The 54945-nt window shown below is 63.0% G+C and carries 34 protein-coding genes and 2 pseudogenes (1 of these 36 running past the window's edge); 21 read left to right on the forward strand and 15 right to left on the reverse strand.

What is annotated here, in order from left to right; all coding sequences use genetic code 11:
- Positions 1–215 carry the 3' portion of a condensation domain-containing protein gene (locus ACX9NE_RS14805; RefSeq protein WP_459362884.1) on the forward strand. The gene continues 1255 nt to the left of window position 1, outside the view, so only the last 215 of its 1470 coding nucleotides appear in the window; its start codon lies beyond the left edge, outside the window; it ends in the stop codon at positions 213–215.
- On the opposite strand, the gene ACX9NE_RS14810 is transcribed toward ACX9NE_RS14805, so the two are convergent.
- Positions 193–8325 (reverse strand): type I polyketide synthase, encoded by an 8133-nt coding sequence (locus ACX9NE_RS14810; RefSeq protein ID WP_459362848.1) that lies wholly within the window; start codon positions 8323–8325, stop codon positions 193–195. The genes ACX9NE_RS14805 and ACX9NE_RS14810 overlap by 23 nt on opposite strands.
- A 965-nt stretch (positions 8326–9290) precedes the next feature.
- Between ACX9NE_RS14810 and pks2 the strand changes: the two genes are divergently transcribed.
- The 4 genes from pks2 to ACX9NE_RS14830 all read left to right on the forward strand — a co-directional run bounded on the left by pks2 (position 9291) and on the right by ACX9NE_RS14830 (position 21996).
- Complete coding sequence (gene pks2 / locus ACX9NE_RS14815) at positions 9291–15566, forward strand: sulfolipid-1 biosynthesis phthioceranic/hydroxyphthioceranic acid synthase (protein ID WP_459362849.1); 6276 nt, start codon at positions 9291–9293, stop codon at positions 15564–15566.
- Positions 15567–15622: 56 nt separating this feature from the next.
- Positions 15623–17068: a condensation domain-containing protein gene (locus ACX9NE_RS14820; protein ID WP_459362850.1), complete on the forward strand. Its 1446-nt coding sequence runs from the start codon at positions 15623–15625 to the stop codon at positions 17066–17068.
- A 58-nt stretch (positions 17069–17126) separates the two neighbouring features.
- Entirely contained in the window at positions 17127–18398 is a 1272-nt protein-coding gene (locus ACX9NE_RS14825; protein WP_459362851.1) for a glycosyltransferase, read from the forward strand.
- Between the two features lie 115 nt (positions 18399–18513).
- Complete coding sequence (locus ACX9NE_RS14830; protein ID WP_459362852.1) at positions 18514–21996, forward strand: MMPL/RND family transporter; 3483 nt, start codon at positions 18514–18516, stop codon at positions 21994–21996.
- Between the two features lie 33 nt (positions 21997–22029).
- Here the strand turns inward: ACX9NE_RS14830 and ACX9NE_RS14835 are convergent, their stop codons facing one another.
- The 4 genes from ACX9NE_RS14835 to ACX9NE_RS14850 all read right to left on the reverse strand — a co-directional run bounded on the left by ACX9NE_RS14835 (position 22030) and on the right by ACX9NE_RS14850 (position 26775).
- Positions 22030–23787 (reverse strand): AMP-binding protein, encoded by a 1758-nt coding sequence (locus ACX9NE_RS14835; protein ID WP_459362853.1) that lies wholly within the window; start codon positions 23785–23787, stop codon positions 22030–22032.
- A 228-nt stretch (positions 23788–24015) separates the two neighbouring features.
- A complete protein-coding gene (locus ACX9NE_RS14840) occupies positions 24016–24795 on the reverse strand; it encodes a glycosyltransferase family protein (protein WP_459362854.1) in 780 nt (259 codons plus the stop codon).
- Between the two features lie 75 nt (positions 24796–24870).
- Positions 24871–26106, reverse strand: coding sequence for a glycosyltransferase (locus tag ACX9NE_RS14845; protein WP_459362855.1), 1236 nt, complete (start codon positions 26104–26106; stop codon positions 24871–24873).
- A 6-nt stretch (positions 26107–26112) separates the two neighbouring features.
- Entirely contained in the window at positions 26113–26775 is a 663-nt protein-coding gene (locus ACX9NE_RS14850) for a class I SAM-dependent methyltransferase (RefSeq protein WP_459362856.1), read from the reverse strand.
- 199 nt (positions 26776–26974) lie between these two features.
- Here ACX9NE_RS14850 and ACX9NE_RS14855 point away from each other — a divergent pair, with 199 nt between their 5' ends.
- The 3 genes from ACX9NE_RS14855 to ACX9NE_RS14865 are packed head-to-tail and all read left to right on the forward strand — an operon-like array spanning position 26975 to position 29450.
- A complete protein-coding gene (locus ACX9NE_RS14855; RefSeq protein ID WP_459362857.1) occupies positions 26975–27922 on the forward strand; it encodes an ATP-binding cassette domain-containing protein in 948 nt (315 codons plus the stop codon).
- On the forward strand, positions 27919–28662 hold the full coding sequence (locus tag ACX9NE_RS14860; protein WP_459362858.1) for an ABC transporter permease: 744 nt from the start codon (positions 27919–27921) through the stop codon (positions 28660–28662). Before ACX9NE_RS14855 ends, ACX9NE_RS14860 begins: the two co-directional genes overlap by 4 nt.
- Positions 28659–29450: an ABC transporter permease gene (locus ACX9NE_RS14865; RefSeq protein WP_459362859.1), complete on the forward strand. Its 792-nt coding sequence runs from the start codon at positions 28659–28661 to the stop codon at positions 29448–29450. The genes ACX9NE_RS14860 and ACX9NE_RS14865 overlap by 4 nt, the downstream gene beginning before the upstream one ends.
- Positions 29451–29543: 93 nt before the next feature.
- On the opposite strand, the gene ACX9NE_RS14870 is transcribed toward ACX9NE_RS14865, so the two are convergent.
- Positions 29544–30311, reverse strand: coding sequence for a phthiotriol/phenolphthiotriol dimycocerosates methyltransferase (locus tag ACX9NE_RS14870; RefSeq protein ID WP_459362860.1), 768 nt, complete (start codon positions 30309–30311; stop codon positions 29544–29546).
- A gap of 122 nt (positions 30312–30433) precedes the next feature.
- On the reverse strand, positions 30434–31207 hold the full coding sequence (locus tag ACX9NE_RS14875; protein WP_459362861.1) for a glycosyltransferase family protein: 774 nt from the start codon (positions 31205–31207) through the stop codon (positions 30434–30436).
- A 168-nt stretch (positions 31208–31375) separates the two neighbouring features.
- On the opposite strand from ACX9NE_RS14875, the gene ACX9NE_RS14880 reads away from it, so the two are divergent.
- A complete protein-coding gene (locus tag ACX9NE_RS14880; RefSeq protein WP_459362862.1) occupies positions 31376–32032 on the forward strand; it encodes a class I SAM-dependent methyltransferase in 657 nt (218 codons plus the stop codon).
- 17 nt (positions 32033–32049) lie between these two features.
- Here ACX9NE_RS14880 and ACX9NE_RS14885 read toward each other — a convergent pair whose 3' ends face one another.
- The 5 genes from ACX9NE_RS14885 to ACX9NE_RS14905 form a co-directional block, all read right to left on the reverse strand.
- A complete protein-coding gene (locus tag ACX9NE_RS14885; RefSeq protein ID WP_459362863.1) occupies positions 32050–33885 on the reverse strand; it encodes a hypothetical protein in 1836 nt (611 codons plus the stop codon).
- Positions 33886–34098: 213 nt separating this feature from the next.
- Complete coding sequence (locus ACX9NE_RS14890; protein WP_459362864.1) at positions 34099–36162, reverse strand: hypothetical protein; 2064 nt, start codon at positions 36160–36162, stop codon at positions 34099–34101.
- 2 nt (positions 36163–36164) lie between these two features.
- Entirely contained in the window at positions 36165–36524 is a 360-nt protein-coding gene (locus ACX9NE_RS14895; protein WP_459362865.1) for a hypothetical protein, read from the reverse strand.
- Between the two features lie 131 nt (positions 36525–36655).
- Complete coding sequence (locus ACX9NE_RS14900; protein ID WP_459362866.1) at positions 36656–37675, reverse strand: NAD-dependent epimerase/dehydratase family protein; 1020 nt, start codon at positions 37673–37675, stop codon at positions 36656–36658.
- Entirely contained in the window at positions 37672–38925 is a 1254-nt protein-coding gene (locus ACX9NE_RS14905; protein ID WP_459362867.1) for a nucleotide sugar dehydrogenase, read from the reverse strand. The genes ACX9NE_RS14900 and ACX9NE_RS14905 overlap by 4 nt, the downstream gene beginning before the upstream one ends.
- Positions 38926–39481: 556 nt before the next feature.
- On the opposite strand from ACX9NE_RS14905, the gene ACX9NE_RS14910 reads away from it, so the two are divergent.
- The gene (locus ACX9NE_RS14910) at positions 39482–40984 is read left to right on the forward strand and encodes a hypothetical protein (RefSeq protein WP_459362868.1); all 1503 of its coding nucleotides are present in this window, start codon (positions 39482–39484) and stop codon (positions 40982–40984) included.
- Here ACX9NE_RS14910 and ACX9NE_RS14915 read toward each other — a convergent pair.
- Both ACX9NE_RS14915 and rfbH read right to left on the reverse strand, forming a co-directional pair.
- Positions 40960–41451: a GtrA family protein gene (locus ACX9NE_RS14915; RefSeq protein WP_459362869.1), complete on the reverse strand. Its 492-nt coding sequence runs from the start codon at positions 41449–41451 to the stop codon at positions 40960–40962. The two genes, ACX9NE_RS14910 and ACX9NE_RS14915, sit on opposite strands and share 25 nt — an antisense overlap.
- A gap of 157 nt (positions 41452–41608) precedes the next feature.
- Positions 41609–42973, reverse strand: coding sequence for a lipopolysaccharide biosynthesis protein RfbH (gene rfbH / locus ACX9NE_RS14920; RefSeq protein ID WP_459362885.1), 1365 nt, complete (start codon positions 42971–42973; stop codon positions 41609–41611).
- A gap of 154 nt (positions 42974–43127) precedes the next feature.
- Here rfbH and rfbF point away from each other — a divergent pair, with 154 nt between their 5' ends.
- The 6 genes from rfbF (at position 43128) to ACX9NE_RS14950 (ending at position 49859) form a co-directional block, all read left to right on the forward strand.
- Positions 43128–43904 carry a glucose-1-phosphate cytidylyltransferase gene (gene rfbF, locus ACX9NE_RS14925; RefSeq protein WP_459362886.1) on the forward strand — a complete coding sequence of 259 codons (777 nt, stop codon included), beginning with the start codon at positions 43128–43130 and terminating at the stop codon, positions 43902–43904.
- Positions 43895–44857, forward strand: coding sequence for a glycosyltransferase family 2 protein (locus ACX9NE_RS14930; protein WP_459362870.1), 963 nt, complete (start codon positions 43895–43897; stop codon positions 44855–44857). The genes rfbF and ACX9NE_RS14930 overlap by 10 nt, the downstream gene beginning before the upstream one ends.
- A complete protein-coding gene (locus ACX9NE_RS14935; RefSeq protein WP_459362871.1) occupies positions 44854–46701 on the forward strand; it encodes a thiamine pyrophosphate-binding protein in 1848 nt (615 codons plus the stop codon). Before ACX9NE_RS14930 ends, ACX9NE_RS14935 begins: the two co-directional genes overlap by 4 nt.
- Positions 46702–46792: 91 nt before the next feature.
- Positions 46793–47593 (forward strand): aldolase/citrate lyase family protein, encoded by an 801-nt coding sequence (locus ACX9NE_RS14940; RefSeq protein ID WP_459362872.1) that lies wholly within the window; start codon positions 46793–46795, stop codon positions 47591–47593.
- A gap of 437 nt (positions 47594–48030) precedes the next feature.
- The gene (locus tag ACX9NE_RS14945; RefSeq protein ID WP_459362873.1) at positions 48031–49155 is read left to right on the forward strand and encodes a DegT/DnrJ/EryC1/StrS family aminotransferase; all 1125 of its coding nucleotides are present in this window, start codon (positions 48031–48033) and stop codon (positions 49153–49155) included.
- Positions 49156–49169: 14 nt separating this feature from the next.
- Positions 49170–49859, forward strand: a complete 690-nt coding sequence (locus ACX9NE_RS14950; protein ID WP_459362874.1) for a WbqC family protein — start codon at positions 49170–49172, stop codon at positions 49857–49859.
- A 308-nt stretch (positions 49860–50167) separates the two neighbouring features.
- Here ACX9NE_RS14950 and ACX9NE_RS14955 read toward each other — a convergent pair whose 3' ends face one another.
- Positions 50168–50875: a class I SAM-dependent methyltransferase gene (locus ACX9NE_RS14955; RefSeq protein WP_459362875.1), complete on the reverse strand. Its 708-nt coding sequence runs from the start codon at positions 50873–50875 to the stop codon at positions 50168–50170.
- Positions 50876–50940: 65 nt separating this feature from the next.
- On the opposite strand from ACX9NE_RS14955, the pseudogene ACX9NE_RS14960 reads away from it, so the two are divergent.
- The 5 genes and pseudogenes from ACX9NE_RS14960 to ACX9NE_RS14980 all read left to right on the forward strand — a co-directional run.
- Positions 50941–51630, forward strand: a pseudogene (locus ACX9NE_RS14960) (Mu transposase domain-containing protein); the annotation flags it as partial.
- Positions 51627–51994: pseudogene (locus ACX9NE_RS14965) on the forward strand (ATP-binding protein); the annotation flags it as partial. The pseudogenes ACX9NE_RS14960 and ACX9NE_RS14965, both read left to right, overlap by 4 nt.
- 136 nt (positions 51995–52130) lie before the next feature.
- The gene (locus ACX9NE_RS14970; RefSeq protein ID WP_459362876.1) at positions 52131–52874 is read left to right on the forward strand and encodes a class I SAM-dependent methyltransferase; all 744 of its coding nucleotides are present in this window, start codon (positions 52131–52133) and stop codon (positions 52872–52874) included.
- A gap of 125 nt (positions 52875–52999) precedes the next feature.
- Positions 53000–53752: a class I SAM-dependent methyltransferase gene (locus ACX9NE_RS14975; RefSeq protein ID WP_459362877.1), complete on the forward strand. Its 753-nt coding sequence runs from the start codon at positions 53000–53002 to the stop codon at positions 53750–53752.
- A 5-nt stretch (positions 53753–53757) separates the two neighbouring features.
- Positions 53758–54780: a glycosyltransferase family 2 protein gene (locus ACX9NE_RS14980; protein ID WP_459362878.1), complete on the forward strand. Its 1023-nt coding sequence runs from the start codon at positions 53758–53760 to the stop codon at positions 54778–54780.
- Positions 54781–54945: the final 165 nt, after the last annotated feature.

Raw genomic sequence — 54945 nt, forward strand, 5'->3', positions numbered from 1 at the left:
TCTGCCTGTGGGTGAACAAACTCCACGAGGAGACCACGGTGACCGCGTCATTCCCCAGCAATCCGATCGCCTACGAATCCATCGTGCGCTACCTCGACGCCCTGAAATCGGTCTATCTGCGCGTGGCAGAATGCCGGGCGCTCGCGGTGCCGCATGGTGCCGACCAGCTGCAATCCCGAGCCCGTACCGCGGTTACCAGTCGATCCGGGGAGTAAGCCCGAATTCCGCGAAGGCGCTCGAGATGGTTTCGCGCAGCTCGTCTTTCGTATTTTGCCGGCCCAGGATGTAGGCGGAGATCCTGATGAAGATCTTGCCGCGATCCCTTCCCGAGACCAGCAGGAGCTGTCCACCCATACGCTCGATGGTGCTTTTCTTCATGCCGGGTTCAAAGGGCCGCATGTGAGCTTCATCCGCGTCGGTGCCGTCGGGCCGGTTCACCGCCGAGGGCAGTTCGCCGATATTGGAGACCGTGACCGGAAGGGTGGCACCGCCCGCGGCCACCCCCGTCAGTCTTTTGACGACTCGTTTAGGTGTCAGCGGTGTCAGCGGGAGGGGCGCCAACCACTCGCTGTCGGAATTCTCCATCGCATCGAGGATCGTCTGGGTGATCTTGAGGTGCATTTCCCGCAGGTCCGTGGCCGCGGGAGTGGGATCGACGGTGGTGTCGATCGCCGTGATCGCGTTGCCGCGGATATCGCCGTTGGTCCGTAGATTCGCCACGAGGCGCAGCGTGACCGCTCCGTCGTCGTTCACTCGGCCCACCCGTACCGCGAGTCGGCAGGCGATTCCTGCTACCAGCGAATGACTGCTCGCACCAAGACTTTTCGCGCGCGCATCCCATTCCGCCAAATCGATGTACGCGGTCAGCGCGGGCATTTCAATGGTCGGATCCTCGCTGGATCTCCTGGGTGCAGGCGGCGCCGCCTTCATCGTCGAGGTCAGTTCCTTACGGTCGCGGCGGGCCCGGCGCGCGACGGCGGCCAAGGCATGCCCGACGTCGGGCAACTCTTTGACGGTTTGCCGGAGATCCTCACGCAACGCCCTGCCGCGGGTGCGCGACCGTGCCGGCGGATACCCGAGCTTGTGCGTCCTGCCCTCGGCGGCATCGGCAATCGCCTGTCCGAACGCGATCGCGTCGACGACCGCATGTGAGACCACCAGACTCACCGCTGTTCCGCCGTCCTCGAGCGGAAGCACCCCGAGGTGCCAGCCGGGTCCCCACTCCGGATCGATCGGGAGGCGCGCGCGCTCGTCGGCCCATGCGCTCACCTCGTCGCGTCGCCGCGGCGTTACCGCGATGTCCATATCCTGCGACGTCGGAGCCAACACCCAGCGATCCCGCGCAAACGGCAACGGAGACCGCTCGATCGTGCGTCCGAACAACCCGGATCCGAGGTTCCGGTGGAAGCGCCGCAAACCCTCGATATCGGCACCGCGGTGATAAATCCACGTCACCTGAATCAGCGCCTCGTGAACCGCCCGCGTTGCGAGGAATGCGGCCTGGTCGAGGTACGCCAGTAGGTTGTCCGCCGGCTCCTCGGTGGACACAACGACCTCAGCCTCCCGAACCGCCGGCACACCGGCAGTGGTCGCGAGCAGACCCGCGAGGTGAGCGGCGAGTGACGCGGGGGTGGGGTGCTCGAAGACCAGCGTCGCCGGCAGGGCCAACCCGGTCTGGGCGGTCAGGGTGTTGCGCAGTTCCATCGCGGTCAACGAATCGATGCCGAAGTCCTTGAACGCCACGTCGGCATCCAGGGCGTCCGGATCGGGGTGGGCCAACACCGTCGCGGTCGCCCTGGTCACCAGCGCGGTCAACGTATGGAGTCGCTCCTGAGCACTCTGACCTGCCAGCTTCTCGCGAAGCCCTGCTGCGTCCACGGCAGCGGTCATGGCGCTGGATTCATCGTCGTCCGCCCGCGGCAGCAATTCGTTGAGTAGCGGGTGTGAGCGACGGGCCGTCAACGCCGGTACGAAGCGGTCCCAGGAAATGTCGGCGAGGGTGATCAGTGTGTCGTCCGCCTCGATCGCCTGCTGAAGCGCGTCCAGCACCACCGTCGGAGGCATCTCGTTGAGCCCGATGCGCTGGAAGGAATCCAGAACTTCGGCCGGCATGTTGCGGGTCTGGTCCGCCCACAACCCGAACGCGGGGGCCACCGCCACGTGTCCGTTGCTCCGCAACCGCGCGGCCAGTGCTTCGACATATGCATTGGCCGCGGCGTAGGCGCCTTGCTGCGCACCGCCCCACGTCGCCGCTCCGGAGGAGAACAGGACCCACGTTTGCGGCGGCTCGTCCTTGAGCAGTTGCACCAGGTTGTCGGCGCCGACCACCTTGGCGGCAAAACTGTTCGACAACTCCTCGGCAGCAGTGTCGGAAATGGTGTTCCAACCGATTCCGGCAGCGGCGTGTACCACGGTCTTGATGGGTCCGTATGCGCTGCGAATCTTGGCGAGGGCGTCCGCCAAAGCCGCCCGATCGCTCACATCCACCGATACCGCTTCGGCGGCCACTCCCCGCGACCCGAGTTCGGTGACCAGCTCGGCGGTCTGTGGATGGGTTGCCGCGTTGCGACTGATCAAAACAACACGATCGACGCCCGCGTCAGCCAGCCACCGGGCTACGTGTTTACCCAACCGCCCTGTTGCCCCGGTCACCAGGGCTGCTCCGGTCGGTTTCCAGCTGCCCGGCCGCTCGAGACGCGCCGTCGGCAAGGGCGCGGCGGTGAGCCGCCGCGCGCTCACACCGTTGCTCCGTATCGCGAGTTGGTCTTCTGACTGGGCGCAGCTCAGTATCGCGTAGAGCTGCTCGATATCCCGCGGTGTCGCCGCCTGCGGCAGATCGATCAAGCCGCCCCACTGGTCGGGGTGCTCGAGGCACACCGACTGTCCCAGCCCCCAGACAGCGGACTGGCCTGGGCTCGCCGGAAGATCGTCCGTGGACACCGAAACGGCGCCTCGCGTGATGGCCCACAGCGGTATCGCAAGACCGGAATCGCCGTGCGCTTGCGCAAGCAGCAGCGTCGACAGCAAACCCATCGATATCCCAGGCAGCTCGGGGTGCATCCGCCCGTCTGAAGCCAGGAAGGAGAGGATGCCGTCGCAGTGGACTCGTGCGGTAGCCGATTTCAACAACGAAGACAACGATTCCCTGCTCAGTTCGCCGGCATCGACGGTGACCACGTCGACGGCCGCTGCGTACCGTGCAGACAAACCGGTGACCCACGCGTCGTCGGCCTGCTCCTTGAACGCCAGAACAAGCCAGCGACTGCGCGTTACCGGGAAGCTGTTCGGCGTCACCGCCCGCCAGGAGACCTGGTAGCGCAACTTGTTCGCCGCTGATCGCGATCCAAGATCGCTGCGCCACTGTCGCAAGGCGCGCACCACATCGGTCAGGGAAACCTGGTCGCGCGCGCCACCGAGTCCCAGAACCTGGGCGAACATCTCGGCCGCGTCCTCGTCAACGGCCCGCCACAGCGCCGTTTCGGCAGCGCCGCCGACGATCTCGGTGGCCGCCGCCGGTGGCGTCCAGTAGCGGCGGTGCTGAAACGCATAGGTGGGCAGTGCGACGACATCGGCGTCCGGGTAGACAGCCCGCCAGGCCGGGGAATGGCCGTGACTGTGCAACTGGGCCAACGTGGTGGCCACCGCATCCAGATCGGGCCGGTCCCGATGCAAGGTGTTGATCACCGCCGAGGCGCCGCGGCCAGTGGTGTTGGCCAGGGTGTCGGTGATTGCCGCGGCCAACACCGGGTGCGGCGACAATTCCACGAAAAGATGCTCACGCTGACTCAGTAGGTGAGCCACGTTGTCGTGAAAGCGCACCGGTTCGCGCAGGTTCCGATACCAGTAGTCGGCGTTCATCGAGGAGGTGTCGAGCGGATGACCCGATAGTCGGCTGTCCACGGTGGAGTACAGCGGGATGCGTGAGGGCTGCGCGGTCAGCCCGTCCAGCTTGTCCAGCAGGTGGTCGCGCAGCCGCTCCACCTCGTTGCAATGCGACGCGTAATCGACTGCAATGGGCCGTATTTGGATGTGGTCGCGCTCGCATGCCTCGGTGAGTTCCCCGATCGCGGCCGGATCACCACTGACGATCGTGTACGACGGCCCGTTGATCGCGGCGATGCTCAGGGCGCCGTCCCAAGGTTGCAATCGTGGCCGAAGTTCTTGTGCCGGCAGCACAATCGAGACCATGCCGCCGCTGCCCGACAGTGCAGTCAGGGCCTGGCTGCGCAACGCCGCTATCTTGGCGGCCTCGGCAAGGGAGAGCGCACCGGCGATGTAGGCGGCGGCAATTTCGCCCTGGGAATGCCCGATCACCGCATCGGGGACGATCCCGCAGGATTCCAGCATTTCCGCCAGCGACACCATGATGGCGAACAAGACGGGCTGGACCACGTCGACGCGCTCCAGCGAGGGTGCCGCGGAATGCTGACGCAAAACGTCAACTACGGACCAGCCGGTGAAGGGGCGTAGCGCCGCATCACACTTGTCGAGACTGTCCGCGAAGCCCGGATGGTTTCGATAGAGCTCCAACCCCATCCCGGGGTATTGCGCGCCCTGTCCGGGGAAAACGAACACGGTTTTGGCGGGTAACTGGTGGGCAGGAATGCGGTGCCGCGTCAAACGCGGGTGGGGCAGGTCTGAGATCAGGGCACCGAGGCCCTCCAGCAGGTCTTGGCGAGGGTCTTCGCTGCCACGGTGCGCGGTGACGGCGGCGCGGCACGCGTGATGTGTGCGGGTGGTGGCCAGACTGTAGGCGACATCGGCCAGCCCCAGCGAGGGGTGACCCACCAGATGCTCGCGCAGTCGGTGCGCCTGAGCGGCCAAAGCTTGGGGATTGCCCCCTGAGACCGGCCAGATCAACAACGGCGGGTCTTGCCGCGGTTGCGTACCGAGAGCCGCCTGCGGATGCGTCGCGCCGGCGGATGCCTCCGGCGCAGCGGATGCTTGTTGCACGATGACATGCGCGTTTGTGCCACTGATCCCGAACGAGGACACCGCGGCCGTGCGGGGATGATCGGTGACCGGCCAGGGCACCGCCTCGGTGAGCAACCGCACCGTCCCGCCTGACCAGTCGATGTGCGGACTGGGCTCACCGACGTGCAATGTCGGGGGCAGGAGATCGTGGTTGAGCGCTTCGACCATCTTGATCAGCCCGGCGGCACCAGCCGCCGCCTGGGTATGGCCGATATTCGATTTGATCGACCCCAGCCACAGCGGATGGCCGGAATCCCGGGCGGCGCCGTACGTCGCGATCAAGGCTCCGGCTTCGATGGGGTCACCCAACGTAGTGCCGGTCCCGTGGGCCTCCACGACATCGACCTGGTCAAGGGCGATTCCTGCGTTAGCTGCCGCTTGGCGGATCACGTTCTGCTGAGCGGGTCCGTTGGGCGCGGTCAGCCCGTTGGAAGCACCGTCCTGGTTGATCGCCGACCCCGCGATGACCGCCAGCACGGGATGGTTGTTGAGGTAGGCATCGCTGAGCCGTTCCAGGACCAGCACCGCGGCCCCTTCGCCCCAGCCGGTGCCGTCAGCGTCGGCGGAGAACGCCTTGCACCGCCCGTCTGCAGCCAGCCCGCGCTGCCGGGCGAACTCGGTGAAGACCATCGGCGTGGTCATCACCGTCACCCCACCCGCGAGGGCAAGGTTGCTTTCGCCGTTCCGCAAGGACTGACAGGCCAGGTGTGTGGACACCAGCGACGATGAACAAGCGGTGTCCACGGTGATGGCCGGGCCCTGCAAACCCAGCGCATACGCGATACGCCCGGACGCCACACTGGTGGAGAGCCCGGTCATGGCATATCCCTCTACGCCATCACCACCGCGGGCCGCGTAGGGCTGTGACCACGCCCCGACGAATACCCCCGCGTTCGAGCCCGCCAGCGCGGCGGGATCGATGCGTGCATTTTCCAAGGCCTCCCAGCACACCTCCAGCAGCACCCGCTGCTGAGGGTCCATGGTCTGAGCCTCCCGCGGCGAGATCCCGAAAAACTCCGCGTCGAATTCGGCAGCTCCGGCGAGAAACCCTCCGGCGCGGGTATAGGTCTTGCCCACCGCATCCGGATCGGCATCGAACAAATTCGCGAGGTCCCAGCCCCGGTCCGCCGGAAACCCGCCCATCGCGTCGGTGCCGTTGGCCACCAGATCCCACAGTTCCGCCGGCGAATTGACTCCCCCGGGAAACCTGCACGCCATCCCCACCACTGCCACCGGTTCGTCCGTCTGACCCCGCGAGACGACCGTTGGCGCCGAGGCGACCGACCCGCTCAGCAACTGCGCCAGGTGAGTGGCCAGCGCGGCAGGGGTCGGATAGTCGAACGCCAAGCTCGCCGGCAGCGCCAATTCGGTGGCGGTGCTGAGGCGGTCGAGCAACTCGGCGGCCTTGACCGAGTCGAAACCCAAGTCCTGGAATGAGCACTCGGCGTCGATTTCCTCGACGCTGAAATGACCCACAACGGTCGCCACTTGCTCACATACCACCCCGACCAGTAGCTCCTGCTGCTGCTGGCCCAATGTGCGCACGCGTTGCGCCAGTCCGGCATCCGAGCCGGCGACTGAGCCGGCTCCGGCCAGCTTCGGCGGTTGTGGCTTGCGCAGCCCTGCGTCGACCCGGGTGAACTCATCGCGCAGATACCGCTGCAGACACTCCCGGCGCCTGACCTTGCCGCTGGTGGTGCGTGGAATCGCTTGCGGCGCAACCAGAACGAGATCGGCCACACTCAGACCGTGCGTCTTCGATATCGCGGAAATGATCTTCCGCTTGACGGCGCCCACTCGCGCCGCGGCCTCTTCGGAGTCAGCGCGCACCTTGAGTTCGACGATGGTGACGAGCTTCTCCACGCCTGCATCGTCGGGAACCGCAATGGCCACGCAACGGCCCGCGGTGATCTCCTGGATCGTCGCCTCGATGTCGTCGGGAGAGTGGTTGCGCCCGTAGACGACGAGTAGATCTTTGATGCGGCCGATGATGAACATCTCGCCGTCCGAGAAGAAGCCCAGGTCTCCCGTTCTCAGCCACGGCCCGCCGGGTGTTCCGACCGACGGGTCGACGATCGTCGCGCCGAAAGTGCGTTGACTTTCTTCAGGTTTCTGCCAATAGCCTGAGGCGACATTGTCTCCGTGTGTCCATATTTCACCGATGTCGCCTTCCGCGCACTCGGTGCTGGTGTCGGGGTCGACGATGCGCACGATCGGCGACTGCGGCAGGCCATAACTCACCAGCGGCGTGCCTCCGTCGGCACACCGCGTCGCGTGGCCGGCGGACAGTTCTTCGGAGTCGAAGTACACGACGACCGGTGGTTCAGCCGGTTCGCGTACCGCCACGTAGACGGTGGCTTCCGCGAGACCATAGGACGGCCTCAGGGACTTCGGTTGCAGATTGAAGCGAGCGAACCGCTCGGCAAAGCGCTGGAGTGTCGCTGGTTGCACGCGCTCTGCGCCGTTGAGCATGTTGCGGACATGTCCAAGGTCAAGTCCAACCATGTCGTCGTCCGACGTTTTCGCTGCTGCCAATTCGAACGCAATGTTCGGCGCAGCAGTGAGGGGATGAGTTGCGGTGGCGAGCATCTGCATCCATCGCGCGGGTCGTTGCAAAAATGCCGGTGGGCTCGAAAGCACGCCTTTGAGCCCCCCCACGATCGGAATGCCAATGCCTACAATCAAACCCATGTCGTGAAAGAAGGGCAGCCAGGACACGACTGTGGTGTCCGGCGGAGGTGTGCCCCCGTCTTCGCGGTAATAGCTTGAGATGAGTTGCTGTGTGTTGACCAGCATGTTCTGGTGCGAAATAACGACTCCCGCTGGTGTCCGCGTCGACCCGGATGTGTACTGCAAGTACGCGATCTCTGGCCGATCTTCCCTATCGGCGAGGGGCACAATCTCCGAATCCAGGTCAAGCAGGTCGAGTTCGATGAAGGCCGGCGCTGTCTGGTCGGGTCCTATGCACTCGCAGATGCCGTCCACCAACGACGATGTCGTAAGAACAGCAGTCGGCTGCGCGTCATGCAAGACCGCGCCCGCTCGCTCGTCGCTCGCGCCGCCTTGCGGTGCCGAGAGCGGAACGGCAATCTGACCCGCTTCCATGGCGCCGAGGAAGGCGACGATGTAGTCGAGTCCTTGCGGCGCCAAGATCACCGCGCGGTCGCCGGTCGTCCCGCAGGACCTGAGTCGCTGCGCCACGTTGACTGTGCGCCGGTACAGCTGCTTCCACGTCAGTGTTTCCGAAACCCCCGCCGGATCCTGCTCGTAGTCAACGAACGTGAACGCCGGCTCATCGGGCCGCAGATCAGCATGTTCGCGCAGCAGATCAGGGATGAAGACCTCAGACACGGATCGACGATACCGTGGTGGATAAGCCGTCGAGGGCAAAGCCGGGATCTGCATTGTGACCTTTGCCCGGCGGCAGACCTGCTAAGTTTGATTCCGCGCATAGAGCGTTTAGACGCCAGTTCGGTCTGCTGAACAACCGATTTCAAGCTGTGTCGCGCCACTGCCGGCGCGTCCCACAGCGCCGTGTCGGCAGGTGTGCAGCGCGTCAGAAACCGCGCCCTGAACTGCACAGGTCAGCCGCTACTGCGGGCCGTCAACCCCGGTTGCGATCACTCACCAGCGGCATAGTCGGCACGCAATCCAGATGTGACCGATTCGTGCGGCAAGCGCAATAGCTAAATTGCGATTCCCCCACGAACTGAGCCTGTAACACCTATCATGGGCAACCTGGGTGCATTCCATGTAGCGCTTGACCGGCGGCGGTCTGGGGTGGTGCTCGACGCGGCGAGCGGTCAGCTCGCTCGCCAGTGAGCAAACTCGGCGCTAGGTATGTTCCCCATTACGGATCGTTCCGCCCCTGCGGCGATGATGCCGCACGCCGCACGGCGGCTGTGTCGAAGACCCGAGCCGAGGTGACGCCACTACGCAACGCTCCCGGAGTCGCGCTTTTCCTGGCGCGCAGCACTAATCACGTCTCCACGTGAACCGATGCATTCAGGCGACGCTCCGGGTCCCTCCTCCGATGGACACTTCAGCCGGGGGTGGGCAGCCTGCAGCCCCAGCTGCGGCGCCTTGTTAAATTTTTGTACGTTCGCACGATTTTTCCACGCGGTTGCCATGGAGCAGCTACGCTTTGATCGCACCGAAAGTTCCAGAGGCTGTTCGATACGGGGGGTCGACCGGTAGCCGGTGGTGGCACTGCAGAGTGGCAGTGTCTGATTAGCCGCCAGCGAATTTTCTCGAAGCGCCAATAAGAGCGAGCAGCGGTGATAAAAACGTGTGGATAGGCAGAGAGGTGAAGGTTAGTGGATAGGGCGGGCGTCACTCCGGTTGCTGTCATTGGTATGGCGTGCCGGCTGCCGGGAGGGATTACCTCCCCCGAATTGCTGTGGGACGCGTTGCTGCGCGGCGACGATTTCGTCATCGAGGTTCCCCGGGACCGCTGGGACATCGACCACTACTACGATCCTGAACCGGGAGTGCCCGGCCGATCGGTCTGCAAATGGGGCTCGTTCCTGGATGAAGTCGGCGACTTCGACCCGGCCTTCTTCGGCTTCAGCGAGAAAGAAGCCATCGCGATGGACCCGCAGCACCGATTGCTGATGGAGACCGCGTGGGAGGCCATGGAGCATGCCGGGCTGACTAAGGACACCATTGCCAGGCAAACGGGCGTCTTCGTCGGTCTGAACTACGGCGACTACCAGTTAGTGCAGATGGCCTCGGATGCCTTCGACGGACCTTACGGAAACCAAGGCACGATTTCCTGCATGGCTTCCGGCCGGATCGCCTACGCGCTCGGGCTGCATGGACCGGCCTCCACAATCGACACCGCATGCTCCTCCGGTTTGTACGCGATTCATCAGGCCTGCCGGAGCCTCGCTGACGGCGAGAGTGACATGACTTTTGCTGGCGGCGTCAACGTGATGATCGAGCCGCGCAGATCGGCTTCGGCATCGGCTGGCGGCATGCTTTCCGGCACCGGACATTGCCACGCCTTCGACACGAAGGCAGATGGATTTGTTACTGGTGAAGGTTGCGTGGTGCTTCTTCTTAAGCGTCTTTCAGATGCGCAGCGCGACGGTGACCGAATCCTGGCAGTTGTGCGCAGCACGGCCGCCAACCAGGACGGCCACACCGTCAATATCGCGATGCCGTCCCGAGCTGCGCAATCCGCCCTTTACCGCACCGCTCTGGACTTAGCCGGCATCGACGCCTCTACCGTCGGCATGGTCGAGGCGCACGGCACAGGTACACCGGTAGGTGACCCGATCGAGTATTCCGGCCTGGCCGAGGTTTACGCCATTGGCAATAAGTGTGCTGTCGGTGCATCAAAGACGAATTTCGGACACACTCAGGCGGCCGCTGGTGCGCTGGGACTGATGAAGACTGTGCTCGCCGTTCAGCACGGCATCGTCCCCAAGAACCTCCACTTCGAGGCATTGCCCGACGAGCTGGCGCAGATCGACACCGGTCTGTTCATCCCGGTGGACAACACGGAGTGGCCATTGCCGGGCGACGCGCCACGGCGCGCTGCGGTGTCGGCGTACGGAATTTCGGGAACAAATGTGCATGCCATCATTGAGCAGGCGCCCGAACCGCTTTGCCGCAATGGTGCCGCAGTCCATCCGACCAGCGACGACACGCTGCTAGTCCCGGTGTCCTCTTCGTCAGCCGACGGACTGCGCGAGACCGCTGCACGGCTTGCGGACTGGGTCGAGGCGCACGCGACCGAGTTCGCCGCCCGAGACCTGGCCTACACTCTCGCCCGCCGCCGCGGACACCGCTCTGTGCGCGCCACCCTGCTGGCAAAGGACACTCCGGAGTTGGTGGCGGCGCTTCGGGAGGTCGCCGATGGCGACGCGTTGTACCCGGAAGTCGTGGGGCAGGAAGAACGTGGTCCGGTCTGGGTGTTCTCGGGTCAGGGGTCGCAGTGGGCGGCGATGGGCGCGGACTTGCTAGCGAACGAGCCCGTGTTCGCTGCGACCGTCGCCGGGATCGAGCCCCTGGTCGCGGCCGAGTCTGGTTTCTCCGTCATCGAGGCCATGACCGCGCCGGAAAAGGTCACCGGTATCGACCGCGTCCAGCCGACGCTGTTCACCATGCAGGTCGCGCTTGCGGCCACGATGAAGTCGCACGGCGTCAACCCGGCCGCGGTCATCGGCCACTCGATGGGTGAGTGCGCCGCCGCAGTGGTCGCGGGCGCGCTGTCGCTGGAAGACGGAACGCGCGTGATCTGCCGCCGTTCGCGCCTGATGACTAAGATCTCCGGTTCCGGTGCCATGGCATCGGTGGAGTTGCCCGCACAGCAGGTGCTATCGGAGCTGATGGCTCGCGGCATCAACGACGCGGTCGTCGCGGTCGTCGCCTCACCCGAATCCACGGTCATCGGCGGTTGCACAGATAGCGTTCGTGAGATGGTCGCGGCCTGGGAAGATCGCGACGTCATGGCTCGCGAGGTGGCTGTCGATGTCGCCTCGCACTCACCGCAGGTCGACCCGATTCTGGACGAGTTATACGACGTCCTCGCCGAGATCGAGCCGTTGACCCCCGAGATCCCCTACTACTCGGCAACCTCGTTCGATCCGCGCGAGGAGCCTTATTGCGACGCAAATTACTGGGTCGACAACCTGCGCCACACCGTCCGGTTCTCAGCAGCGGTGCAGGCGGCGCTCGAGGATGGCTACCGCGTGTTCGGCGAACTCTCGCCGCACCCACTCCTTACCCACGCTGTAGACCAGACCGCCCGCAGCCTGGACATGACCGCCGCTGCTCTGGCCTCGATGCGGCGCTTGCAGCCCATGCCGTTCGGGCTACGGGGATTCGCGGGTGACCTATTTACCACCGGCGCGACGGTCGATTTCTCGGTGTTGTACCCCTTCGGACGCTTGGTCGACGCGCCGCTGCCGGCGTGGTCCCACCGCCACCTCATGCTGAGCCTCGATGGCCACAGCTCTAGTGTGTTGAGTTCCAGTGTGGTGGTGCACCCGCTGATGGGTCAGCACGTTCAACTGCCAGAAGAGCCCGAGCGGCATGTATGGCAGGCCGATATTGGCATCAACGCACTGCCGTGGTTGGGCGACCACAAGGTTCACGGCACGGCTACCCTGCCCGGTGCCGCGTACTGTGAAATGGCGCTGGCCGCGGCCTGCACCACCTTCGGCGAGGCCGCTGTCGTCCGCGACGTTCGTTTCGAGCAGATGTTGATGCTCGATGAAGAAACCAAGGTCACGCTGACTGCCACGGCGGATTTGCCCGCCGCGCTCACATTCATCGTTGAGACGAACGAAGACGGTGTGCCGACGCGCCGAGCCTCGGCGGTGCTGCAAGCCGCCGACGACCAGACCCAACCGCAGCCGCGGGATATCGGGGAACTCTGCTCCCTGCACCCGAGCAGCGTGCAGGGCGGCGACCTCCGCGATGCTCTTGACCTGTGCGGCATCCAGTACGGCCCCGCGTTCACCGGGCTGTCGGTTGCCCACACCGCTGAGGAAACCGGCACATCGGTGCTGGCCGAGATCGCGCTGCCCAGCGTCATTCGCACACAGCAATCCAACTACGGCGTACATCCGGCGCTGCTCGACGCGTGCTTCCAGTCAGTCGCTGCGCACCCGAGCGTCGCAATCGCCAGCCTCGGCGGCTTGCTTTTGCCACTGGGTGTTCGTGAGCTGAGGACCTTCGGAACCGTCCAAACGGCCCGGTACTGCTACTCGCGGGTGACCGCTGTGACCGGTGGATCGGTCGAGGCCGACCTCGATCTGCTGGACAAGCAGGGTGTGGTGGTCATGACTATCCGCGGACTCGAGATGGGTACCGGGGTTTCAGCCAGCGGTGAGCGGGCGCGCGTGCTCAGCGAACGCCTGTTGACCATCGAATGGCAACAGCGCCAATTGCCCGAGGTCGCCACCAACGACGCCGGAGCCTGGCTGTTCGTCAGCACGGCCGATGCGACCAATCTGCTGGCAACCGCGCTGACCGACGAAATGAAGTTGCACGATGCAGAATCGAGGATTCTGGCTTGGCATGAAGATGCCGATCATGAAGCCTCTGCAGCAGCGCTGCGCCGCCAACTTGGCCTCGGTGGGCTCACCGGGGTCGTGGTGCTCACGACACCGGGCAACGGCGAATCGGATATCGACTCCGCGCGCCGCAGCCGCGACCATGTTGCGCATCTGATCCGTATCGCGTCTGAACTGGCGGAGACCCAAGGCGAAGCGCCCCGGCTGTGCATCGTCACACGCAACGCGCAGAAAGTAGTATCGGACGACGTCCCTGACCTGGAGCAGGGCGGACTGCGCGGGTTGCTGCGGGTTGTGGGCGCCGAGCACCCGCATTTGCACGCCACCCATATTGATATCGACAATCACACCGACGCGGGACAGGTGGTGCAGCAGCTGCTGCTGGCCGGAACCGACGAAGACGAGACGGCGTGGCGCAACGATGAGTGGTACACGGCTCGCCTGTGCCCCTCACCGCTGCGCCCAGAGGAGCGCAAGACCACTATCGCGTCGCACGAGAGCGACGGGGTACGCATGCAGATCCGTACCCCTGGTGACCTGGAGACGATGGAGTTCGCCGCATTCGACCGGGTCCCCCCCGGCCCAGGACAGATCGAGGTCGCCGTCACGGCATCGAGCATCAACTTCGCCGATGTGCTGAATGCGTTCGGTCGGTATCAGAGCCTGGACGGCATCTTGCCTGCGCTGGGAACGGACTTCGCCGGCGAGGTCACGGCGGTAGGGCCGGGTGTAACCAACCACAAAGTCGGTGACCATGTCGGAGGTATGTCACCCCTGGGCTGCTGGTCCACGTTTGTCACCTGCGATGCCCGTCTCGCCACTACATTGCCGGTTGGCATGACCGACGCCCAAGCCGCGGCGGTAACCACAGCGCACGCCACCGCCTGGTACGGCCTGAGCGAACTGGCCCGCATCAAGGCCGGCGACAAGGTGCTCATCCACTCCGGCACCGGCGGTGTGGGGCAGGCGGCGATTGCGATCGCGCGGGCAGCCGGCGGCGAGATCTTCGCCACTGCCGGAAGTGAGCAGCGTCGACAGTTGTTGCGCGACATGGGGATCGAGCACGTCTACGACTCCCGTACGCCCGACTTCGCCGACGAGATCCGGCGCGACACCGACGGCTACGGCGTTGACATCGTGCTCAACTCGGTCTTCGGTGCCTCTCAACTCGCCGGCATTAAGTTGCTGGCGCTGGGCGGGCGTTTCATCGAGATCGGCAAGCGCGACATCTACGGCGACACCAAACTAGGGCTGTTCCCCTTCCGCCGCAACCTCGCGTTCTGGGGTGTGGATATGGGTGTCATGTCCGTCAGCCACCCGCAGCAGGTCAGCGAAATCCTCAGCACGGTGTACCGGATGACCGCCGAGGGCTCGCTACCGATGCCGGAAGCGACGCACTACCCGCTGGCCGAGGCGGCAACCGCGATCCGTGTGATGAGCGGTGCGCAGCACACCGGCAAGCTGATCCTGGACATCCCGCGGGCTGGGCGTAGCAGCGTGGTGCTTCCGCCCAAGCATGCGCCGACATTCCGACGGGACGCGTCCTACATCATCACGGGCGGTTTGGGCGGTCTGGGACTGTTCTTGGCCGAGAAGATGGCAGCCGCCGGCGCGGGCCGTATCGTGCTCAGTTCCCGCTCCCAACCAACGCTAAAGGCTTTGGAGACAATCGAACTCATCCGTTCGATCGGATCCGACGTGGTGGTGATGTGCGGCGACATCGCACAGGCCGAGACCGCACGCAAGTTGGTGGCGACGGCGACCGCAACCGAACTCCCCTTGCGGGGCGTGCTGCACGGCGCCGCTGTAGTCGAGGACGCGGTGCTGACCAACATCACCGAAGAGCTGCTTGAGCGCGACTGGGCTCCCAAGGTGTACGGCGCCTGGCATCTGCATGAGGCATGTGCCGAGATCGAGCTGGATTGGTTCTGCTCGTTCTCGTCGGCGGCTGCTTTGCTCGGCTCACCGGGCCAGGGCGCATACGCCGCGGCCAACAGCTGGCTGGACGCGTTTACCTACTGGCGACGGGCACAAGGGCTGCCCGCGACCTCGATCGCCTGGGGTGCGTGGGGCGAGATCGGACGGGGCGCGGACTTCGCGGAAGGCAGCGGAGCAGCGATCGCTCCGGACGAGGGCGTGTACGCGTTCGAGACGCTATTGCGTCACGACCGCGCGTACTCGGGCTACAGCCCCCTCATCGGAACACCATGGATCGCGTCCTTCGCGGCACGCAGCAAGTTCCTGGAGATGTTCAAGTCAGCCGGAGACAAGCGCTCTGGTTCCAGCAAATTGCGTGCCGAGCTGGCCGACCTGCCCCTCGACGAATGGGCCGGGCGGTTGCGGCGCCTGCTGTCCGAGCAAATCGGGCTGATCCTGCGTCGCAACATCGATCCAGATCACCCGCTGTCGGAATACGGACTCGACTCGCTGGGTAACCTCGAATTGCGCACGCACATCGAATCACAAACTGGTGTGCGCATCACCTCCGCCGACATCACCACCGTTCGGGGATTGGCAGACCACCTCGTCGACAAGATGGCACCCAAGGAAGGCGCACCCGCGTGACGCCGTTCGAATGAGGGAACGACTTGTCCTGCAGGACTTTAAACAAGGAGGGAAACGTGTTCATAGGCGGAGGGTCTCAACACGACGACTTGCGAGTCGGAAACGCCTACGACTGGGATCCGGGTCCGGGGTCAGTCATCACGTGGGAGCCGACTCCGGGATGTCTTGCGAAGGCGCGGCAGGCCCCGCCGAGTGCAGTTCCGGCCAGCTGCATGCAGGCGGGTCACCTCCGCGGTTTCGTCGAGTTCCGCGACAAGGGCCTCGACTATTCCCGGGCGGTCATGGGTTCGTGGGAAGTACCCGGCAAGTGCGACATCCGCGCTATGACCTACGTCATCAACACGCACCTCCGTCGGCACGGGACGTACCACAGCTGGTTTGAGTTCAAGGGCCCTGACAACATTGTCCGGCACACGCTGAAGAACCCACGCGACATCAATTTCGTGGCCAAAGAGTACGGCACGATGACGAAGTCCGATTGGGAAGCGCATGTGTTGGCAACTCCCGAGCCGTTGCAGTGGGACTGCTTCCGGTACGGCGTCATTCAGTACGAAGATCGGTTCGCGCTGTACGCCGTGGTGGACCACTTGCACTGCGACCCCATGCTGATCGCGGGGCTGTATGTCGAGATCGTGATGAACTACAACGCGCTGGTGGAGGGCAGGGCGCCGATGACCATGCCGCCGGCCGCGAGTTACGACGAGTTCTGCATTCGCGAAAGCGAAACTATCAACTCGATGACGTTGGAGTCGCCGGAAGTACGCACCTGGATCGAGTTCGCCGAAGCCAATGGCGGCACGCTGCCCGACTTCCCACTGCCCCTGGGTGACCAGTCGATCGCGTGCGGCGGAGACGTCCACGCCGAACAGCTGCTGGCCGCTGACCAGACGGCCAAGTTCGAAGCCATGTGCCGGCAGGCCGACGCCCGGTTCAGCGGCGGACTGTTCGCCTGCGCCGCACTCGCGCATTACGAGATGACCGGTGAACTCACGTATTACGGTCTCACTCCGACCGACAAGCGCAAGACCCCGGCCGAATTCATGACCGTCGGCTGGTTCACCGGTATCGTGCCGTTCGTCATTCCCGTCGACCCGAACTCGTTCGAGGAAACAGCTCGCGCGGCGCAAGCCTCCTTCGACGCGAACATGAGCGTCAAGGACGTCCCGTATGACCGCGTTCTGGAACTGGCGCCCTGGCTGCGGAAACCCGGACCCCAGTTCACCATGATGAGCTATATGGATGCGGGACTTCCGCCCCTTTCCGGGATCGTCGCGACCGCGCTGGATGGCGTGAATGCCACCGCATTCACCGATGGCCGCAGCCCGGCCTACTTGTACTCGACAGTCATGCGCCTTTTCGACGAGGTCTCGATCATGGTGTCGTTCCCGAACAACCCGATCGCCCGGGAGTCGGTCACGCGCTTTACCGACCAGTTGAAGTCGGTGTTCCAGCGGGTTGTGGCTGGCAGCTTGTCGGCCACCCCGGTGCGTGTGGCGCGGTAGCGGTTCGCACCACTCGAGTGCGCAGCGCGCACAAACGTTACGGAGTTGACTACCGGTAATGAAAGCTGTCTTACCCGTCCATGGCACCCGCGGCGACGTCGAACCGTGCGCTGCGGTCGGCGCAGAACTTCAGCGTCGCGGACACGAAGTGCAGATGGCGGTCCCGCCGAATCTCATCAAGTTCGTTGCGGCGGCCGGCCTCAAAGCCGTTGCCTACGGCCCGGATTCGCATGCCCAGCTGGAGGAGGAGATTTTCCGGAGCTTTTGGCGGCTCCGGAATCCGCTGGGCGTGCTGAAGCCGGGTGCGGAATACCTGACCCGAGGCTGGGCTGAGATGGGCGCCACCTTGGTGGAGCTGGCGAAGGACGCCGACGTCATCGTCGCGGGTCAGACGTACGCCGGAGTAGTCGCCAACGTTTCCGAATACCTCGATATTCCGATGGTTGCGCTGCACTATTTTCCGCAGCGGGTGCAGGGGCACTTGATTCCTTTTCTGCCACCGCCGGTCAACCGTACGGCGATGAAGACGATATATGCGCTGTACTGGTTACTGACCAAAGGGCCGGAAAATGCGCAGCGGCGGGCTTTGGGGTTGCCCGAGACGAATGTGTCTTCCGCGAAACGGATCGTGCAGCGCGGATCATTGGAGATCCAGGGCTACGAGGATGTCTTTTTTCCGGGCCTCAAAGAAGAATGGGCGGGCCTGCGACCATTTGTCGGGGCGTTGACGCTGGAACTACCGACGGCCACCGACGAGGAGATTGCCGCCTGGATCGCCGCCGGACCACCGCCGATTTATTTCGGATTCGGCAGTATGCGTGTCGAAACCCCGGCTAACACGGTCGCCCTGATCAGCGAAGTGTGTGCGGAATTGGGAACCCGCGCGCTGATCTGCGGTGGCGTCACCGACATGGCCGACGTGGTGGTGCCCGACAATGTCAAAGTGGTTGCTGAGGCGAATCATGCCGCCGTCTTCCCAGCTTGCCGCGCCGTTGTCCACCACGGCGGACCCGGCACTTTGGCCGCCGGTATGAAAGCCGGCGTCCCTACACTTGTTCTCTGGATCAGCGCCGAACAGCCGCTCTGGGCGGCTCAGGTGATGAAGCTCAAGATCGGCAAAGCGCGTCGTTTCGCCGGAGTCACCAAGAAATCACTGCTCAAAGATCTGCGAGCGATTCTGGAGCCGAAATACGTTAACCGTGCCCGCGAAATCGCGAAGCAGATGACCCCGTCCGCCGTCAGCGTGCAAAAGGCTGCCGATCTGATCGAGAACAGGGTCCGCGACACCAATCCGGCGATCCCGGTACGTAGCACCGGACAGCTTCCGTGACCGCCAATCCACGTTGTCGCACGGATGTCAATCGATGAATATAACGCTGGCGTCACGATTAGCCGCGTCAACCGATTGGCCCACGACGGCCGAGATCTGCTTGTAGGGTTGTAGGGTGTCCGGGTCCAGCGAAGCGGCCAAGGTCGGGGGGTTATACGACCGCCTAGGCCAATTCGTCGTGAAATGGCCTTGGCTTGTCATCGGTGTCTGGATCGCGATCGCGTTCGTCCTTTTCCTGGCGTTCCCGCCGCTTCAGGTCCAGGCCGGAAAACACCCCCCGAGTCCCTTCCCGGACGACGCCCCGACAATGGTCGTCTCCAGGGAGATGACCAAGGCGTTCAGCGCACCGGCCGATAGCAAGGCCGACGACAAACAAGACTCGTCAGCTCCGTCACCAGCGGCCGCAGCGGCAGCGCCGACCGCCTTCCTGATGATCGTCTTGACCGATGAGAAGGGGCTGACGCCCGACGACGAGGCCACCTATCGCAAACTCATCAGCAGGCTGAACGAAGACACCCAGGACAAGATGTCGGTCCAGAACGCTCTGGACGACCCAGAGATGCGCAAGCTGCTGGTCGCCAAGGACGGCAAGGCCCTGATCCTGCCGGTCAACGTTCCCGGCGATCAGAACGATCCGGCCACCCTGGTGACCTACAAGCGCATCGCCGCGATCGTCAAGCAGACCGTCGCGGGAACGTCGTTGACCGCCAACCTCAGCGGACCCCTGGCGACCGTCGCGGACATCACCGACATGGGCCAGGAGGACATTCACTTCATCGAAATCGCCACCGTCGTCAGCGTGCTGATCATTTTGATCGTGATCTACCGCAACCTGATCACCATGTTCATACCGCTGGCAACGATCGGGATCTCCATCGCCACCGCGCAGGGCGTCCTCTCCGGCGCGGCGGAACTCGGCCTGGGCACAAACTTGCAGGTCATCGTGTTCATGACGGCGGTCATGATGGGCGCCGGAACGGATTACGCCGTCTTTCTGATCAGCCGATACCACGACTACCTGCGGCACGGCGACGACTCCGACACGGCAGTCAAGAAGGCGTTGATGTCGATCGGCAAGGTGATCGCCGCGTCAGCCGCAACGGTGGCCGTCACCTTCATGGCGATGATCTTCACCAAACTCGAAGTGTTTTCCGCTGTCGGCCCGGCGATTTCGATTTCCATCGTGGTGTCGCTCCTGGCGGCGGTGACCTTCCTGCCCGCCGTTCTGGTGCTTGCCGGCCGCCGCGGCTGGATCAACCCGCGGCGCGATCTCACCACCCGGATCTGGCGCCGCTCGGGAATCCGCATCGTGCGCAAGCCACGCATTCACCTGGCCGGCAGCCTTGTCATCCTCATCGCCCTCGCCCTGTGTATGACCGCGGTCCGCTACAACTACGACGACCTCAAATCGATGCCGGACGACGTCGACAGCTCAAAGGGTTACGAGGCGATGAACAGCCACTACCCGATGAATCAAATGACCCCGATGATGTTGTTCATCGAGTCGTCGCACGATTTGCGGACACCGCAGGCCCTGGCCGACCTGGAGCAGGTGGCCGCGCGGGTGAGCCAAACCCCCGGCATCACGATGGTGCGGGGCTTGACGCGTCCGAACGGCGAAACCCTGGAACAGATGAAGGTGTCATGGCAGGCCGGTGAAGTCGGCGGCAAGCTCGATGAGGCCTCGACCCAGATCGAGGGTCACGGAGGCGATCTGGACCGATTGGTGGGCGGCGCAAACCAATTGGCCGACGCGCTCGCCCAGCTTCGAGACCAGGTCACCGGTGCCGTGTCCAGCCTGAGCGGTACGGTCTCGGCATTGACCACGATGGAGCAGATGCTGGGGGGCGACCGCACGATCAACGCCCTGGACCAGGGCGCACGGTTCACCGGCCAGATGAAGACACTCGGGGACAACCTCAATGCCTCCACGGCAAACGCGGAGAACATTTCGGCCTGGGCCGGCCCAATGCTGCGCGCGCTCAACAACTCTCCGGACTGCAACGTCGATCCGGGCTGCGTGCAGTCGCGTGCCGGCCTGGCGGCGATGGTACAGGCAGACAACGACGGAACGCTGCTTTCGATCAAGGCGATGGCCCGCAATCTGCAAGCGGCCCAGCAGGCGAAGACCATCGGCGAGACGCTGACCAAGATCCAGCAAACGCTGACTCAGGCCTCCGATGCGCTGAAGACCATCAAGAACCTGCAGGCCACCATGGCCCAGGCCCAACAAGGCTCCAACGCCCTCGCCGACGGTAGCCGGGCACTGGCTTTCGGCGTCAAGGAACTGGTCGACCAGACCAGGCGGCTCGGTAGCGGCCTGAACGAAGCGTCCGGATTCTTGCTGTCGATGAAGCACGATGCCACCAAGCAGTCCATGGCGGGTTTCAATCTCCCACCCGAGATCACGAGCCGGGACGAATACAAGAAGGGCGCGCAGATCTTCATCGCGCCGAACGGCCACGCCGCACGGTACTTCATCCAGAGTGCGCTCAATCCATTCACCACCGCCGCGATGGACCAGATCACCGAGATTGAAAAGGCGGCACGGGAGGCGACCCCGAACACCGAGCTGGCGGACGCCAAAATTATGGTGGCAGGGGTCCCTACGGGCCTCCGCGACACGCGTGACTACTACAACGGCGACATCAGATTCATCATCGTCGCCACAATCATCATCGTGTTCCTGATTCTGGTGCTCCTGCTGCGCGCCATCGTCGCGCCGCTGTACCTAATTGCCTCGGTCTTGCTTTCGTATTTGTCCGCGCTCGGCATCGGTGTCCTGGTGTTCCAGTTTCTCTTGGGCAAAGAACTGCACTGGAGTCTGCCCGGACTCTCGTTCATTCTGCTCGTCGCAGTCGGCGCGGATTACAACATGCTGCTCATATCCCGAATACGGGACGAGTCGCCGCACGGCGTGCGTTTCGGCGTCATCCGCACGGTGGGATCCACCGGTGGCGTGATCACCTCGGCTGGCCTGATCTTTGCGGCGTCGATGTTCGGGCTGCTCACGGCCAGTATCAGCACGATGCAGGAGGCCGGCTTCATCATCGGGGTCGGAATCGTCATCGACACGTTCCTGGTGCGCACCGTCACGGTGCCGGCCCTGGCCGCGATGATCGGGCAGAAGAACTGGTGGCCCTCCAAACTGGGCAACGCCGGTAAACCGGTGTTCGCAGGCGGAAAGATTCACGAAACCTGGACGAAGATTCATCGTCGACTGGTCAAACTGAAGCTGATTCCCGCCCCTGCGCCCAAGAAGTTGCCGCCGCAACAGCGGACCCGCGCCGCTGCGCTCGCCAATAGCCGAAAGCGCACGGATGCTCGTCCGAAACGACGGCCGGTTCGTATGGAACCCAGCCACGCACTCCCGCTCTTCGATCTCAACGGGCTGCGGGAACAATTGACCGACGATCTGCAGTGGATGGATTCCGACACCGCCCCCATGCGCAATGGCAAGAAGAAAAAGGCCACGCAGCAAGAGCCCTGCCTCGAACATTCGTTGCCCCTGTTCGGCTACAGCGTCATTCCACAGAGCCCGGTCGTCATGGCGACGAACGGCAATGGAGCGGCGAAGGCAACGACAGCCGCCAATTGACCTGCCCGGCGAGCCGGCCGTCCGGGTCGGGTCCTACGCGTCCAAGCGGTTGAACACGTTCTGGCGGTAGTACTCGACACACTGTGACCGCCGGATCTTGCCACTGGTGGTGATGGGGATAGAGCCGGGCGCTACCAGCACCAGATCCGAGACACTGAGCCCGTGTGACTTCGAAATGACAGACGTGACTTCGCGTTTGACGGCGCGCAACCTCTCGGCGGCCTCGTCGCTGTCGCCACGTTTTTTCATCTCTATGATGGCGACGAGCTTCTCGACGCCTCGGTCGGGCACGGTGATCGCCGCGCACCTGCCCGCGGTGACCTCTTGGATGGTCGCTTCGATGTCGTCGGGAGAATGGTTGCGGCCGTAGACTATCAGGAGATCCTTGATCCGCCCGATAATGAATAGCTCGCGGTCCGAATAGAAACCGGAATCTCCGGTCCGCAACCAAGGACCTTCCGGAGTCCCCGGTCGCGGGTCGACGATCTTCGCGGCGAAGACCCGTTGCGTCTCTTCGGGTTTCTGCCAATAACCGGCTGCGACATTGTCGCCGTGAACCCAGATTTCGCCGACGGTCCCTTCCGGGCATTCGCGATGGGTGTCGGCGTCGACGATGCGAACATTCATCGATTCGGCGGAACCATAGCTGATAAGCGGTGTGCCGGAACCGATTTCACACCGCACCGCCGCACCCTCGGGAAGTTTCTCGCTGTCGAAGTAAGCAATTTCCGGCGGTTCACCGGGTTTACGGCTGGCGATGTACACCGTGGCTTCTGCCATCCCGTAGGACGGCCGGTGTGCCTCCGGCGAGAAATTGAAACGCGCGAATCGGTCAGTGAATCGCTTGAGTGTTGCCGGCTGAACCCGTTCACTACCGTTGAGAATGCTGTGCAGTCCCCCGAGGTCGAGGCCGGCCATGTCTTCGTCGGAGGTCTTGCGCACGGCCAGTTCGAAGGCGAAGTTAGGTCCTGCCGAGACCGTGCATTCGTGCTGCGCGATAAGTTGCAACCACCGGGCTGGGCGCTGCAGGAAGCCCACTGGGCTGGCGAGCACTGTCGTGAAGCCCCCCAGGATCGGCATGATGATTCCCAGCAGCAGACCCATGTCGTGGTAAAGCGGGCACCAGGACACCACGGTGAGGCCAGGAGGGGCGACGCCTCCGCGGTCAACGAAGAAGTCGCCCATGATCTGCTCAAAGTTGGCGAAGACATTCCTGTTGGAGACCATCACACCAGCCGGTGTGCGGGTAGACCCCGAGGTGTACTGCAGGTAGAGGAACTCTGGTTGATCGCTCTTCCGTGTGCGCGATCTCGGCCCCGACGGCCTTTTCCGCGTATCCAGGTCCAGCAGATCGACTTCCACGATCGTGGGTGTGGCGGTCGCCTCGTCGGATTGCAACACGTCACGGACGTTCTGTGCGACCGGCGACGTCGTGAGGATCACCGTTGGCGATGTGTCGGTCAGAACGGCAAGTGTGCGTTCGTCGTGAGCACCGCCGTAGGGCACTGAGAGAGGAATCGCGACAAGACCGGCTTGGAGGACACCGAGAAAGGCGACGATGTATTCAAGTCCTTGGGGCGCCAGAATAAGAGCTCGATCACCGGCCGAACCGTGGGCCGTGAGGAGTTCGCTCAGGTTCGATACGCGCCGGTACAGCTGCGACCACGTCAGGGACGTGCAAGCACCCTCCCAATCCTGCTCGTAATCAACATAGGTGAATGCCGTCTCGTTGGCCTGCAAGCTGGCGCGCTCGCGCAGCACGGCGGGAAGTGAGGACTCGACCACGGACATCAGGTTACCTGCCATGAGGTACGTATCTGGCTGGAACGGCAAGGTGTGACCAGTCCAATGCGGCCAGAGCCCACGAGCCCCTCGACGCCGAGTCCGGGCCGAGCTGGCGTTCGTTCCGCTGCAGGCGACCGCCGATGCTCCGACGGCAGGCTACGCGACTTCGGGCCGGCTAACCATCGCCTCCACCCCGCAGATTCGAGACCAGCGACGCGGGCATCCGGAATCAGCTCAAGACGCGCCCTGCCGAGTGGTCGGGTCCAGCCGTACCGGCCTGTGCGACTTGCGATCATGCGCGATCCCTATCTGCCGCATGATATTCAGCGCTACGCCAAGGCCATGCAATCGGCGCAGTCCCTGCAACATGGCGAGGTTTGCGCCCACTTCGTAACGCCAGGCGCCATAGTGAGCGTTGGCAGTTCTGCGTCCAAAGTGGTTGATGTACGCCATCTCAGTCGTATAAACCCCGAATCCGGCGCGCCGTGCGCGGTACGCCAGATCAAGGTCGGGCCCCCACCCGTACTGTTTGAAGTCGACCAGGTTCATGCCACCCGTTTCTTCCCAGCAGGCGCGGGAGACCACCAGGGCGGTGCCCTCTACGGACGGCACCACGCGGTATTGCGGTCGGGGGCGATAGTCGGCGGCGTCAGGTCTTTCGTCGGCCGTTGCGTATGGGTATCCGTGGTCGAACATCGGGCCGACGATTCCTGCGTCGGCCGGTAGCCGTGGGTCCAGTAGCCCGGTGACGAATCCCTTCGAAATCCGGGTGTCGTTGTTGAGAGTCATCGCGTGGGAATAGCCTTCGGCGAACGCGATTCGGAACCCGTGCTCGCTGCCGCCGGCCCAACCCAGGTTTTCGCCGGGCGTGATGACCCGTTCGTTGGAGATTCTCGGGTAGTCGCCCCGGTTGTCGACGATCAGATAGTCGGCGCCTTCACGCTCGAGATCACCCACCAGGGCATGGGTGTACTCGTGCTGCCCGAAGACCGGGACGGTGATCAGAACCGACACGCTAGCAACCGTACAACGATCGGGGCCCCCGCGAGCCGCCATTGGCAACCGGACCGGCCGGATGCGGGCGTCGTGTCAAGCGAATTGAATACCACGACCGGCATCTTCCAAGAGGTCGGCCGCAGTCGCGACGCTGGCGGCAGCTTTCGTCATCCGGGCGGCCACCTGCTGCGCTCGCTGCGTGTGCTCCGGTGTGAGTATGCGACGCAAATCCTTCGCCAAAGACTTGCTGGTGGCGCGTGAAAAGCGGCGGGCCCTGCCGACTTTGAGCCGCCTCACCACAGCCGCCCAGATAGGCTGATCGGAGGCGACCCACAGGACCAAGGTCGGCACCCCCGCACGCAGGCCTGCGGCGGTGGTGCCGGCGCCGCCGTGGTGGACCACCGCCCGGCACGCGGGAAAGACAGCGGCGTGGCTCACCGCGCGTACCACCTTGACGCGGTCGGATTCCGGTAGCTCAGTCAATGCGGTTGCGCCGGAACAGATTAACGCTCGCTCGCCGAGCTGGGCACACACCGCTGCGATCATCCTCGCCGTGGCAGCCGGCGACTTGACCGGCATGCTGCCGAACCCGAAGTAGATCGGCGGGGAACCGGAAGCAATCCACGTCAGGGTCTCGTCGTCGAACTCCGTCGGTAACTCCGCCGTCAGTGCTCCGACCAACGGTCGGCGAGCCGACCACTCGCCGTCCAGGCCCGGAAAACACAGCGCTTCGTACGCCTGCAGCTCCAGCGATCCACGTTGTGCCATTCGCCGCGCTGCGGGGGCCTTCGTCTTGGGTAGACCGAGCTTGTCGCGTTGGGTGTCCTCCGCACGCTTGACCAGCCGCCACTGCGCCCAGTCGGTAACCCTCATCACGGACCGCAGCAGCGGGGCAGGCACGATGGTCAGCAGTTGGCCGTTCGGGCGCATCGGCACGTGATGCCACGCGGCCACGGGAATGCCGTAGTACTCGGCGACATTGGCGGCGGCTTCCTGATAGGACACGCCGGTGAAAAGTAGATCGGCTCCGGCGGCCAGCGTCTTCAACGTCTCGCTCACGTCGGCCCAGCGCTCGTTGATGTGCTCCATGGCATCGCGAACCGGTTTGATGGGATCCTTGATCGTCCACGGGGTGACGAAGACGTCCGGGATCTCGCCGGTCGGGGGCCCCATCGGAACCGCCGTCAGACCCGTGTCCTGAACGAAACCGACCTGGTCGGGTGGTGCCGCCATGACGACGTCATGCCCTCTGCGCAGCAACTCGAGCCCCACTGCAGCACATGGCTCGACGTCGCCGCGCGTCCCGCAACTTGACAGGACGAATTTCATCGCCCTCTAGTCATTCGCAAGTCGGTAAATCAGCATGACGTGCGGCACTCGGTACAAGACGTCGAACCAGTCCAGCGGCAGCGGCGTCTCGGTCACCTCGGCGGCGTTCTCGTCGAGCCAGCGCAGCGCGGTGCGATAATCGCCCGCCGATTCCAGGCGGTAGGCCAATTTGAAAGCCCCGATGTGGAATTTGGTCAGCATCTTCTCCACCCGGGTCTCGGGCAGATCCTCGAACGCGATGATGCTGCGCCTGGCCACCCGCCGGCATTCCTTGATCAGGGCCATCGGGTCGTTGGCGTGGTGAAGGACGAAACTCAGCACGACGTGGTCAAAGGCGTTGTCCTCGAATGGGATTGTCCGGCCGTCGAACACGCTGAACTCGATCGGGATGGTCAGCGAATCGTGGACGTCGATACCGGTCGCCGTCGCCCCGTGCATGTCAGCGAGATACTTGCACAGATGCCCCGTTTCGCATCCGACGTCCAGGACGGTATCGCCGCGTTTGATGTGGTCACCCAGCATCCGGGCCTGACTTTCCAGTCTCTTGCCGAGCACCCGTGGCGACCATGGCATGACGGTGGCCTGCGCTCGCCGCGCAGCACGTCGCCAATCGGCACGCCGTTGCTGTCGCGGGCGATCCTCGGTGAAAAAGCGCTGCAGGGCGGTCATCTGGGTCCGTTCGATTAGCTGCGAAGGGGGCCAGACTATCAGCCGAGCCACTCGCAACAGGCCGATTCCGGGTGCTGAGCGCCCTATTGCAGGGCCGGACAGGCCGTGCGATTGTCCACTCCACCACTGCTTTCGCAGAAATCTCCGCGATTGCGCGAATATCCCGCATGCGGCAAGCGGCCATGAAATACTCCCATGCGTGGGGCAACATGCTGTTGAGGTCGAGGGCCTCACAAAAACGTTCGGGGGAACCACGCAGGCACTGCGCGGCGTGGATTTCGCGGTTCCCGCCGGGTCGGTGTGCGCCATCCTCGGCCACAACGGCGCTGGTAAGACGACCACCCTGAACATTTTGTGCACGTTGATCCGACCCAGTTCGGGACGCGCGCTGGTCGCTGGGTACGACGTCGTTCGCGAGTCGGCCAAGGTGCGTTCCCAGATCGGGATAACCGGACAATTCACCGCCGTGGACCCCATGCTCACCGGCCGGGAGAATCTGGTCCTGTTCGGGCGGATGCGAGGGCTGGGCCGCAAACAGGCCAAGGCCCGCGCCGACGAATTGATCGGGCAGTTCGACCTGGTAGCAGCCGCCGATCGACGGGTATCGACGTACTCCGGAGGCATGTGGCGGCGGGTCGATCTCGCCAGCGCGCTGGTGGTGACACCCAAAGTGCTCTTCCTGGACGAACCCACCACCGGACTGGACCCGCGCAGCCGACGCGACGTGTGGAGCATCGTCAGTTCGCTCGCTTCGCAGGACGTGACAGTGCTGCTCACCACGCAGTACCTCGAAGAGGCTGACGTCCTGAGTGATTCCATCGTTGTCTTCGACCATGGCCAGGTGATCGCCAGCGGCACCGCGGCGGAACTCAAGCGCAAGGCAGGCGCGTGCTACTGCGAGGTGACGCCGGCCAATCCGGCAGATCTTGCGCAGGTAGCGGCCGCGCTCACCGGACTCGAGGGCATTGACCTCGACTCCGACACGAACTCGGTATCCGTGCTCGCCCGCGACGGCGTGGCCACGTTGGGCGAGGTGTTCCGTCGGCTCGATGCGATCGGCATCGAGATCGCCGACATCTCGTTGCGCAAGCCGTCGCTGGATGAGGCTTTTCTGCATCTCACCAGCCAGACCGTCAGCCAGCCATGACCGCCCTGGTCGCCCTCACCGAGAGATCGCTGCGCAATACGCTGCGCGATGCGGGAATCCTCTTTGAGATTTTCGTTCCGCTGATCAGCCTGGTGGGGCTGACCATGGCCACCCACGGGATGATCGACACCGGCAGCTTGACCTACCCCCAGTATCTGTTGCCCGCGATCGTCGTTCAGTCGATGATCATGGCGGCGGCGCTCACGGCAGACCGCGCCGGCCGCGACCGCGTCTTCGGTCTGGGAACCCGGCTGCGGACCATGCCGATCTCCGCAATCTCTCCGGTGAGCGCTCGCATCACGGCCACCCTGGTGCGGGCCTCGATCGCGTTGACCGCGACGATGATTGCCGGCTACGCGTTCGGATTTCGGATGTCCGGCGGACTGCCCGCCGGCTTGGCCTTCGTCTTCCTTGCGTTGCTGCTCTGCCTGGCGGTGTCGCTGGGTGCTGACGCGTTGGGGTCCAGCGGCGGCAGCCTTGAAACGACGAGTCAGATGCTGCTGATCCCCCAGTTGCTGCTGATCTTGCTGTCGACTGGAGTTGCACCGGAGAAGACTTTCCCTGAGTGGTTGCGGCCGTTCGTGCGCAACCAGCCCGTGTCGCAGACCGCCGAAACGTTGCGCGGGTTGGCGAGCGGGCACATATCTGTCGAACACGCGGGGCCGGCCATGGGGTGGTGTGTGGGCATGCTGTTGATTTTCGGGGTCATCACGTTGCGGTTGCAGAGGCGCGGCGCATGAATTCGCGAGTAAGGGCGTTGAGTTTGCTGATCACCCAGAGTTGGCTGCACGCGGGTCGGATCATGATCCGGTGGCGTCGCGAGCCTGCGGCGATGCTCAGCACGATCATTCTTCCCATCTGCCTGCTGGTGGTCTACAAGGCCATCCTTGGCGCGCAGATCCAAAAGGTCACCGGTGTCGACAGCATCTACGGTCTGGTCCCGATGTGCGCGGTGCTGGCCGGCATGTTCGGCGCCTTGGGCGGCGCCGTCGGCATTCCGATGGAGCGCTCGTCCGGATTGCTCAGTCGCATGTGGGTGCTGCCCGTGCACCGGGCGAGCGCGATCGGCGGACGATTACTGGCCGAAGCGGCGCGCGCCTTCGTGGGCACCATCCTGATCACCGTCATCGGAACGGTCATGGGTCTGCGCTTTGCCCACGGCTGGCACACGGCGCTGGCTTACATCCTCATTCCGCCGCTGGTCGTGGTCGGGTTCACGGCTCTGGTGATGACGCTGGCCGTGCGCAGCCACGGCCGTGCCATCGTGACCTACATGGCGACCCTCGTCACGGCGCTGGTCTTGGTCAGCTCCGGCACTACTCCGGTTGCGCTCTTTCCGCACTGGCTGCAGCCGGTGGTGCGGGTGCAGCCCATGTCGCCGCCGATCGAGGTCATGCGCGCATTGGCGCACGAAGGGCCGCTGCTGTTGCCGCTCGCGTTGACGCTGACCTGGGCGGTCGCGCTAATCGGGCTGTTCATTCCCCTCGCCGTGCGCGGCTATCGGGCCGCCGCTGAGTGCGGCGCGTGACATAGCGGTAGCGCAAGTAGCTAATTCCGTTGGTGCAGAGGGGCGTTCTTGGTGCGCCTTGCCACGGATCGGCGACAGGGCCGACCGTCGCCGCTAGGCGTTCGTGGCCTTTGTGAAGCAGTACACCCGGTAGGAGAACAGCCCCATCTCAACTCCCTTATAGAGTCTTCCGCCCTGCACTCCCCCGTTGCTCCGCGCGAACTTCTGCAGGAGTTTGGGGACGCGGCGGCTGATCAGTTCCTCGAGTCGCGGCGAGTTCTTCTCCAGCCCGCGCTTCACTTCGTCGTCGATCGAGCGCTGGGATACCAGTTGCAGCGGTGCGGCGGCCAGCGCGGCCTCCCACTCCGGAACGAGATGGACGGCCCGCAGGTCGGCGTAGAGGAAATGCCCACCCGGGCGCAGCACGCGCGCTACCTCGGTGAGGAAACGTCGCAGGTTGGGATAGTGGTGTGACGCTTCGACATTGAGCACGACATCGAAAGATTCGTCCGGGAAGGGGAGCTTCTCGGCATCTCCCTGAACAAAACTGAGGCCGGGTAACTTGTGCCGCTTCTGGCAGAACTTGATGCCGGTCGGGTTCAAGTCCAGGCCCGTATAGGAGGCCGGCTTCTGCGTACGTACGAGATACGATGAGCCCCCGCCGTGGCCGCAACTGACCTCCAGCATGTCCTTGCCCTCAAGGTCCACCTGGGTGGCCACGGTGTGGTAGAGCTGGATGTAGTACCGGTCTGGCTCATCCGAGGCTGACAGAGGGAGCGCCATCGGCGGGTCTTCCTCGTAGGCCCAGTTGATGAACAACACTTCGTCCGAGCCCATGAGCCGGGTGCCGATGGGGTACCCATACTTCGCAACGAGCTTCATGACGAGCGAGCTGGATCTCACTTGGATGGCAGAGGGCACCGGGTGAGTATGGCAAAGATAGCGGCTGCGCGTGGCCGATCCGGGTCGCCAATGACATTAGCCACCCGATTGTTCGCATAGCGCTACTCACCGAGCGGATGCGTCGTGTAGTCGTGCGGCACCTGCTTGTGCCACCTGTCCTCCCGGCGCAAGGTCCGCTCAACTTTTACGGTCGCGCGCCAGCCGTGCAGCCTCACCAGTCCGCGCAGCATGGCCAGCCGCGCGCCCCACTCGTATTTTCTGCGCCCGAAGTGAGCCTTTGCGGTCTTGCCGCCAAAGTGGTTGATGTAGGCCATTTCTGTGGTGTACACGCCGTAGCCGGCGGCCCGCGCGCTCAACGCCAGATGGAGATCCAGTCCCCACCCGTAGCGCCCGAAGGTGTCCAGATCCATTCCGCCGAGGGACTCCCAGCATTCGCGGGACATCATCAACGCAGTCCCCTCCACCGCAGGGACATCGCGGTAGAACGGTCGCGGACGGTAATCGGCCGCAGCGGGTTTCTCTTCGGTTACCGCGCAGGCGAAGCCATCGTCGATCACCGGCCCGACGATGCCCGCGTCCGCGGGTAGTCGAGGGTCCAGCATGCCGGCGACGAAGCCTTTCGAGATGCGGGTGTCGTTATTGAGGGTCATCGCATGGGAATAGCCCTCCGAGAACGCGATTCGGAAACCGAGCTCGCTGCCACCGGCCCAGCCGAGATTCTGCCCGGGCGTGGTGACCCGCTCGCTGCCGACTTTGGGGTAGTCACCGCGGTTGTCGACAATGAGGTACTCGGCGCCTTCCCGTTCGAGGTCTTCGATTAGGGCGTGCGTGTACTCGTGCTGGCCGAAAACCGGAACCGTGATGAGGACGGACACGAGAAAAACCGTACACGGGAACGAGAACCGTCAGCGGGCGTTTCGGGTGGGCTGGAGCAGGCTGTGGCCTTGGGTTCACCATGACGTGCATTCAGTCCCAGCCAACCGCCGGTCGGGCGAGTTGCGAAAGGTTATGCTCAGGCCGTCAGCTCGATGGAACAGGAACCTATGCGCAAAACGGCAGAGCCGACTGGTCTCACGATGTACTACCGCCACACGCGGCCGGAGATGTTGCGATTGGTGCCGACCACCGCCAAGCGCGTGCTGGATCTGGGCTGTGCGGAAGGAGCTTTCGGCGCCGGCATCAAAGAGGTCACCGGCGCGGAAGTCTGGGGCATCGAGTTCGACGAGCGCGCGGCCCACGCCGCGACCGCCGTCCTCGACCGCGTTCTCGCCGGAGACGCGGATCAGCGGATCGCCGAGCTCCCCGACGCCCACTTCGACGTCATCACCTGCAATGACGTGCTGGAGCATCTAATTGAACCGGGCGAAACCCTCAAGCAGTTGCGACGCAAACTCACACCCGGGGGCCTCGTCGTCGCCTCGATCCCCAACATTCGTTTCCTGCCGGCGCTGAGCAAGGTTCTGTTTCGGAAAGACTTCCCCCAGGAGGATTTCGGGATTTTCGACCGCACCCATCTTCGGTTCTTCACACGCAAGAGCATGGTGCGCATGTTCGAGAACTCCGGCTTTACGATGGTGAGCGTCAAAGGCATCAACGCCCATTACGGCGGCCTGTGGCTGCTCGCCAATGTGCTGAGCCTGGGGTACTTTGCCGACGGCCTCTACCTTCAGTACGCCTGTGTGGCGACACCCAGCCCGTAGCGCCGGGCCGAACGGCTTTACGCGCGAACGCGCATCTCGTAGAACCGTAGCCGTGCACTGGCAGGCCCCTGACCCAGCGAGCGGGAACGACCGACACCGACGGTGTGAGCGTGTATCTCAAGGTTGGTGCCCTGAACCGAACCTGGGGTGTTGACGAGAAACGGCTCGACCGCGTTACCGGGAACAAGGCGATAACTCGTGCCATCCAGGGTCATCGTAGGAGCGGTCAGCGGGACGATCGTTCCCTGGAACAACCGGTCGATGAAGGTCGGGTTCAAGTCGATTCCCACCAGCACCGCCATATCGGGTGCGCTGGGTGCGGGAACTTTGACGGATTCGTTTCCGGAGACCACGACCTCCGACAGCTTGGCGAGCGGCCCGCAACGCGGTGCGCTGCGGGCGAACAACGCCCACCGGTTCTCGACGCCGGCCACCGTGAAATCGCACAGCAGTACACGGGAGTACAGCGGCGATTCCTGCACGGCAAGGCGTCCGTTGATGCCGGCAGCGGGTGCAGCCGTCGACACACGGGACAAGACGAAATTGGTGCGATGGCTGAGTGAATCGCCGTTGAGTCTGTCGAGTGCGGGCAGATATGCCGAGTAGGTCGCAAACACGGGCGCCGGCTGCCATGCCAGTTTGTAGGCCCACACGACGGTCGTGTCGACGGGGTCAACGTGAACTGTTCCGGACCCTATGGTCGTGAGGAAGTGCTCTGGGACGGCATAGAACGCACGTTGACGTGCCTTCGATTGTTCGATGCGGTGCTCGAACCGCCCTGGCACCGCCAGTGTCATCAAGCGCCCGACCGATTGTGCCGGCGCCGCTATCGCGGCTAGGAAGCGATCTTGAATCGCGGGTACGCCGCCGGCGACGAAGAAAGCGAGGACTACCGTCGCTAGCGCGATCGCGCGCACGCGGACCCTGGGGAACGGGGCCATGACCATAGAAACCGCGATCAGGCCGACCAACATACTGATGTGCCATAGGTCGTAACGCCCGAACGCGCTTTTGAAAGTGATCAACGTCGCGACAGCGACGAGCCCGACGAAGCTGCGCGGGATTTCCCGGCCGCCCCGCGCAAACATCCAGCAAAGCACGCCAATCCAGAGGAGGGCCAACAAAAGCGCGGGAACCGCATCGAGTGGCAGCGGCACCGCTTGTGCTTCGTTGTAGCCGGACACTATGGCGAGACTGGACCTCAGCCAACCGAACAGATGCGCCGGCCGTTGACCCGCAAGCAGCCAGCAGATCGTGCCGGACGCTGCGAACGCGGCCAACGTCGCGCAGTGGCGCCCAACCGCTTTCCAGCCGAGCAACACCGATGCGGCCAACCCGATTGCCAACATCGTCAGGCCGGTATTGAACTTCACCAAGAGCTGGAGTCCACCGACCAAGCCGATGACGACGCATGTGACGAACACCCTGGATCGTGGGGGGTTCCGCTGCAACATGGGCACCGCCGCCCAGGCCAAGGCAGCGAGAATGGCCAGCTCGGGATACATCAAGCCCAACGAATTGCCATGAGTGACTTGGACGATGGCGATGCCGGCGGTCGTGGCGAACGCGATGAGGAGCGACGTCATCGGGGCACAGCGCAGGCGTAGCACTGCGCAGACGCCCAGGAAGAGCGCGGCTATGACGGCCATCTGATAGACGGTGGCCAGCAGGGACTGCCCAAACGAGTAGTAGGACGCGGTCTGCAGGAACCCGAAGGGGCCGTAGGTGAAGACGAGATCCGGCCCCCACGCAAGATGGCGGAGTGGAGCCAGGGCGAGTACCGCCTCCCAGGACGGGTCGACCCCCACTCCCGCGTCGACAGACCACTGCGGCTGAACGATCACAGCGGTCACAAGCGCCGCAAGAGCGCGCTGCCAGCGGGCCGAACCCCACGTTGTCGTCGAACACCAGGCTTGCACGCGCTCTGGCCCTGTTAGTAGCACTCCCGCAAACTACCAATGCGTAAGAGGGTGGCGCGTACTCGGCCATGGGAGCGCGCGCCGACGAATCCGCCGCGGCACGCCGGGTTTCAGGTCCGGGAGTCCGTCCCCCGGATGCCTGATCGTTTATGTAGCAACATGCATCTCGTAAAAGCGCAGCCGTGCGGTGAACGGCATCTGATTGACGTCGACGCTGCGGCCGACGCTGATCGTTTGCGCGTGGATCTGCAGATTGGTACCTGCGACAGAAGCGGGAGTGCTGATGAGAAAAGGCTCAACCGCGTTCGTGTCGATGAGGCGGTACCTGGTGCCGTCCACCACAAGCGTGAAAGTGCTGAGCGGAGCTAGCTTTCCGTGGAAGAAACCGTCGTTGAGATCCCCATTGAGATCGACTCCCATCAGGACCGCGTTGTCCGGTGCGCCGGGGCTCGGAACTTGAATAACCTCGTTTTGCTTCACGGAGACCTCAGACAGCTTGGTCAACGAGCCGCAGCGCGGAGCGGTGCGGACGAATAGTGCCCACCGGTCCTCAAGACCGTCGAGCTTGTAGTTGCACAGCAGGCTACGCGAATATCTGGGCGATTCTTGCACGCCGAGCCGACCGTCGAGGCCAACAGCCGGTGAGGTCGACGAAAGCCGGGACAGGACGAACTGGGGTCCGCGTGCGAGCGAATCTCCGTTTCGCTCATCGAGCATGGGGGTAAGGGCTTGATACGTCTGAAAAACCATCGCCGGTCGCCAGGCCAGATCGTAGGCCCAGGCAACCGAGATCTCTTGCGGATCAATGTGAACGGTCCCGGCCCCAATGGTCGCGATGAAGCGGTCCGGGACCGCATACAGCGCACGCTGGCGCGCCTTGGCGGCGTGCATTCGCTCGCGGAAGCGGCCCGGCGAGGCGAATGTGGTTATGCGGTCGACCGCGCGCACGGGGGCCGTCAAAGTGAACAAGGCGCGGTCGATGAGAAACGGTGCGCCGCCGGAGTCGAGGACGAATATTATGAGAACGGCGACGACAGCAAACCCCACCGCAGGCCGGCGGCTGCGCGGCCACGGGGTGATCACTAACGTAACGACCATCAGGCTGAGCAGAATTGCGACGTGCCAAGGCTCGAAACGTCCGAATGCGGCTTTACCCGCAATCAGCGTCGCAAGACCGACTAGTGCCAGGTAGCGGCGCGGGATGCGTGGACCGCGGCGGAAAACCATCATGCACAGCGCGACGATCCAGCCGACACTCAAAATCACCACCGGCAATCCCCACCGCGGAAGGGGTGAGGCGGACATGCCGTCGACGTAACCCGATGCGATAGCCAGGCTGGACTGAAGCCATGAGGGTAGGTCTGCCGGTCGCTGGCCGGCCAGCAGCACCCAGCAGATGAGAGCCGAGGCTCCAAAAGCCACGATCGTGGCGGCATGCCGGCCGGCAGCCTTCCAGTCGACGAGCAACGATGCAGCCAACGCGATCGCCAAAACGGCGAACCCACAGTTGAACTTCATCAAAAGCTCAAAGCCCGCGACGGCACCAAGCGCGACGCAAGTGGTGAAGACCTTTGAAGGATCGGGCTTCTGTTGCAATAGTGGCACGCTTGCCCAGGCGAAAGCGGCGAAGACCGCCAGCTCCGGGTACATCATTTCCAGTGTGGAATTGGGCATGAACGATAAACCACGCCCGACCGACATGAAGGTGAGAACGCCTGTCGTGACTGTTGCAACGATGAGCGCTGCCATCGGCGACAGGCGCAGCCGCAGGACGGCGGCAATGCCGAGGAGGAGGGCTGCAATGATGACGACCTGGCATGCGGCTGCGAGCAACGCCTGATCAAAGTCGTAGAAGGCGCTGGTTCGAAGAAATCCGAGTGGTCCGTAGGTGAACACCAGTTCGTGGCCCCACGCGATGTGCTGGACCCTGGCCATGGATAGCCCGGCCTGCCAAGACGGATCAAGCCCTATGCTCGCTTCCGCCGATGACTGCGGCCAAAAAATGAACCCGGCGACGATGGCCACCAGGACCCGTTGCCAACGTGCCGTACCCCACGTTGTCGTCGAGATCCAATTACTTACTTGTTTCGGCGCTCCGCCCAAACAGCGACGCATGCGCCTTCTCTCGTCCGCGGCATGTGCGGCGTCGGCCGATTCCGCCTCGATGACAGGGTCTTTCGGAGCTGCGGTCAGAATTTCGCCGTCAGACATCGTCAAAAATCCCATTGGCTGGAAACATGCACCTGCTGCCAAGTCCCGCAGTTCTGCGTGAAGAACGCCGTGTCGTCATCGCGTAGGTCGATTTCCTGCGGAACATCGCTTTTTCGGCTGTCGATGATGTCGTTGGTATCGAGGCTTCGGAGCCGCGACCAGTAACACATCGTCCCGCCAGCATTGCGGTATCTCCCCGGCATGATGTCGGTGAAAAGTACATACCGGCCGTCATGGTCAATAGCACCTTGTGGGCTGCCGTAGTCGTCGATGATGGTGACCTGAGCTCCAGTCGATGGGGGTACACCGCCCGCCTTGCCAGTAGCGGTCGGCTCAGCGATAACGGGCTGTGTGACGGTCACAGTCGACGCTTCGGTGTGCGTGGGCCCGCTGCATGCCCCAAGAACAAGCGTGCTGGCGACCAGCCCCAGGCGCATGACAATTCGCGGGCGACCGCAAACGCTCGAGGAACTGCGGACGACCATCATGGGGGTCAGATGGTGCCGGTGTGGACGGCGTTGATGATCCAGGGGATGACTTCGTCGAGCATGGTGTCGAGGGTGGTGGTGGCGGAGTAGCCGAGTACTTCGGATGCTTTGTGGACATCGGGGGTGCGGAGTTGGACGTCGTGTTCGAAGGGGGGGTCGCTTTCGTAGCGGAAGGGGGTTTCGGGGCGCATCTTGGTCCAGATCGCCTCGGCGAGTTCGAGCACGGTGGTGGCGTGGGGTGTGGAGAGATTGAAGTCGTCGTTGAGCGCGGCCGGGTGTTCCATACAGGTGCGGATGCCTTTGGCCAGATCACCACCGTAGGTGTAGTGGCGCACCTGGGTACCATCGCCGAGGATGTGCAGCGGATCTTGGCCCTTGGCGACCTTTTGCACCAGATCGGGCACCACGTGACTCATCGCCAACTTCACGTTCCCGGAAGGGATTTCACGCCCACCCAACGCCCGCTGCTCACCGGTGCCCACACAATTGAACGGACGGATGATCGTATACGGCAGCCCGTACTGCTCATAAGCGCCCCGGGCGAAATACTCACACGCCAACTTCTGAAACCCGTACGTGCTGGTCGGTGGCGGACACTCGGTGATGTGCTTTTCCGGGGTGGGAAACACACTGGCGTTCTCAAACACCATCGACGAGCTGATCACGTTGATCTTTTTCAGCCAGCCCTTCTTGTACGCGTAGATCGCGGTATCAAAATGCGCCGCCGCGATCCGCTCATTCTCGGCCAGCAGGTCATAGGCGTACTCGTGGAAATAGGTGATACCACCGATACGGGCCGCGCTGGCCACCATCTGCTCACAACCCTGCACCAGCCGGCACATCAGATCAACGTCTTTGACATCACCTTCCACGAAGTGATAGTTCGGGTGATCGTCATAACTTTTGGCGACCGGACCATACTTCGAATAGTTATCGATGCCGACCACCACATGACCGGCCCGCAACAACTCCTCAACCACATAGCCGTTGATGAACCCCGCACTACCGGTGACCAGAACCTTCACCGGGCCCCAACCCCCGCACCCAGCGTGGCCAACTCAGCCGGAGGCAACGCACTCTGGCCCACCTCGCTGACGTCCAAGCAGCCCCACACATCCTCCACAATGGTGCCCCGCGGAACCCGCAACCCCCGATACTGCGCGTGCGGCACCCCCACCACCAGCACATCGGCACGCTGCACCACCGTCTCGAGCGGGAAATAATCCGGCCCGTCCAAAAACGGGTCATGACGGATCACGTCCTTGGCCTCCAACATCAACAGATGCCGCAGCTTAAAACTCAACGAATCACGCGTGTCATCACAATCGGCCTTAAACGTCATCCCCAAAATGCCCACCGTCTTGTCGCGCAAATCCACCCGCCGCTTGAGCATATTCACGATGAACTGCGGCTGACCCTCATTGATCAACATCGCCGCATGCCCCAACATGAAATTATTGTTACTAAACGCCGCCAACTGCATCGTGTCCTTCAACAAACACGGACCCGCCGCCAACCCCGCCCGCGGCAGACTGTCCACCCGACTGTTCCTAAACGTCGCCGCATGATGCACCCGATCAAAATCCAACCCCGCCTCACGACACAACAAATAAAACTGATTCGCCACCGCGAACTGAATGTAGCGATACCCATTACAAAACAGCTTCGCCAACTCCGCTTCCTGCGGCTCCACCTCAATAATCTCGCTGGTGATACCCGAGAACAACTCCCGCACCACCCGCACACCCTGCTCATCAAACCCACTGATGATCTGCGGAATCACCCGCAACTCCCGCAACGAATGCCCCTGCGCGATCCGCTCCGGACAAAACGTCACATGAACACCAATCCCCCGCTCCCGCAACGAATCATGAACACGCTGCGTCAACCCCGGATACACCGTACTCCGCAACACCAACGTCTGATCATCACGAAAATACGGACTGATCTCGGTAATAATCCGAAAAAACGTATGCGCCTGCGGCGTCAAATACTCATCCACCGGCGTCCCCACCACACAAATCACCACATCAGCATTCCGCACAACCCACGAATCCGTACTCGCCGCAAGACGACCCGTCGGCAACAACCGCCCCAACAACTCCTCCGCCCCATCCTCCACAAACGGCATCCAACCCGCCATAATCGACTTCAACGCCACAACATTCGTATCCAAAATATCAACCACATACCCCACATCCGCCAACACCAACGCCAACGGCAACCCCACATGCCCAGCACCACCCACCACACAAATCCGCTTACCCTGACCCACCACGCGAACCAACACCTCCCCTAATCGACCCGGCCGATCACGACCACTATTGGCGCGACGATCATCCCCCACCAATCTGCGTGAACATGTGCTGGAGCGAGGATACGAGCTTCCGCCGACGGGCGCGGCTTTTTTCACAAATAGTTTTGGAGATTTCCACCGGGTCTCTAGCAGTACGCATCCAGCCAGACAGCTTTTGGTTACGTGGTCCTCAGCCTGGGATCGCCCGGGTTTGGTTGACATCTGGTCCGTCGGGATTCGTCCTTGCTGACCGCGAGGTTTGCACCCACCGTTGCGGCGCAACGAACTCGGCGCCGGTTTCTCCAAAACGGCCAGAGTCGGTGGACGGCAACCGAGACGTATCTCGGAATCCACCCGAACACCCGCTTTTAACTCGGTGAGCTCAGCCCATGACACCTAATGGCGTCCCGCAACGCCGCGTTCGACGCCACGATAGGCTCTGGTCGGCCACCGGGAGGAGCTGACCATCAGCAACATTCGCGTGCCGCCCGCAGTCGTGTATCTCAGCGTTGCAGGCGGCCTTGTGGTAGCGACCATGAATCTGCGCGGCCAGGCGATCAACGAGTGGGGCCTGCTCAATCCTGACGAGGCAGAACTTATGGTCCAGGCGCGCGCCGCGCTCGTTTCCCCCGTCCCCTTCAGCACCTGGGTAACGGGGACAACTGGCCCGTACTGGGTGCTCTTCCTCGCCGGGCTCGGCGCGCTGGGCGCGCCGCTGACGCTCGCCTTCGCTCACCTGCTTTCGGCGGTTCTGTTGGCGCTCACCGCCTCCGCTATGTTCGTCGCCGCGTCCCGGGCGATCGGTAGAGGGCCCGCACTCGTGGCCACAGTGGTCTGGTGGTTCCCGATCGCGACGACGTTCCTCGTGGGCGATGCGGTCAATTTCAGCGCGCTGAGCACGGAGTACCTGCCAACACTGCTGGTCGTGGCCTCGGCGTTGGTGCCGCGCGAACGGCTGGCAGCGAAGCCGTGGCTATTCGCCGTTCTCGGTGTGATGGCCGGCCTCGCGGTCGGCGCCAAGTTTCAAGTTGCTCCGCTGGCTGTCGCCTTCGCCGCGGCGCAGCTCATAGTGCTGGGCCCAAGCGTGCGACGCATCGTCGTGTCGGTGCTGTGGTGGCTTGCCGGCGCAGTGCTGCCGCTCGCCGCGATCGTGCTGGTCATGGTGGCCTCCCCGGCAACCAGTTGGGCGCTCGTCGAGCAGACTTTCGCCTTCCTCGGGTCCTACGCGGGTGACCGCTCCCAATTGCAGCGGTTTACCAGCACCTTCGCTGCGCTCACCACGCCGGCGATGTACCTGCTCGTCGAACTCGCTGGCCTGATCTGGCTAGGCCTGCACAGCGACAGACGATCCAATGTAGCCCGCGTCATCCTCATTGCAAGCGGGTTCATGGCCGTTCTGATCGGCGGTATGGGTTATCCCCACTACCTCATCATCTTCTTCGGGGCGGGCGCGCTGGCCGCCACCATGCCGGTCAAGGTTGGCGCGCGCCTGTTTCCGCAGCGGTTATCGCCAACCGTGCTGGCGGGCATGCTGACCGCGGCCGTGGCGGTCCTACTCGTGTTCGGTTACGCCGTCAAACATTGTCCGCCGCTCTCGCCTCAGGGGGCCGCTGCTGCGTTCTCCCGCGATTCGGTCAAGCGCAACCCCGCACTGGCCCACGCCTGCCCGCCGGGCTCGCGTGCGCTGGTCTGGGGTTGGGCAGCCGAACTCTATGTCGCGCAGGACTGGCAGAGCACGATGCCATACCTGAACGTGCTCGGCCTGAGCACCAGCCCCGCCAATTGGCAGGCCGCTGAGCCGGTAGTCCGCACCGGGATTGACCGGGCCGACTGCGTTGTCGACGCGAGCAACATCAAACGCCCCTCGTGCCCGGTGGATCGGCCCGAGCAGCTGGTGACTTACTGCAACTTGTCGAAGTTTTCGCTGCCGCGAATCTATCCGGACCTCGCCGCGCTGATGGGCCGGCAGTTCCACATCGTTCCAATCAGCGGGAACTGTGAAGGGTGCACGCTCTACGTGCGCGAGGTGTCCCCTTGAGTGTCGGCGGCGCTGCGCCGGAAGGAAAAGTACCGGTGGGCAAAGTAGCTCAGCACCGTACTTGCCGCGAGGATGATTGCCTGTGCAGGTATGCGGTGTAGGCCCAACTCGACCAGCACAGGCAAGGCGACGGCGTTGATGCCCAGCGCGGTGAGGTAGACACTCTCGAAGCGCGCAAGGTCTCGCAGGACCTGGCCGTGGACGCGGAAAACGAATCGCCGATGCATCACGAAGGCGAACAGCACGCTCAATACGTGGGATATACCGAGGGTCACCAGCGACCCGGCAACCCGGCCGGACTGGTGGTCGACCAGCCGGCCGATGCTCTCCGAGCAGGCGACGAAGATGCCAAATCCGACCACGGTGTTGATCGCCCCGACCAGCAGGAATGCCACGCGCTGGTCGTGTACGAGCCGAATCAGCGGACCCGGGGGCGCTGATTCGGGTGGCAGGTCGAATTCGGTCATCCGAGGCTTTCGCATACGGCGAGCCGCTGCCGGGCCGCGCGTTCGAGCAGGCTGCCGTCGGCCGCGTCAAGGGCCACGCCAGATACCCGGTGTCCGCGGCCAAGCGTGAGCCAGGGTCCATTGAACCCGGAGCGCCGGGTGAACAGGTAGTGCACGATTACCGCGCGGCGTCAGCCATATATTCGCGGATCGAGTCGGCAACAAAGTCGAGCATCGGGATGGTGAGGCCCGGGTAGGTGCCCACCCAAAACGTCCGGTTCATGACGATGTCGGTGTTGGTGAGGTCTCCCACGATCCTGAAGTCGACGTTGCGATAGGCCGGTTGCTTCACGAGGTTGCCTGCGAACAGCTGGCGGAAGCCGATCTTGCGGACGTTGAGGAACTGCATGAACTTGGTCCGGTCCACCGGATGCTCAGGATCGAGTGTGATCGGAAAGCCGAACCAGGACGGGTCCGACTTCGGCGTGGCAACCGGAAGGATAAGCCCCTCGACCTCGGACAGCCGCGAGGTCAGGTATTCGAAGTTTTCTTTGCGCGCCTGGACGAACCCATCGAGCTTGTTCAGCTGCGAGAGACCCAGCGCGGCCTGCATGTCCGTGGCCTTCAAGTTGTATCCGATATGGCTGTAGATGTACTTGTGGTCGTAACCCCTGGGCAGGTCGCCGAGTTGCCATTCGAACCGCTTCTCGCAGGTGTTGTCGTTTCCCGGCGCGCAGTAACAGTCCCGGCCCCAGTCGCGGAAGGATTCGACCTGCTTGCGCACCAGCGGCGACTTGACGAATACGGCGCCGCCCTCCCCCGTCGTGATGTGGTGCGCCGGGTAGAAGCTCACCGTTGCGGTGTCACCGAAGCTGCCCGTGCGTTTGCCGTCGTAGGTCGAGCCGAGCGCGTCGCACGAGTCTTCGACCAGCCAAAGACCATGCTTGTCGCACAGGTCCTGCACTGTGTCCAAGTCGAACGGATTGCCGAGTGTGTGGGCCATCATGATCGCACGTGTTTTGGGACCGACGGCTTCGCGGAGCCGCTCTGGGACGGCGTCGTACGTGCCCAGCTCGATGTCGACGACGACAGGTCGCAGGCGGTTCTGGATGATCGGGTTAACGGTGGTGGGAAATCCCGACGCCACGGTCAGCACCTCATCACCGGGTTCCAGCGGCCGTTTATCGTATCTCTTCTTGTACTGGCCGAGCTTCGGGCTGGTCAAGGCGCTCAGCGCACAGAGATTGGCGCTCGAGCCGCTGTTCACGAAGACGGCGTCCCGGGCTCCCACATAACGGGAAAGGGCGCGCTCGAAGAGCGGATGGAACCGGCCTGCGGTCAACCAGCCGTCGAGGGACGCGTCGACTAGTGCCGCGAAATCTTCCGGGTCAAGCACCTTGCCCGACACTGGAACTGGCGTGACGCCCTGCACGAAGTCGGATGTCGCGAGCTTGCGCTTCGCGTAGCTGCGGACCGCCGCGAGAATATCTTCGCGATCCTCCTCGAGACCGCCCTCCCCAACATAGGTATCGAGTCTTGAAATGAGATCTCCTCAGGAGTGTGTATTTCATATACTATGCGGCGCCCTTGAAAACCCCGCCGGGCGCGTCGCGGCATTGCTAGTGTGTCACCTGCGCGACGCTGCGTCAGCGAAACCGCGCTGGGGGAACGATCACCTTGAGATTGGACGACTCGCCATGAAAGCCGTGCTCCTTGCGGGTGGTCTTGGCACGCGTATGCGTGAGGAGACCGAATTCCGGCCCAAGCCGATGGTCGAGGTTGGTGGCCGGCCGGTGCTCTGGCACATCATGAAAATTCTTGGCCATCATGGCTTTTGCGAGTTCGTGGTGTGCACCGGCTACAAGAGCGAGTACATCAAGAGCTACTTCTCAAACTACGGGGTAGCCAATCTCGACTTCACCATCACCCTGGGTGACCAGTCGAGCATCCGCTATCACGGCTCACACGACGAATTCAATTGGCAGGTGACCGTCGCCGACACCGGCCTGGACACGATGACGGGCGGCCGGATCAAGCGGATCCGCAAGTATGTGGGTGACGAGGCGTTCCTGTGCACCTACGGCGACGGCATCGCCGACGTCGACATTCATGCACTCATCAAGTTTCACCGTGAGCACGGCAAAATCGCCACCGTCACGGCCACTCAGCCGATGAGCCGGTTCGGTGTCATCGACCTGGAGGAGGACGGCGGGGTCGCCAAATTCCGCGAAAAGCCGAAGACCGAGGACTGGATCAACATCGGCTACTTCATTTTCGAGCCGGGAGTGTTCGACTACCTCGAGGGCGACGAGACCGTCTTGGAGGAGAAGCCGCTGCTCCAGCTGGCCGCGGACCGCCAGATTGCAGCCTTCCCGCACCATGGTTTCTGGCAGCCAATGGACACATTCCGAGAATCTCAGTTGTTGAACAACCTATGGAACAGCGGAAACCCGCCGTGGAAAGTATGGGAGTAAGTGTGGGAGTAGGTGCGGGAGTGAAGAAAAAGATCGCAGTAATCGCCCCCGCCTACAACGAAAGTGAATGCGTCGAGGAGCTGGCTCGCCAGCTGGCGAAGGTTTTCGACTCAGAGCCGGACTACGACTTCGAGGCGATAATCGTCGAAAACGGTTCGACCGATGACACGATGGAAAAGCTGCTTGCCATCCATTCTGCGGATCCGCGGTTCAAGATCTTGAAGTTGGCCCGCAATTTTCGGATGGACGGCGGTCTGACCGCCGGGCTGAACTCGGTCGACGCCGATGCCGTCGTGCTCATGACCGCCGACCTGCAAGACCCCCCCGAATTCATCCCGGAAATGATTCGCGCATGGGAGCAGGGCTACGAAAACGTCTACGGAGTAGTGACTGAGCGGGGCGGCGTCGGCCCCATCCGGCGCATGAACTCCCAATTGTTCTACTGGTTGGCCGGCAGGCTCACTGACGACCGAATCACCAGCAACGCCAGCGACTTCCGGTTAGTCGACCGGAAAGTCTACGAGGCGGTTCGCTCGATGGACGAGCGCAACCGGTTCGTCCGTGGCCTGTTCTCCTGGGTTGGCTTCAAGTCGATCGGGTTGCCGATGAAGCGGGCACCTCGCTTCGCCGGGGAATCCAAGGCGTACAGCCTCAAGGTGATCGATCTGGCAGGTAAGGGGATTCTCGCCCACTCCTACGTACCGCTTCGGCTTATCACTCTCACCGGCTTCATCTTGAGTGCCATTGCAGCCCTCGCCGTATTTGTGCTGGCCGTGCGTTTCGTCTTCTATGGTGTGCCATTTCCCGGGTTCGGCTCGCTTATCTGCGTCACACTGGTCGGATTCGGGGTAGTGACGTTGCTCCTGGGGGTCGTTGGTGAGTACCTCGCGCTCATCTACGAAGAGGTCAAGCAGCGCCCCAATTTCGTCATAAGCCAGAAGGTGGGTATGTGACGAGCCCCCATAACCCCACTCCGAAATATTCGAAGTATTCCGACCAGCTCACTGACTGGCTGGTGGGTGCCGGCTATACCCATTGCTTCTTCGTCGCCGGGGGCAACATCATGCACTTGCTCGATTCGGTGCGCACCCGGATGGTGTGCGTGCCGTTCGTGCACGAGGTGGGCGCGGCTATCGCGACGGAATACTTCAATGCTTCCCGCGATGAAGGTACCGGCCGTGCGCTCGCATTGGTGACGGCCGGTCCGGGAGTTACCAACGCGCTCACCGGAATTGCGGGTGCTTGGCAGGAAAGCCGTGAATTGCTTGTCCTGGGCGGACAAGTCAAGAGCAGCGATCTGAGCCGCGGTGCGGTGCGCCAACGGGGCATACAGGAAATAGACGGGGTGACGTTGGTGAGCAGTGTGGCCAAGCGCGCCTTGCGAATCGAGCGTCCGGTTGCGCGCGGCATCATCCTGAACGCCGTGCTCGAGGGCCGCACACCCCGGCAGGGGCCGGTGTTCCTGGAAGTCTGCCTCGACGCGCAGGCGGCACCCCCGCTGCCGGACCAGGATCCAGTCGCAATTGCGGAGGCAGGCGCACTTCCGGAGGTGCCAGCAGCGGACATTGAACAAGCTGTGGCTCTTGTGCGTGAGTCTGAGCGCCCGGTCATCCTCATCGGAGGAGGGGTGGGCCGCGGAGCCGTGCGCGCTCTGGGCCGGCGGACGGTAGCCGCGGGCATCCCGATTATGACCACGTGGAACGGGGCCGACCGGGTTCCGACCGAGCACCCTCTGTACTGCGGTCGCCCGAACACCTGGGGACAGCGTGCCGCGAACATCCTCATTCAGCAGGCCGACCTGGTGGTTGCCGTCGGCACCCGGCTCGGGCTGCAGCAGACGGGTTTCGCGTGGGAGCAGTTCGTGCCCGTCGGGCGGGTGGTGCAGGTCGACATCGACGCCGCCGAACTCGAGAAAGGACATCCGCGCGTCGACCTGACGCTGCGGGGAGACGCCGACCGGTTCCTGGCCGCCCTGTACGGGTCCGACCTTGGGGATCCCGGACGGTGGCAAACGTGGCGGGAGTTCATCGCGTCAGTTCGCGCCGAGCTGCCTCTGAACGACCCGCAGAACGTCACCGCCCCCGGGTACGTGAAACCCTACGAGTTCGCGATGCGACTGGCCGAGGTCGTCGGGCCGGACGCCATCGTGCTGCCCGGCAGTAGTGGCGGCTCTTTCAGTGTCGCCATGCAGGCTCTGCAGCTGCGCGCCGACCAGAAGCTGGTCACGAATAAGTCACTTGCGAGCATGGGTTACGGGCTGTCCGGTGCGATCGGGGCGGCTCTGGCCAACCCGGGCCATCAGGTGGTCCTGAGCGAGGGGGACGGCGGATTCGCCCAAAACCTGCAGGAGCTCGGCACGCTTGCGGCCACGGGAGCGAATCTCAAGGTGTTCGTGCTGGACAACAACGGCTACGCGTCGATCAGGATGACCCAACGCAACTACTTCGGCGGCGCATGGATCGGTTGCGACGCCCAGACCGGGCTGGGTCTGCCGGAATGGGAGGCCTTGGCCCGGGCATACGGGATCCCGTTCGCCCGGCTCGACGCCGAATCCGGCCTCGATGCAGCGGCCGTCCGTTCCTTGCTGGCTGCCGACGGCCCGGCGCTCATGGTGGTGCCTATCGACCCCGAGCAGACCTACTACCCGAAGATCACCTCGGCGGTGCAGCCGGACGGCTCGATGAAGTCGAATCCGCTGCACAGGATGAGTCCCGACCTCCCTGCCGATGCTGAGGAGCGGGTCACCGTGCATCTCGGCGCGGCGGCGCCCCGAGCCAGTTCACGTGGCAGCTCCTGATCCGGCAATTCCTGCCGTAATCGCCCACGGGGCAGGATGACCGGCGCCTAGACTCTAGAGATTTGTTACGGGGCTGACCAGGGGAGGCAATGTGAACAAAACCGAACGGCAGATGGCTGAAATCTTGCGCGTAGGCAAGCAAGAGCACGGCATTGTCAGCGTCAAGGCCGAATTTGAGGCCGAAGGAACTCGTATCGACGAGCTGCTGCGTCTCGTCGACATCGCCCGCTCCGCTGGCCTGCCACTGACCGTTAAAATCGGCGGCTGCGAGGCCATGCGTGACCTTCTCGAGGCCAAGCAGATCGGTGTGCGTTACATCGTCGCACCGATGGTGGAGACGCCGTACGCTCTGACAAAGTACATCGCGGCCAAGAACACGGTCTATGACGAGGACGAGGAACTAGACACCGACTTCTTGTTCAACCTTGAGACGATCACAGGCTTCAATAATCTCGACGCGATGCTTGAGACGGCCACGAAAGGTCGCGGGGTCAATGGCATCGTGTTCGGTCGAGTGGACTTCACCGGATCACTCGGTCAGACCCGCGACACCATCAACAGCCCTGAAATCACCAATTACGTGACCACCGTTGCCGAAAAGGCGAAGCAGGCCGGCCTTGACCTGGTCCTTGGCGGTGCGATATCTAGCGACACGTTAGACACGATTCGTGAGGTCGCCAATGTGCACCTGACGCGGTTCGAGACCCGCAAGGTCGTGTTTGACGGCTCGGCCGGCACGTTCGACTCGATCGCCGACGGGCTGCTCAACGCAGTGCACTTCGAATTGCTGTGGCTGCTGAACAAGCGCGACTACTACGGCCACATCACCGACGAGGACGCCAAGCGCATCGAGATGCTCGACGCACGTTGGAAAGTTCTGAACCATCACTGAGCTCGCCGACAGCGCCGTTCTTCCATGCGACCGGAGGTTGTCGAACGCTCAGCGGCCCCACAGCTCACGCTGAGCGCTATCCATTGGCTGCCGACCTGTCGGGGCCAAGGCACTTATGACCGCTACCTTGAGCGGCGCCACCGGATTCGTCGGAGGGTCACTTCTGCCGAACCCATTCGAACAGGGCCCACCCCGTCATCCGAAGCGTTGCACGACCGCGCCAAACGACATGTCGCCCCCGCGATTCGGTACCGCACACCGCACCGAGTCGGGCGTCCGCGAACTATTCCGCTCGGCAGCAGTTTTGAGCGAGAATGACCGCGCCGGGATGGTGAAGCTGGCACAATTCCCTGGATAGAGGGATCCGGGTCGACGATCATTCGACCGAACAGGTAGGGGGACAGAGTGGCACCGGTGCCAGCGTCGGGTGCACCCAGATGATGTTTCAGGAACCCCTTCACGTCGGTCGCCCGAACATGGGTTCACGGCGCGAGTTCGACCGCCTCGTTGATGGCATTTTCGAGCGGCACTGGCTGACGAACGCCGGACCGCTCGTCGTGGAGCTCGAACGCCGGATAGCGGACTTTCTCGATGTGAGAAATTGCGTAGCAATGGCGAGCGGTACGGTCGCGCTCGAGATCGCGATCCGAGCGCTCGGACTCACGGGGGAAGTGATCATCCCGTCGTACACATTTATCGCCACTGCCCATGCGCTTCATTGGCAGGGAATTACACCGGTCTTTGCCGACATCGACCCGCTTACACATAACCTCGACCCCGAGTCGGTTCGGACCTTTATCACTCCCCGGACCTCTGGGATTATCGGCGTGCACCTCTGGGGCCGACCAGCGCCGGTGCACGAGCTGCAGGAACTTGCCGGTGAGCACGGCCTCGAGTTGCTCTTCGATGCGGCACACGCGTTCGGGAACTCTCACAACGGCCGCATGATGGGATCGTCCGGCAGAGCCGAGGTACTGAGTTTTCACGCTACAAAATTCTTCAACACGTTCGAGGGCGGCGCCGTCGTCACCAACGACGACGAGCTGGCCGAGCGAATGCGATTGATGCGGAACTTCGGCTTTGTAGATTTCGACGAGGTCGTCTACCCAGGTACCAACGGGAAGATGACCGAGATTTGTGCAGCGATGGGCTTGGTCAACCTAGACTCCATCGATACGTTTACGGCGCGTAACCGCGCGAACCACGCGGCATACAGCGAGGTACTTGGACGAAGCGAACACCTGCACCTGTGTCAGTACGATTCGGGGTCGATGGGGAACCATCAGTACGTCGTTGTGGAGCTGTCGCCTTTGGTCAGCGAGTGCCGGGACAAACTGGTTGTCGACCTGCACGCAGAAAACGTCCGGGCTCGCAAGTACTTCTGGCCGGGATGCCATGCCATGGAACCGTATAAGAGCTTGTTCCCCCACGCGGGAGTGCACCTGCCGAACACCGCGCTCGTGGCAGAAAGTGTCATCGTCTTGCCCACCGGAACGGCTGTGCAGCCTGACGATTGCACCCGGATCGGCGAATTCATATTGTCGAGACTGGCTGGTTACTAGTGCGACTTGGAATTATGCAGCCGTATTTTCTTCCCTATATCGGCTACTTCCAATTGCTCGAGTACTGCGACACGTTCGTTGTTTACGACGACATAAAATACACCAAAAAAGGATGGATCAACCGCAATCGGATACTTACTTCGGGAAGTCCACGCACGATCACGCTCCCGTTGCGGCGCGCGAGCGATTTTGCCGATGTACGCGATCGGGAGATCGCCCCCGAATACAGTGCGAGCGGGATGTTGGCCCTTCTTCGCCAGAGCTACCACAAAGCACCATTGTGGGCTAAGTATGAACAGTTCCTCCGGGAGGTCCTGGAGTTTCCGAGTCGCAACCTCTTCGACTTCGTTGCGAACTCGATCTCCGCTGTTGCCCGTTGCTTAGGCATCGAGACTGAGCTGGTCGTCTCGTCAAGCCTGGGTATCGACAGAAGCTTTCGCGGCGAGGAACGGGTACTGGCAACATGCGCGGCGGTCGGCGCGACCGAGTACGTGAACCCGATAGGCGGTCTGGATCTGTACCACGACTCAGCATTCACCGAACACGGGATACGCCTCAGTTTTCTACGCTCCCTTTTGACTCCGTATGCCCAGTTCTCGTCTCCGTACGTCGAAGCGCTTTCGATCGTGGATACGATGATGTTCGTCGAGCCGCACGAGCTTCGCAACAGGGTGCAATCCGACTACGAAATATTAGTTAAATAAGCGGGGTGCGCGGCTATCGTTTACTTTAGCCGCCGACTCCACTGCCACGCGCCGCATTGATCTGGTGCCGCGACTCTACGGTCTCGGGCTTGCCCGGAACCCAACTAGTGCTTGGCGCGCAGGTCGACGCCGGAAATCGCAAGCAGCCTGGCCGTGATGTGGTTCTCGGAGCACACTCTTGCAGACTCGAGCACCACAGTCAGACCTCGAGAACAGGCATCCGTAGACCTATCGGTTGGAGTACGTCTGGAACGAAGAGATCCCCGCGGGAGCTTCGGTCTTCATGGGGCCCTTCGTGTTTCAGCGAGTTATGTCACCACGAGTCCGAGCCCCACGGGCGTGGCAGCGATCGGCTCGCACCTGATCGACGGCAGGATCACCTCATCCAGCACCATCCGCTCGTCGTCGTCTCCGGCCTCGTCGAGGTAGATGACGTCACCGGGGCGTATGTACTCCTCGATGACGCCCCACGCGAACACGGTCGGCTCGTAGATGTCCAGGTCGAACAACACCATCCACTGCCTGGTTTCTCGGTGCACAGAAATATCAACGGATTTGAGCGTGTCCTCGACGTCGCCAACGTGCCAGTGCACCCGGGGGTCATTCAGTTGAGGAGGCTGACCGTCGTTGCTGAACGCTCCTTCTCCAAATTCTTTCCACGCCCTGGGCAGTCCGGTGAACCTGTCGAACCCGTGCCAGATCACGTCTTGTCCCAGGCGACTAAGCCACCAGTTCGTCGCGTAGCCGTGGGCTACTCCGAATTCCAGAACAAACAGCGGACGCTTCGGGTCTAGCCGAGCCAGGCACTGCTCCCACAACTTCTCACGGCGCGAGTAGAGATCGAGCCGGCGACCGAATACGCGGTCTTGCCACGCCACGTACTCCGCAACCTGGCCAGCCGCGGTAGCTTTTTGCCGAAGAGTCGGCGACTTCCAGAACAACCGTGCGGCTACAACCGCTTGCATTCTCCGGTGAAATGGCAACGGGAAAGCGTCGGGGAACAGGTCTTGTGACATCGCTCGATGATAGGGGATCAGGCGGCGGTATATGTGTCCATGGCCATTAAAAAGTACCAACTGGTGCGGAAGTGAACGCCGCGACCCATTCAGAGATCTGCGCCATCCCTGAAGAGCGGCTGATCTCTGAACGTGAACTGCTGCAACCACTCCCATCGCTACGACTGCAGATCGAGGCTCCCTCGGTACTGCGCAAGGTCGACCGCCTGTCCTGCATTCGGTACGGGTCGGCCCGCTACTCAGTGCCGATGAGGTTGATCGGCACCACGGTGGTCGTGGTCGTCGATCACGGTGCGATCTGTCTACTGGAACCGGCCACCGAGGTGATCGTGGCCGAACATGAACTCGTCGCGCCCGGCAGCGTGTCGATCCTCGACGAGCACTACGACGGACCCCGGCCAGTACCCAACCGCGGACCCGCCCGAAAACCACGGTCGAGAAGCAGTTCTGCGACCTCGGCGCCGACGCCGAGGCGTTCCTGGTCGGTGCCGCCGCGATCGGCAACACCCGCCTGGCCTCGCAGTTGGAGATCCTGCTCGCACTGGGCGCCGCTCACGGCACCGACGCCCTGGTCTGCGCTCTGCACCGGGCGGTTCCGGGCCGCCAACGTGCGCTCCATCCTGGCCGCCGGCATCGGAACACCCCAACCCCGCCCCGCAGGCGACGCGCTGATCCTGGATTTGCCCGTTGCCCCGACCCGGTCCCTGGACGCCGACAAGATCACACCCGTCATCGACGGCGACGTGATCTCGTGACCAAGACCTCACCGGTTGCTGTCACTAAACCCGTTGCACCACCGTCGGTTTCACCACTGGCCACCGATCTCGATGCCGGGCTACGGCGGTTGAAGCTGGCTGCCTTGCAACGCACCGCACCCGAGGTCTTGATCACCGCCAAGACCCAACGCTGGACCCCCGAGGAAGTCCTACGCGCCCTCAACGTAGCCGAGTTGGCCGCTCGCGATGCCTCCAACATCGTCAACCGCCTCAAGGCCGTAGCGCTCCCCGTGCCCAAGACGTTAGAGAGCTTCGACGTGGCTGCTTCCTCGATCCAACCCCAAGTGTTCAACTACCTCTCGATCTGGAATGGATTCGAGCGCAGCAGAACCTGGCGATACTCATATGGCCACCAGCGGATACTTCAACTTGGCCATTGACAATATGTGAGGTCGAAGAAACCGGTAATACTGTACGTATGTCCGGCACAATCCTAGCCTGGCAGTCGGGGACCCTCCAACGCGTAAGGGAGAGTGAGCTTGTCGGCGACTAGGGATTACGATCGCGAGTTCCAGGACAACCGAGAACGGCGGTATTCTTATGACTTCGACGGCATCGTTCGGGCGCACCTGTTGCGCCGGCTCCAACCACGGTTCAAGATCGACGGTGCCACTTTGGAGCTTGGCGCCTACAAGGGCGACATGACCCAGCAGCTGCTCGAGTACTTCGGTCAACTCGACGTAATCGAGGCTTCGCCGATCCTCGCAGATGAAGTTCGTGCGCGCTTCGGCGGCCGAGCGCAGGTCACGACGGGCCTGTTCGAGGATGTCATGCCAACGGAGCGATACCAAAATATTTTCTTGGTTCACACGCTCGAACACCTTGATGATCCCGTAACCGTGCTGGCGCGGATCGGGACCTGGCTAGAGCACGACGGTCTCCTCTTCGTCGCCGTCCCCAATGCGAACGCGTTATCGCGCCAGATCGCGGTTCACATGGGTCTCATCGAGCACAACAGCGCCGTGACCCCTGGCGAGTTCGAGCACGGGCACCGGCGGACGTACTCGCTCGATACCCTTCTCGCCGAAGTCCGCAGCGCCGGGTTGAGCGTGGTCGATTTTGGAGGAGTGATCGTCAAGCCGCTGGCAAACTTTCAGTTCGATCGCGCTCTGGAGGAGGGCATCGTCAGCAGGGAGTACGTCGAGGGCTGCGACAGCCTTGCGTTGGTATACCCGGACCTCTCATCGACGGTGTTCGTTGTCTGTTCGAGAACGGAGCGCTGATCTTTTTGGGTACTACCTCGGATGTTGGGTCGCAGTCCGAATTGTCTCGGCTCCGGTCGCTCGGGTGGGAAGCCCCCCCACCCGATGCCGATGGGGTGCGCTGGTCGCGCCGAGACGTCGCGCAGGTGTCGTACCCACGCGGCGTATTAGACACGCTGGCAAGCGACGGCGGCGCAGGATTCTGGCTCGATGCCCGCGCCTTCGCAGTCGGGGAGCTACTGCGGGAAGCGTCGGTCGACAGGATCTGGGACGTGGGAGCCGGGTCGGGCGCGATGGCTAAGCGCCTGGGGCGATACGGCATCGACGTGTTGTCGGTCGAGCCGTTGCCGGAAGGAGCGCGGGAAATTGCACTCATGGGGGCGCAGGTTTTCTGTGGGACCCTGCATGATCTCGCTCTGCCAGCGGGCAGCTTGCCTGCGGTGGGCCTCTTCGACGTGCTCGAGCATCTTGAGGACCCCTCGGATCTCCTCGGTGAGGTCGCCCGAGTTTTATCTCCCGAGGGGATCCTGGTGGTGACGGTCCCTGCGTACCAATGGCTGTGGAGCGCCGAGGACGAAGCGCTCGGTCACTTTCGCAGGTACACGACCAAAACATTAAGTCGCGACTTGGTGCGATCACAGTTCACGGTTCTCTCCGCTCGCTACGTCTTCGCCTCGCTGGTTCCGCCCGCCGCGGTCCTTAGAACGCTGCCCTATCGCCTTGGCCGTCGCGGCACACCGAGCGAGGTAATTTTGCGCAACAGCGCTCGCTTGGACCCCGGAGCAGCTTCGAGCTGGGCGGGACGCGTGCTAGCCCTCGAGGCAAAGGCCGCGCGCCATGTTCGACTCCCCTTCGGCTTGTCTGTCCTTGCCGTTGCGCAGGGCCGACTCGTATTCTGAGCGAGATGACGTCCGATCCTGTTGCACCCGAGAATCCGCACCCGGACGCGCCCAAGTTGGTCTCGGTTGTCATCCCGGTATATCGCAACGCTGAGTCTCTGACACAGCTCTACAACGAGCTCATCGATGTTGCGGCCAGTCGTTTTCCGGCGTGCGACCTCGAGATTGTGTTCGTCGACGACGGGTCGGACGACGACTCCTGGGAAGTGATCTGCGCGCTCCGTGAAAAGGACCCAGCACGGGTCTCTGCGCATCGACTCAGTCGGAACTTTGGCCAGCTCAGTGCGATGGTCGCCGGGTACCGACTTGCCCGTGGCGACGCGTTGGTTAGCATCTCGGCCGATCTTCAGGATCCCACCGCGCTGATTGGCGACATGGTCGACCGCTGGCTGGCCGGCGACGACATCGTGATCGCCAACCGGGCAGGACGATCGGACGGGGCGATCGCGGGTGCAACCAGCCGGATTGCGTACTGGTACGCCCGCCGGTACACCCCCGCAATACCAGAGGGCGGATTCGACTATTTTCTGATGGACAGGCGGGCAATCGATCTGCTCTTACAGTTCAAGGGCCGTTTCCGCTTTCTTCAGGGCGACCTGTTGTGGCTCGGACTGCCTACAAGCTTCATTCCCTACGTTCGGCGCGAGCGACCACATGGCAAGTCCGGGTACTCCCTCGTGAAGAGACTCAGTAATTTCACTGACCTCGTAATCGATTCGTCGTACGGCCCCATAAAGGCAATGTCCCGTCTCGGGTTCGTCGTTGCGTTTCTAGGTTTCGTCGACCTGCTCAGCATCGTGATCGATTGGATGGCGGGAGGGTCCCCGTTCAAGGGTTGGGCGCCGATCATGGTGACCTTGCTGGTGCTGCTCGGCTTCATGATGATGATGCTTGGAGTGATTGGCGAGTACTTATGGCGCATTCATGACCAGGTCCGTGAGCGCCCGATGCACGTGGTGCTCACGTCGGAGTTTGCACAGGTGCGCCAAGAGCCCGGCCGGCCCATCAATCTGAAGCAACGGCGTTAGCGCTGACGTACTAATCACCCAAGGGGTCAGCTGTACTCGAACGGCGCAAGATCGCGACAGTCCACCAAAACACCGTTGCTGTTCAGCACACACAGCCTGCCGCGTATCTCGTCAGCATTTCCTTCCCTCATCTTCTACAGCGCTCATATCTTCTACCATTAAATC

It is taken from the genome of Mycobacterium sp. ML4, assembly GCF_054515735.1.

Bases quoted from the DNA above. Each gene is read 5' to 3' on its own strand.
- ACX9NE_RS14880 (WP_459362862.1), top strand. From the start codon at position 31,376: ATGCGCAAAACGGCAGAGCCGACTGGTCTCACGATGTACTACCGCCAC.
- ACX9NE_RS14945 (WP_459362873.1), top strand. From the start codon at position 48,031: ATGATGTTTCAGGAACCCCTTCACGTCGGTCGCCCGAACATGGGTTCA.
- ACX9NE_RS14845 (WP_459362855.1), bottom strand. From the start codon at position 26,106: ATGAAATTCGTCCTGTCAAGTTGCGGGACGCGCGGCGACGTCGAGCCA.
- ACX9NE_RS14865 (WP_459362859.1), top strand. From the start codon at position 28,659: ATGAATTCGCGAGTAAGGGCGTTGAGTTTGCTGATCACCCAGAGTTGG.
- ACX9NE_RS14850 (WP_459362856.1), bottom strand. From the start codon at position 26,775: ATGACCGCCCTGCAGCGCTTTTTCACCGAGGATCGCCCGCGACAGCAA.
- ACX9NE_RS14870 (WP_459362860.1), bottom strand. From the start codon at position 30,311: ATGAAGCTCGTTGCGAAGTATGGGTACCCCATCGGCACCCGGCTCATG.
- ACX9NE_RS14835 (WP_459362853.1), bottom strand. From the start codon at position 23,787: ATGTCCGTGGTCGAGTCCTCACTTCCCGCCGTGCTGCGCGAGCGCGCC.
- ACX9NE_RS14860 (WP_459362858.1), top strand. From the start codon at position 27,919: ATGACCGCCCTGGTCGCCCTCACCGAGAGATCGCTGCGCAATACGCTG.
- ACX9NE_RS14955 (WP_459362875.1), bottom strand. From the start codon at position 50,875: ATGTCACAAGACCTGTTCCCCGACGCTTTCCCGTTGCCATTTCACCGG.
- ACX9NE_RS14890 (WP_459362864.1), bottom strand. From the start codon at position 36,162: ATGTCTGACGGCGAAATTCTGACCGCAGCTCCGAAAGACCCTGTCATC.
- rfbF (WP_459362886.1), top strand. From the start codon at position 43,128: ATGAAAGCCGTGCTCCTTGCGGGTGGTCTTGGCACGCGTATGCGTGAG.
- ACX9NE_RS14910 (WP_459362868.1), top strand. From the start codon at position 39,482: ATGAATCTGCGCGGCCAGGCGATCAACGAGTGGGGCCTGCTCAATCCT.
- ACX9NE_RS14825 (WP_459362851.1), top strand. From the start codon at position 17,127: ATGAAAGCTGTCTTACCCGTCCATGGCACCCGCGGCGACGTCGAACCG.
- ACX9NE_RS14930 (WP_459362870.1), top strand. From the start codon at position 43,895: ATGGGAGTAAGTGTGGGAGTAGGTGCGGGAGTGAAGAAAAAGATCGCA.
- ACX9NE_RS14915 (WP_459362869.1), bottom strand. From the start codon at position 41,451: ATGACCGAATTCGACCTGCCACCCGAATCAGCGCCCCCGGGTCCGCTG.
- ACX9NE_RS14950 (WP_459362874.1), top strand. From the start codon at position 49,170: ATGCAGCCGTATTTTCTTCCCTATATCGGCTACTTCCAATTGCTCGAG.
- ACX9NE_RS14980 (WP_459362878.1), top strand. From the start codon at position 53,758: ATGACGTCCGATCCTGTTGCACCCGAGAATCCGCACCCGGACGCGCCC.